We start from the raw sequence: 56266 nt of genomic DNA, 5'->3' as shown, positions 1-56266 counted from the left end.
TCTCGCGTCCCACCTCCTCCCGGGACGCAGAGAAGGACGGCGACTACTCCTCCCTCGGGTCGTCGTCCCTCAATCCCCGGATCTGCGAAGATCCGGATCCAGTTCGAAAGGCCCCTCCTCCTCCCTGGGCCGATCGTTCCGGCAGCGGCCTCCTCCTCCTCCCTGAGGTCGCTGCCACCCGAATAAAGGTGCAACAGGCACCAGACATGCGACGGGTCCCTCCTCCTCCCTGGACCCTGAGCTTCGGCGGTGGCCCCCTCCTCCTCCCTGGGGTCGCCGCCACAGAATACCGGTGCTACATGCATCAGATATGCGACGGGTCCCTCCTCCTCCCTGGACCCTGAGCTTCGGCAGCGGCCTCCTCCTCCTCCCTGAGGTCGCTGCCACAGAATACCGGTGCAACGCGCACCAGATATGCGACGGGTCCCTCCTCCTCCCTGGACCCTGAGCTTCGGCAGCGGCCCCCTCCTCCTCCCTGGGGTTGCTGCCATCGCGAAAGGCCCCTCCTCCTCCCTGGGCCGATCGTTAACGGCGGCAGTCCCCTCCTCCTCCCTGGGACTGCCGCCTTTCTTATTTCCGAAGCCTGAAATGAAAAAACGCGCCCGAAGGCGCGTTAAGCTGTTGATGATGCTGTTTGCGTTTCAGCCCGGCAGCACCCTGCCCCGCCGGTCATGGCGCAGCAGCGAATAAAGCACATGATTGCGCCAGCGGCCGCCGATCTGCAGATAGGCCTGGGCCACGCCCTCATATTTGAAGCCGCATTTCTCCAGCAAAGCCCGCGAGGGGGTGTTTTCCGGCAGACAGGCGGCCTCGATCCGGCTGAGATCAAGGCGCGTGAAGGCATGATGCGATAGCGCCTCAATGGCTTCGCGCATATAGCCGTGGCGGGTGAAGGGCTCTCCCATCCAATAGCCGATGGTGCCGGACTGCGCCGGGCCGCGGCGGATATAGTCGAGGGTAATCCCGCCCATCAGCATCTGATCTTCGCGCCGGATCACGAACAGCGGCAGGCCCGAGCCTTCGGCATCTGAGCGCAGGGCCCAGGACACCCGGTTGGAAAAGGACCGCCGGCTCAGGTGATCCTCGGCCCAGACCGGCTCCCAGGGGGCCAGAAACGCCTGCGAGGTCTGGCGCAGGTTGCTCCAGGCCATATGGTCAGCCTGCTGCGGCAGGCGCAGCGTCAGACGCGGGGTCTCAATGACGGTGCGTCTGCGCAGCTTCAGCATCAGTGGGCAAGCCTTTCGCGCAGCTCTTCCAGCGAGGGTGTCGCCTCGGCCTGGCCATAGACCGCCATGGCCATATTCCCGCGCGCGGCGAGATTTCCGGCATAGGTTTTCACCCGGTCCAGGGTCACAGCGTCAATCTCAGCCACCATTTCCCCCATCTGCGGCACTTTATCATAAAGTGCCAGCATCCGGGCCATATGCTGGGTCCGCGCCCAGGGACCTTCAAGCCCCATCAGCAAACCGGCACGGCGCTGTGCGCGAATCCGCGCGACCTCTGCTTCGCTCAGATCATCGGCCGAGCGTTTCAGCTCATCCATGGTATAGCGCGCCAGATCGCCCACCTGCTCGGCGCTGGTGCCCGCATAAACGGTGATCAGCCCGGTGTCCTCATGGGCCCCGGCCTGGGCATCGACCGTATAGCACATGCCATGTTCTTCGCGCAGTTTCTGGAAGAGACGCGAGGACATGCCGCCCCCCATGGCCCCGGCCCAGGTCTGCGCAACATGCAGATCTTTCGAGTGCCAGCTTTCCGCCTCAAAGGCGAAGGCCAGATGCACCTGCTCCAGATCCTCGATCTCACGCCGCTCGCCGCCGGCGAATTTCGCCCGCTCGAAGGGGCTGACGGGACGCGCTTCGAGGTGACCAAAGAGAGCTTTCGCCTGGGCCACGATGGCATCGTGATCCACCGCCCCCGCAGCCGAGAGAATCATCTGGCCGGGATGGTAATGCGCGCCCACGAATTTGCGCAGATCGGCAGCGTCAAAGGCGCCGACCCGCTCAGCAGTACCAAGGATCGAGCGGCCCAGCGGCTGCGTCGGGAAAGCCGTCTCCTGCAGCCACTCAAAGACCACATCATCGGGCGTATCGAGCATCTGCCCGATTTCCTGCAGGATCACACCGCGCTCAATCTCAATCTCGCGCTTCTCGAACGCGGGGTTGAGGGTGATATCGGCAATCACATCCAGCGCCAGCGGCACATCGGCCTTCAGCACCCGGGCGTAATAGGCCGTGCTCTCGTTTGAGGTATAGGCATTGAGATAGCCGCCAACATCCTCAATCTCTGAGGCAATCTGCAGCGCAGAACGGCGGGCGGTGCCTTTGAAGGCCATATGCTCAAGGAAGTGAGCGATGCCGTTCTGGTCCTCCGCCTCATGGCGGGCACCGACGTTTACCCAAAGCCCGATCGCCGCCGTTTCCAGCGACGACATGGCGTCCGTTGCAATGCGCAGCCCGTTGGGCAGCGTCTCAATGCGGATCATATGTTATGTCCAGTCGTTTCAAGCACCAGCGCCTCAAGCGCGGCAAGATCATTGGGAACCCGCGTGACGCGCTCGGGCCGCTCAAACAGGTCGGCCATGCGCGGGGGCAGAGCCGGGCGAATGCCCGAGGCCTTCTCCACCGCATCGGGGAATTTCGCCGGATGCGCGGTGGCGAGGGTCACCATCGGGTTTTCCCCAAGATGGGCTTCCGCCACCTGCACTGCAACTGCCCCATGCGGGCAAATCAGCTCTGCCGTGGTTTTCAGCGTGGCGCCGATTGTCGCAAGGGTCTCTTCCTCGGAGGCGCGCCCCGAAGCAAAGCCCGCGCGCAGCGCCTCAAGCGCGCCCTGGGGCACGGTGAATTTGCCGGTGGTCTTCAGATCATTCATCAGATCATTGACCGCCGTACCTTCGCGGTCCAGCACATCAAAAAGCAGCCGCTCAAAGTTCGACGAGACCTGAATGTCCATCGACGGGCTCATCGAGGGGGCAACCCCCCGGGTCTCATAGACGCCGGTTTCCAGGGTGCGGTGCAGGATGTCGTTCTGGTTGGTGGCGATCACCAGTTTCCCGATGCTCAGCCCCATAGAGCGCGCGATGTGCCCGGCATAGATATCCCCGAAGTTGCCGGTCGGCACGGTGAAATCAATGGTGCGATGCGGCGCGCCCAGCGACACGGCCGAGGAGAAGTAGTAAACCACCTGGGCCAGAACCCGCGCCCAGTTGATCGAGTTCACCCCCGCAAGGCCCACGGCATCGCGGAACTCAAAGTGGTTGAACATGTCCTTCAGGCGCGCCTGACAATCATCAAAATCGCCGTCCAGCGCGAGAGCATGGACGTTGGATTCCGAAGGCGTCGTCATCTGACGGCGCTGCACTTCAGACACCCGGCCATGCGGGAAGAGGATGAAAACATCGACGTTGGAAAGACCCCGGAAAGCCTCAATCGCGGCCGAGCCGGTATCGCCGGAGGTGGCGCCCACGATGGTGATGCGCTTGCCCGATTTCGCCAGCGCCGCCTGCATCATCTGACCGATGAGCTGCATGGCGAAGTCTTTGAAGGCCAGCGTGGGGCCGTGGAACAGCTCCAGCAGGAAATGATTGGGGCCAAGCTGTTTCAGCGGCGCGCGGGCCGCATGCTCAAAGCCCGCATAGGCAGCGGCGATCAGGCCCTTGAACTCTTCGTCGGTGAAGGTCTCACCGATAAAAGGGCGCATGACGCGGAAAGCGATCTCTTCGTACGACAGACCCGCCATGGCGGCGATCTCATCTTTCGAGAAGCTCGGCAGATGCTCGGGCACATAAAGCCCGCCATCCCGCGCAAGGCCGGTCATCATCGCGCCGCCAAAATCCAGAACCGGTGCGCTGCCGCGGGTTGAGATATACTGCATGGCCTTCTCCTCAGCTTCTGCGTTGCGAAATACGCCAGATCAGAAGCCCTGTCATCCCTGCCCAGACAGTCGCAAGCAGGAACCAGGTGACGGCATATTGCAGATGGTCATTCGGGATGCCGGAGGTATCAAGCGGCATCGCCTCAATCCCCGGTACAACGGTTTCGCGGGCGACCACAAAGGTCGCCTCGGTCTTCAATTCAACCGCCATGGCCGCCACGTCGCGGGCAAACCAGAGGTTCGCGGCCCGGTCCGGCGCGGGGGTATAGGCGTCCACCTCTGAAGGGCGGTGGAGGTTGGCGGCAAAGCTGTGCTGCCCGCTGATTTCCGGCAGTTTTGCCCCATCGCGGATGAAGCCCAGATCCGCCAGCACGCGGCGGCCATCGGTTTCCAGCACGGCGATGATGCGGTGGCCAGGACCGATCTGTTTGCGGCTGACCAGCACCCGCAGATAATCGCCGGTCAGCTGACCCGAGACGGCCACGGGCAGATAGATCTCGCCCTGGCCTTCCGGCGGCAGCGCCACGGGATCTGCGGCAATGCCCGCCTCAATCCCGGCCAGGATGTCGTTCTTCCAAAGCTGGCGCTGAACCTGCCAGGAGCCAAGCGCGATCAGGACCCCACAGCCCGCAAGCCCGAGGATGACGGGAAAGATCAGACGGCGCAGCATGCGAGCCTCCGCAAAAGTCAAACGCGGACCCGGTGGGGTCCGCGCACTATTGCCTTGGGCAGAAGGCGGGGGCAACCCCCGCCTCAGGGGATCAGCGACCCCAGACGTAGATCACGGCAAAGAGGAAGAGCCAGACCACATCGACGAAATGCCAGTACCAGGCAGCTGCCTCAAAACCCACGTGCTGTTTCGGGGTGAAATGCCCCTTCATCGCACGCACCATGCAGACGAACAGGAAGATCGTGCCGATGACGACGTGGAAGCCGTGGAAGCCGGTCGCCATGAAGAAGTTGGCGCCGTAGATATTACCGGCAAAGCCGAAAGCGGCGTGGCTGTATTCATAAACCTGAACGATGGTGAAGAACACGGCCAGAACGATCGCCAGCGCCAGGCCGTTGATCATGTCTTTGCGGTTGTTCTCATGCGCAATCGCATGGTGCGCCCAGGTGCAGGCCGCGCCCGAGCAGAGCAGGATCAGCGTGTTGATCAGCGGCAGATGCCAGGGATCAAAAAGCTCGATGCCAGCCGGCGGCCAGACGCCGTCGCGGATCGGGCTCATTGGTCCCATCGGGTAAAGCGCATGCTTAAAGAAGCTCCAGAACCATGCCACGAAGAACATGAGTTCCGAGATAATGAAGAGCAGCACGCCAAAGCGCAGGCCGATCTGCACCACCGGGGTGTGATCCCCGGTCTGTCCTTCATGAACCACATTGGCCCACCAGGCATAGAAGGTGTAAAGCACGCCGACGAAGCCGATGGCGAACATCCAGGGGGTCATCCCTTTCATCCACAGCACGGCGCCAAAGAGCATAATGAAGGTTGCCACGGCCCCGATGAACGGCAGGCTCGATGGCGGCAGAATATGGTAGTCGTGGTTCTTTGCGTGAGCCATTACGCTGTTCCCTCGTTTGCGTCAGTTGGCCACCGTTCCGGTAACAGGCGGCGCGAGCGCCGCCTGCTCCGCGGGCAGGTCTGTCGTGTGAAATGTATAAGAAAGAGTGAGCTCGCGCACGAATTTGGCTTCGCGATCGTTCACCAGTTCCGGGTCGATAAAGAAAGTCACCGGCATCTGCACGGTCTCACCGGGCTGCAGGGTCTGCTGGCTGAAGCAGAAGCAGTCGATCTTGGTAAAAAAGCTGCCGGCCGAGAACGGCGCGACGTTAAAACTTGCGGTCCCCGCGACGGGGCGGTCCGTGGGGTTATGCGCTTCATAAAACGCCAGACCGGTCTCCCCGATGCGGATCTCCATCTCGCGCTGCAGCGGACGGAATTTCCAGGGCATATCGCTGGCAACTCCGGCATCAAAACGGACCTTCATCACCCGGTCAAGCACCTGCGCCGGGGCGCTGCTGGCCTGGTTGGTGGTGCCGCCAAAGCCGGTCACCCGGCAGAACCAGTCGTAAAACGGCACCGCTGCAAAGGACAGCGACGCCATCAGCACCACCACACCGCCGAGTTGAAGCGCCGTTTTGCTGGTCGGGTTCATGGCTGGCTACCGCCGTGGCTCTGCTGCGAATAGGTTTCCTGCAACTCCCCCGTGGTCACCTTGACCACGGTCAGGCCAAAGACCAGCGCGACAAAGCCCGCCAGCACCAGGCCAAGGCCCATATTGCGGCTGAAGCGGCGTTTGTGCAGCTCATGCTCGGGCGTGAAAAAGACTTTACCGTTCATCATTACCATCCGCCGTATCCGGCAGCCTTGAGAGCCGCCTCGACCATAAAGGCCGTAAAGTGCAGGAAAAGATAGGCCAGCGAGAAGCGGAAGAACTTCCGCTCGGCGGCGTAGTTATCAGCCTGAGCCACCGTCTCATCCCGCTTCCGGATGCGGTAAGCGCCGATCAGGAAAAAGGCGTTCAGCACCAGCGCCACCGCCAGGGTCAGCGGACCACCGATCGAGGTGAAGGCCGCGCCGATCGCGATCGGGGCCAGCACCACGGTATAGCCCAGAATATTGTTGCGGGTGACTTTACGACCATGGGTCACGGTCAGCATCGGCACGCCGGCCTTCTCGTAATCCGAGTTCATAAACAGCGCGAGCGCCCAGAAATGCGGCGGCGTCCAGAAGAAGATGAGCATGAACATCATCACGCTCTCAATCGAAATGCCGCCCGTGGCGCAGGCCCAGCCGATCATCGGCGGAAAGGCCCCCGAAGCACCGCCGATGACGATATTCTGCGGCGTCGAGCGTTTCAGCCAGATCGTATAGACCACGGCATAAAAGAAGATGGTAAAGGCGAGGAAAGCCGCTGCGAACCAATTGGCCGCAAGCCCCAGCATCAGAACCGAGATGCCCGAAAGCGCCAGCCCAAGGCCCAGAGCCTCGCCCGGCTGCACCCGGCCCGAAGGCACCGGGCGCGAGGCGGTGCGCTTCATCACCCGGTCGATATCGGCGTCATACCACATATTCAGCGCGCCAGAGGCACCGCCGCCCAATGCGATAAACAAAATGGAGGTTGCCGCCACAAAGGGATGCACCGAAACCGGCGCCACCAGAAGGCCCACCATGGCGGTAAAAACCACCAAAGACATGACGCGCGGCTTCAACAGAGCGACGTAGTCACCAAAACCCGCCTCGTTGGGGGCGGCATGAGTAATTTCACTGGCGCGCAGGTCCGTCATTCTTCCGTCTCCCGTCGCGGGCCGCAATGCGCGCGGCCCGGACCTCAGTCAGATCTTACTCAGTTCGCGGCTGCGATGGTCTGAGCTTTGGTGAAATAGGCGAATTCGCCGGCTTTCGCGCGCTCGACCCAGGCGGCGTAGTCGGCCTCTGAGACGACTTTCACCGTGATGGGCATATAAGCATGGGCAATGCCGCAAAGTTCCGAGCACTGACCGAAGTAGATGCCTTCTTTCTCAGCATTGAACCACAGCTGCGCCAGGCGACCCGGAACGCCGTCCTGCTTCACACCGAAGGCCGGGATGGTCCAGGAGTGGATCACATCGGCAGCCGTCACATTCACAAGGATGGTTTTTCCAACCGGCACCACCATGGCGGTGTCCGTTGCCAGCAGGAAGTCTTCCTTGCTGTAGCCCGCATCGGCCAGCTGCTTCTCAACTTCCGCGTTCAGACGGTTGTCACCGCCGGTCGCCGGAGAGCCGATCATATAGCTGTCGAATTCGACTTCATGCTCGGGGTATTCATAGGTCCAGAACCACTGCTTGCCGGTCACCTTTACGGTGATATCGGCGGCAGGCATTTCCTGTTGCTTGAACAGAACCGGCAGCGAGAAGGCGCCGATGACGATCAGAATGACGATCGGCAGAACCGTCCATGCCACTTCGATCGGCGAGTTATGGGTGAAGGTCGCGGGCTTCGGGTTCGCACGGCGGTTGTAGCGCACGATGCTCCAGACCATCAGACCCGTCACAAAGATCGTGATCGCAGTGATGATATAAAGAATGAAGCCGTCCAGCCATTGCAGTTCGCGGGCCAGTTCGGTTGCGGCAGGCTGAAAACCAAGGGCCTTATCAACCGGACGACCGACCACTGGCAGGCTGTCCTGAGCCGAGGCGGCTTGTGCGGCGAGCACGGCCGCCACGGCGGTCAGGCTGGCCGGAAGAGTGGTTGCAAAACGCATGTTAAAATCCCGTACGTCCCGTCGTGGTGCGGCGAAAACTGCCGCTTAGCGCAGACCCTGCCACGTAAAAGGCAGAATCCCGTTGTTCCTGTCCCCGGGAGAAACCATATTGTCGCACCCGGGACAAGCGAAACCATCGTTGACAGTGGCAAAGCTTGCTCTCAGTCAGGACACGTGCAGACCAGCAGAAAGGTATCCCGATGGCTGAGGACCGCTTCCGTCCCTTTGAGACCCGCTTCGACGAGGCTGAGGCACTCGCCGTTCTGAGGGAGGCCCTGTCAGGGGCTGATGATGGCGAGATTTTCCTTGAACGCAAGCGTTCTGAGGCCCTGGTGCTCGATGACGGGCGCATCCGTCAGGCGAGTTATGATGCCTCAGAAGGCTTTGGACTTCGTGCCGTTCGCGGTGAAGTGGCGGGCTATGCCCATGCCACCGAGATCTCGATTTCCGCGCTGAAGCGCGCCGCAGAGACGGCGCGCCTTGCCGTGGGCGAAGGCGGCGGCACCCTCGCTGAGGCGCCTGCCAGGACCAACAGTCGCCTTTACACAGATGAAAATCCGCTGGCCGGGTCAGAGTTTGCGATTCGCGTCGAGACCCTGCGCGAGATCGACAGCTTCGCCCGTGACCTTGATCCGCGCGTCGTGCAGGTGACGGCCTCGATGGCCGCATCGCTGCAGGAAATTGAGATCCTGCGCCCTGAGGGGCTGCGCATCGGCGACATCCGCCCCATGGCGCGGCTGAACGTCTCGGTGATCCTTGAGGAGAACGGCCGCCGCGAGACCGGCTCGTCCGGCGGTGGCGGGCGCATCACACTGGAAGGGCTGATGCAGCGCGACCACTGGCAGGGCGTCGTGCGCGAGGCGATCCGCGTCGCGGGCGTGAACCTGGGCGCGGTGGCGGCTCCGGCGGGGCAGTTCGATGTGATGGTCGGCCCCGGCTGGCCGGGCGTTCTGCTGCATGAGGCCGTGGGCCACGGGCTTGAGGGCGATTTCAACCGCAAGGGCGTCTCGGCCTTCTCGGGCCGCATCGGCGAGCAGGTCGCCGCCCGCGGTGTCACTATCGTCGATGACGGCACCATCGCCGATCGCCGCGGCTCGATCAGCATCGACGATGAGGGCACGCCCTCAGCCCGCAACGTGCTGATCGAGGACGGTATTCTGGTCGGCTATATGCAGGACCGCCAGAACGCCCGCCTGATGGGCGTCGCCCCCACCGGCAATGGCCGCCGCGAGGGGTACGCCCATATCCCCATGCCGCGGATGACCAATACCTTTATGATCGACGGCAAAGACGACCCCAAAGCCATGCTGGCCGATCTGAAAGACGGCATCTATGCGGTGGGCTTTGGCGGCGGCCAGGTCGATATCACCAACGGCAAATTCGTCTTCAACTGCACCGAAGCTTACCGCGTCCGCAATGGCGTGGTCGGCGAGGCGCTGAAGGGGGCCACGCTGATCGGTGATGGTCCGACCGCCATGGGGCTGATCCGCGGCATCGGCAATGACTTCGCGCTGGATCCCGGCGTGGGCAACTGCGGCAAAGCGGGCCAGTGGGTGCCGGTCGGCGTGGGCCAGCCCTCGCTGCTGCTGGGCGGGCTGACCGTGGGCGGCTCTGCCGCCTGAAGGGTGCGCGAAAAAGAAAAACACGCATGAGGCGAAAATAATCGGTTTTCCCCCGGAAAATTTACCGGGGGTTAACCAATCGCCGCGCATTCTGGCTGTGCGGATGAGGCGAGGTTGCGATGGAACAGCGTTTGTTATCTTCCACCACACCCTTCACCCCACCCACCGCGGAAGACGACAGACTGTCGTGGCTCCGCCTCATTCGCTCCCCAAGGGTTGGTCCGGTGACCTTTCACCGGCTGCTCTCTGAGCACGGCTCTGCCGCCGCCGCCCTTGAGGCACTGCCCGGGATCGCTGCGGCTGCAGGGGCCTGTGACTATGCCCCCTGCCCGCCAAAACTCGCCGAAGACGAATTGCGCAAGGGTGCCCGCGCGGGTCTGCGCCTGCTGCGCCACGGCGAGGCGGATTACCCCGCCACGCTGAGCACGCTGAGTGATGCGCCGCCGGTCCTTTGGATCGCGGGCAGTCTTTTGCCACTGCGGGCCCCGGCCCTCGCCATCGTCGGCGCGCGCAACGCCTCCAGCGCGGGGCTGAGGCTGGCGCGCGAACTGGCGCAGGATCTTGCAAACGCGGGCTTTATGATCTGCTCGAGGCTGGCGCGCGGCATTGACCGCGCCGCCCATGAAGGGGCGGGTCCCAGCCGCACCATTGCGGTTCTGGCAGGCGGCGCGGACTGCCCCTGGCCGGAAGAAAACCTTGATATCGCCCGGCTGATCGCGCGCCATGGCACCCTGCTGAGTGAGCAGCCGCCCGGCATGAAGCCGATGACCCGGCATTTTCCGCTGCGCAACCGGCTGATCTCGGGGCTGAGCCGCGCGGTCATTGTCACCGAAGCCGCACAGCGCTCAGGCAGTCTGATCACGGCGCGCAATGCCCTCGATCAGGAGCGCGAGGTGCTGGTGGTGCCCGGACACCCGCTCGATCCGCGGGCCGAGGGCTGCAATATGCTGCTGCGCGACGGGGCCACGCTGATCCGCCATGCAGGCGATGTGCTGGAGGTGACGGGGCGGCCGCCGCCGCGCAACCCGCTGCCGCAAAGCGCCCGTCCATCGCCCGCAGGCGGCGGCGCGGCCATCGCCCGTGCAATGGCCGCAACGGCGCAGCGCAGACCCGGGCCTTCCCTGCGCGAACGGATCCTGACGCTGCTCTCTCCTGCTCCTGTCGCGGAGGATCAGCTGCTGCGCCAGCTTGGCATCCCCCCCGCCGAGCTGGCGCCCGCCCTCCTGCATCTGGAACTGGAAAACGCGGTCGAACGGCGCCCCGGCGGGTTGCTCTGCAGTGCTGCGACCACAGGAAGCACACGTCAGAGGTGAGGATCAGCCTTCCTTGACAAACCCGCCCGGCAGCCCCCATGTTGCTCCGCTGCCGCTGCTCTGGTGGCACCAAGGAAGGACCCTATGCCAGTCGTCGTCGTCGAGTCGCCCGCTAAAGCCAAGACTATCAACAAATATCTTGGCCCCGGTTATACCGTTCTGGCGTCCTACGGCCATGTTCGCGACCTTCCTCCCAAGGATGGCTCGGTTCTGCCGGATGACGATTTCTCAATGAAATGGGAAGTCGCGGCCGACAGCAAAAAGCACATCAAGGCGATTGCCGATGCGCTGAAGACCGATGATGAACTGATCCTCGCGACCGACCCTGACCGCGAAGGTGAGGCGATTTCCTGGCACCTTCAGCAGGCGCTGGCCTCTTCGATCAAAAAGGGCAAAAAGGTCAGCCGCGTGGCGTTTAACGCCATCACCAAGCCGGCGATTCTGGCGGCCATGGCCAAGCCGCGCGATGTCGATACCGCGCTGGTGGAGGCCTATCTCGCCCGCCGCGCGCTGGATTATCTGGTCGGCTTCAACCTGTCGCCGGTGCTCTGGCGCAAACTGCCGGGCGCGCGCTCGGCGGGCCGGGTGCAATCGGTCGTGCTGCGCCTGGTGGTTGAGCGCGAGATGGAGATTGAGGCCTTTAACCCGCGGGAATACTGGTCGGTCACCGCCACTCTGGTTACCCCGCGAGGTCAGCAGATTGAGGCGCGCCTGACGATTTTGGGCGGCAAAAAGCTCGATAAATTCGATCTTGCGACGGTGGCTTCAGCGGAACTCGCGGTCTCGGCCATCGATAAGCGCGACTTCAGCGTGAAATCGGTTGAGGCGAAGCCCGCGAGCCGCAACCCTTTCCCGCCCTTTATGACCTCGACCCTGCAGCAGGAAGCCAGCCGCAAATTCGGCATGGGCTCCAAGGCCACCATGGCCGCGGCGCAGCGTCTTTATGAGGCCGGTCACATCACCTATATGCGGACCGACGGCATCGATATGGCGCCAGAGGCGATCACCGCTGCCCGCGCCGCGATCAAAGATATTTACGGCGCGAATTACGTCCCCGACAGCCCGCGCGTCTATAAAAACAAGGCGAAAAACGCCCAGGAGGCGCATGAATGCATCCGCCCCACGGTGCTTGCCGCCACGCCTGAGCAGCTGAAAATCACCGATACCGATCAGCGCCGCCTTTACGATCTGATCTGGAAGCGCACCATCGCCTCGCAGATGGCCTCGGCACGGCTGGAGCGGACCACGGTCGATTTCGCCAGCGCCGACACCGAAGTTGAGCTGCGCGCCACCGGTCAGGTGGTGCAGTTTGACGGCTTTCTGCGCGTCTATGACGAAGGCCGCGACGACGACGACAGCGAAGACAGCGCCCGCCTGCCCCAGGTTATGAAGGGCGAAGCGGTCAGCCGCGCCAAAGACGCCCGCCGCCCGGACTATGTGAAGGGCGCCGAGTTCGGCACGCCCCCCGACCGCGCCACCAATATGGTGCTCGGTCAGGACGGCGCCTCGCTGGCGCTGCAGCACCACACCCAGCCGCCGCCGCGCTACACGGAAGCCACGCTGATCAAGCGGATGGAAGAACTCGGCATCGGGCGGCCCTCAACCTATACCTCGGTCGTCACCACGATCCAGGACCGCGAATATGTCACCAAGGACAAAAACCGCCTGATCCCCTCGGACAAGGGGCGGCTGGTCACGGCTTTCCTGACCAATTTCTTCCGCCGCTATGTGGAATATGATTTTACCGCGGATCTTGAGGCTGAACTTGATGACGTCTCGGCCGGGGATCGCGCCTGGAAGGATGTTCTGGCGCGCTTCTGGCGGGATTTCTCGGCCGCGATTGGCGAGACATCAGACCTGCGGATCAGTGAAGTGCTGGATAAGCTGGATGATTTCCTGTCGCCCCATCTCTATCCGCTGCGCGCGGATGGGTCAGACCCGCGCAGCTGCCCGACCTGCGGCGCTGGCCGTCTGCATCTGAAAACCGCGCGCTCGGGCGGGGCTTTCCTCGGCTGCGGCAATTATCCGGAATGCCGTTACACCCGCCCGATCTCGGTCTCGGCGGATGATCCGGCGGCGGCGCTTGATGGTAAGGTTCTGGGCACCGATGACTTCGGCGTCGAGGTGACGTTGCGCACCGGCCGCTTTGGCCCCTATGTGCAAAAGGGTGAGGCCACGGCAGAAGTGCCCAAGCCCCCGCGCGCCAGCCTGCCCAAAGGCTGGGCCGCCGATCAGCTGACCTATGAGCGGGCGCTGGAACTGCTGTCGCTGCCGCGCCAGATCGGTCCGCACCCCGAAGATGGCGAGATGATCGAATCCGCGCTTGGCCGTTTCGGGCCTTACGTGAAGCACGGCAAGGTTTACGCCAATCTGGCGGATGCCGAGGAAGTCTTCACAATTGGCATGAACCGCGCCGTCGAAGTGCTGGCCCAAAAGGCGGCCCGCGGTGCTGCGCGCGGCGTTGCGGCAGAGCCGCTCCGCTCGCTTGGCGAGCATCCGGACGGCGGTGAGATGCAGGTCATGCCCGGCCGTTACGGGCCCTATATCAAATGGGGCAAGGTCAACGCCACGCTGCCCAAAGAGACCACGCCCGAAGAGATCACCGCCGAGCAGGCGATTGAGCTGGTCAACGCCAAAGCGGTGAAAAAGCCCGCCCGGAAGACGGCCGCCAAACCAAAGGCCGAGGGCGCAAAGAAACCCGCCGCCAAAAAGGCCCCGGCGAAGAAAGCCGCCACGGCCAAACCGGCTGCGAAAAAGAAGGCCGCACCGAAAAAGGCGGCGGCGGATGACTCACTGACCGAGTGATTGCCGCAGCGCGGCGATTGACAGGTACCCCCGGGCGGGCCACAAATTCTCAACTGAGCTTGGGAGGCCCGTCCGAATGAATAAAACCTACCCTTCCGCAGCAGCGGCGCTGGATGGCGCGCTGTTTGACGGAATGACGATTGCGGCAGGGGGCTTTGGCCTCTGCGGCATTCCGGAGCTGCTGATTGCGGCGATCCGCGAGAATGGCGTCAAAAACCTCACCGTGGCCTCCAATAATGCCGGGACCGATGGCTTTGGTCTGGGGCAACTGTTGGAAAGCCGTCAGGTGAAGAAGATGATCGCCTCTTATGTGGGCGAGAATGCTGAGTTTATGCGGCAGTATCTCTCGGGCGAGCTGGAGCTGGAGTTTAACCCCCAGGGCACCCTGGCCGAGCGGATGCGCGCAGGCGGAGCCGGGATCCCCGGGTTCTACACCGCGACCGGCGTCGGCACCGTGATCGCTGAGGGCAAAGAGCACAAAGACTTCGACGGCCGCACCTATATCCTGGAGCGCGGCATGGTCACGGATCTGTCGATCGTGAAGGCCTGGAAGGCCGATACCTCGGGCAATCTGGTCTTCCGCAAGACGGCGCGGAACTTCAACGCCCCTGCCGCCACCTGCGGGAAGATCTGCATTGCCGAAGTCGAAGAGATCGTGCCCATGGGCTCGATTGATCCCGACCATATCCATGTGCCGGGCATCTATGTGCATCGTCTGATCACCGGCCAGCACGAAAAACGCATTGAGCAGCGGACTGTCCGCAAACGGGAGGCTGCATAATGCCCTGGGATCGCAACCAAATGGCGGCCCGCGCCGCGCAGGAACTTCAGGACGGCTGGTATGTGAACCTTGGGATCGGCATTCCGACGCTGGTCTCGAACTATATCCCCGAAGGCATGACGGTGACGCTGCAGTCGGAAAACGGCATGCTGGGCATGGGGCCTTTCCCCTTTGAGGGCGAGGAAGATCCTGACCTGATTAATGCAGGCAAACAGACCATCACCGAGCTGCCGCAGACGGCCTATTTCGACAGCGCCACCTCCTTTGCGATGATCCGCGGCGGCAAGATTGCCATGGCGATCCTTGGCGGGATGGAGGTCTCGGAGAGCGGGGATCTGGCGAACTGGATGGTGCCCGGCAAGCTCGTGAAGGGCATGGGCGGCGCGATGGATCTGGTCGCGGGCGTCGGCCGTGTGGTGGTGGTGATGGATCACACCTCAAAGACCGGCGAATCCAAGGTGTTGAAAGAATGCAGCCTGCCGCTGACCGGCAAGGGGGTGGTGAACCGCATCATCACCAACCTTGGCGTGTTTGACGTGGTCGAAGGTGGCCTCAGCATCGTCGAATGCGCCGAGGGCGTGACCGAGGCAGAGCTGCGCGCCGCCACGGAAGCCACAATCGTTAACTGAGATAAGTGCAGCGGCCCCTCAGGCCGCTGCCGCCTCGGCGCGGCGATACAGCAGCGCCATACCAATGCCGCGCGCGGCGTTCAGGATCAAAAGCGCCGCCCAAAGCCCATGGCTGCCAAACACCGGGACCAGCGCAAAAAGCGCCACCCCATAGATCGCCACCGCCGCCAGCATCACATTGCGCATCTCGCGCGTCAGCATCGCGCCGATGAAAATGCCGTCAAAAATATAGCTCGCCGCACTGACCAGCGGCAGCACGATCAGCCAGGGCAGCGCCAGACGCGCCACCTCCCGCACCTCGGGCGCGGTGGTCATCAGATCAATGAGCCAGGGCCCCGCGATCAGATAAAGCCCCCCGAGTGCGACGCCCCCCGCCAGCGCCCATTGTCCCGCGATCAGGCTGGCCCGACGCACATCGGCGCGCCGCTTCGCGCCCACCGCCTTCCCCACCAGGGCCTCTGCCGCGAAGGCAAATCCGTCCAGCGCATAGGCCGTCACTTCGAGAAACTGCAACAGCACCTGATTGGCGGCCAGGGTCACATCCCCCATCCCCGCGCCCAGAAAGAGAAACGTCGTAAAACTGCCCTGCAGGATCACCGAGCGGATCATGATATCGCGGTTCACCCGCAGCATCTGCCCCCAGGCCCCGCCGACAAAGATCTGCGCCCGCAAAGCCAGCGGCCGCAGCCCCGCCCGACAAAGCCAGAGCCCGAGCGCCAGCCCCGCGCCTTCGGCGATCAGCGTGGCAACCGCCACCCCCGGCACCCCAAGCCCAAGGCCCAGCACGAACCAGAAATCGAGCGCGATATTCACGCCGTTCATCACCAGCTGCAGCGCCAGAACCGCCTTTGTGCGCTCCAGCGCGATCAGCCAGCCGGTGATGGCGTAAAGCATGATGGTGGCGGGCGCACCCCAGATCCGGATGCCGAGATAGCTCTGCGCCAGCTCCGCCACTTCGGCGCTGGCAGGCGCGATGCGAAACGCCGCCTGTATCAGCGGATATTGCAGCGCGACCATCAATAGCCCGGCAAGGCCACCAACCAGCAGCCCGCGCAGCAAAATCGCGTCACGCTCGGCGCGGTCGCCCCGGCCTATGGCCTGCGCCGCAAGGCCCGAGGTCCCCATGCGCAAAAAGCCAAAGATCCAGTAAACCGAGGCCAGCACAACCGCCCCAAGGCCCACCGCCCCGATCGGCGCGGCCAGCCCCATCTGCCCCACAACAGCCGTATCCACCGCCCCCAGCAGAGGAACGGTGGCATTCGACAGCACGACGGGCAGCGCGATGCGCAGCACGCGCTTTTGGGAAATCTCGGTCATGCGAGGCTCATCGGAAGAGTGTCAGGGACGCTCCGGCATCAGGAAATGTCCGGTGGCCTGCGCCACGAGACGGCTGCGGTTGTCCTGCCAGGCCTCAACATGCACGCTGGCATAGCGCCGCCCCGAGCGGTTCACCCGCGCGCGGGCATAGGCATCGCGCGGCAGACCGGTGCGCAGATAATCCACGGTAAAATCTATGGTCTTCGGCAGTTTCGGCACATAGCCGGCATCGAGATCGGCGGGCAGAATGCGACCCTGCTCAACATCCTCCCAAAGGGTCTGCCAGCACAGCTCCAAAAGCGCGGTGCTCTCCAGAAACCCCGCCATCGCCCCGCCGTGCAAAGCAGGCAGCAGCGGATTGCCGATCAGCATATCCTGATAAGGCATGGTCGCGGTCAGCTCATCGCCGCGGCGGTCGAACTGAAAGCCCATGAAGCTGACGTAAGGAATCGCCCGGATCAGTGCTGACAGCGCGGCATCCCGGCGCAGTTTGATCACCTGGACGGGCTCGGGGCGCGGGCGCGTGGTCATTCTGCCATGCTCCGTTTAACGTGTTCATTGGTGAAAGCGCCGGTGGCCGTGGCCACGGGCTTGTCGGTGTTATCGTCGTAGGCGACCGCCCGCACAAAGGCGACGGTGCGGGTCATATTGTAGCAAAAAGCCTCGGCGCAGATGCGCTGGCCGGGCGTCGCCGCGCGCATATAATCAATCCTGAGATCCAGCGTGGCGGTGCCGCCGCCGCTGACCGGATGGGTGGTCACCGCCATGCCGCTTGCGGTATCGAGCAGCGCATAAACCGCCCCCCCATGCATCACACCCGTTGCCGGATCGCCGATCAGCGCCGGATTATAAGGCATTGAGATGCGCACCTTACCGTCGTGAATGCCGTCAAAGCGCATATCCAGCGCACGGGCATGCGGTAAAGCGTCGAGGAAGACTTGCGGCGTTAATTCTGCCATAACGGAACTCCGATCCAGAGCGGTCAGTTGATCCATCCCGCCTGCCCTGCGCAAGCCCCGATTGCAGCCCTGCGCCGATCGGACTAGGTTGCGCCCGCAGGAGGCCCCCTATGACTGACCCTCAACTCTCTTTCAAAGAGATGTGCGCCCGTTTCGACGTCACACCGCGAACCTTGCGCTATTACGAATATATTGAACTGCTCAACCCTCAGAAGGAGGGGCGCAGCCGCAGCTATGGCCCGCGTGAGGTCGCGCGGATGAAGCTGATCCTGCGCGGCCGTCACTTCGGCTTTTCGCTGGAAGAGATCCGCCAGTGGCTTGATCTTTATGGCACCGCAGGCACCGCCAGCCAGCTGCGCGCCTTTCTGGCCATGGCCGACCGGCAGACCGCGGCGCTGGAAGAGCAGATCACCGCGCTGCGGGCCTCGCTGCAGGATCTCGCGCAGCTGCGCGCTGAAACGCAGAGCAGACTGGATGAGCGGAGCGGGAAATAATCCCGCTGTGACAACCCGCCTGGGGCCGGGGTCTGGACCTTTCCCCGGGACGGGTGTTTGGTAACGCTCAGTGAGCGATGGAGACTCTAATGGCATTCGGCACCAATATCCGCACCTGGTTCAACGGCAGCTGGCACGAGGGCGACATTGCCGTCATGACCGCGGCAGATCACGGCATCTGGCAGGGCTCGAACGTCTTTGACGGCGCTCGGCTGTTCGACGGTATGACCCCCGACCTGGATCTGCACTGCGCGCGCGTGAACCGCTCGGCCGAAGCGCTGATGATCACGCCGACGATGGATCCGACCGAGATGGTCGCCATCATCCGCGAAGGGCTGAAGGCCTATGGCCCGGGCGCTGCGGTCTATGTGCGCCCGATGTACTGGGCGATCGACGGCTCAGAGCTGGGCGTGGCTCCGGCGGAAAATTCGACCGGCTTTGCGATCAGCCTCGAAGAAGTGGCGATGCCGGACTTCAACAAGCCGACCACGCTGACCACCACGAGCTTCCGCCGTCCGCTGCTGGAAAACTCGGTCTGCAACGCCAAGGCGGGCTGCCTTTATCCCAACAACGCCCGCATGCTGGTGGAGGCAAAGTCGAAAGGCTATGCCAATGCTCTCGTGACCGACATCATGGGCAATGTGGCCGAAACCGCCACCGCCAACGTCTTCATGGTGAAAGACGGCGAATACTACACCCCGATCGCCAATGGCACCTTCCTGTCGGGCATCACCCGCGCGCGCCATATCAAAAACCTGCGCGCTGCCGGCTACACCGTGCATGAGGCCGTGCTGAAATACGAAGATTTCCGCGCCGCAGATGAGGTGTTCCTCTCGGGCAACTTCGCCAAAGTGACCCCGGTGAAGGAATTTGACGGCACCCATTACGAGGCGCCGGGCAAATACACCACCATCGCCCGCGATCTCTACTGGGACTTCGCAAAAGCCGAAGCGGCAAAGGTATAAGGTGAAGGGCGGGGGTTTCTCCCGCCCTTTTCCATTCCGCCACGACAGCGCGTAAAGGGCATGTTCAAAGCCCGCCAAACGGCCCCGAGCCGTTTGCTTTCACACATCAATGTCAGGAGAAATCGCGCCTGAGCGCTGTAAGATCCTCTGGAGCGGGTAGCGGGAATCGAACCCGCCCCATCAGCTTGGAAGGCTGAGGCGCTACCACTACACCATACCCGCCCGGGGATCTGAAACTGCTGATAACACCCGAAAATCTGCCATGGCAAGCGGAAAGCGTCCCCACGTTGAAGAAAGACGCCGCCGCCGCGCAAAGCAACCTTCGGACGCAGGACAGAGTAGACAGCTGCGAAACCCTCAGACTAGGCTGAGGCAATTTTAAAGACCTGTGCCGCGCGCGGTGCAGCAGCGATTGGCACTGACATGCGGAATTTCCAAAGACCGGGCCGCTCGGCCGTTTATGCCACCAATGGGATCTGCGCCTCGTCGCATCCGCTGGCCTCTCTCACTGCGATCAATCTGCTGCAGGCCGGGGGCAGTGCCGCCGATGCCGCCATCGGTGCGGCTCTGGTTCTGGGGTTTTGCGAGCCGCAGATGACCGGGCTGGGCGGCGATGCCTTTGTGCTGATCAAACCCGCCGGGCGGGAGGAGGTTCTGGCCCTCAACGGCTCGGGCCGCGCGCCCGCCGCACTCGATGCCGAGGCACTGCGCGACGCCGGTCACAGCAGCATGCCGCTTTATGGCGCAGAGGCGGTGACCCTGCCCGGTGCCATTGCGGCCTTTTGCCGGTTGCACAGCGATCATGGCCGCCTGCCGCTTGAGCAGGTTCTCGCCCCGGCGATCGCGGCGGCTGAGAACGGCGTGCCGGTGGCCCCGCGCACCGCGCATGACTGGCAGGAGACCGAAAAGCTGAAGGGCGCGGCCCGACAGCACTTCCTGCCCTGGGGCCGCCCGCCCCGGGTCGGTGAGATTTTCCGCGCCCCCGGCCAGGCCGAGGTGCTGCGCCGCCTGGCCCGCGAAGGCGCAAAGGGCTTTTATGAGGGCGAGGTGGCCGAGGATATGCGCGCCAGCCTCCAGGCGCTCGGCGGCTGTCATAGCGCGGAAGACTTCGCCAGTGTGGAGGCCTTTTACGACACCCCCGTCTCGGCCCCCTATCAGGGGGCGGAGCTGATTGAGCATCCGCCGAACGGTCAGGGCGTGGTCGCCCTTTTGATGCTGAATATCCTCAGCCATTTCGATCTGGCTTCGATGGATCCCTTAGGCAGTCTGCGCACCCATCTTGAGGCAGAGGCCACGAAGCTTGCCTATGACGCGCGCAACCGCCTGATTGCCGATCCCGATCACACCACGCGGCTGGCGCATATGCTGGCCCCCGAAACAGCAGCAAAGCTGGCGGCGCTGATTGATCCCAAACGCGCCCTGCCCGCGGTCTCTGCGGCCACCGAGGCCATTCACAAAGACACCGTCTGCCTGTCGGTGACCGACCGCGACGGCATGGTGGTCTCGCTGATCTATTCGACCTTCCATGCTTTCGGGACCGGCCTTGCCTCGGATAAATTCGGCATCAGCTTTCAGAACCGCGGTGCGGGCTTTTCGCTGGAGCGCGGCCACCCCAATGAGGCAGCGGGCGGCAAGCGGCCGATGCATACCATCATCCCCGGCATGCTGGCTGAGAAAGGCCGCGTGGTCATGCCCTTTGGCGTCATGGGCGGGGCCTATCAGCCCGCAGGCCATGCGCGGCTGGTCTCAAACCTGCGCGACTATGGCATGGATCTGCAAAGCGCCATCGATGCGCCGCGCAGCTTCTGCGGGCCGTTCTCGGGCAGCGACAGCCTGCGGCTGGAGCAGGGCTATGATCCGAAGGTCGCCGCAGAACTCTCAGCTCTGGGCCATGAGGTGACCTGGAGCGATGAGCCCCTCGGCGGCGCTCAGGCGATTTTCTGTCACGACAGCGGTATCTTTGAAGGTGCCTCTGATCCGCGCAAGGATGGCTGCGCCCTCGGCTATTGACGCGCTTGCAAGACCCCGGGGAGGAGGAGCCCCAAAGACATGCAGATGCCCCTGCCCGACCCACAGATTCTGGCCCGGAGAGAGGAGATCCTGGCCGGACTGCGCGGTCTTCTGCCCGCCGATGGCGTGATCTCCGACCCGGTGGCGCTGCGCGCCTGGGAATGTGACGCGCTTTCCGCCTATCGCTGCCCGCCGCTTGCGGTGGTGCTGCCGCGCACGACAGAAGAGGTCTCTGCGGTGCTGCGCTATCTGCATGAGCTGCGGGTGCCGGTGGTGCCGCGCGGGGCCGGAACCTCGCTGGCCGGGGGCTCGATGCCGACGGCGGATGCGGTGATCCTCGGCGTTGCGCGGATGACCGCGGTGCTGGAGGTCAGCTACGACGACCGCTTCATCCGCGTGCAGACCGGGCGCACCAATCTTTCGGTCAGCGCGGCGGTTGGAGAGGATGGCTTTTTCTATGCCCCCGACCCTTCAAGCCAGCTTGCCTGCGCGATTGCGGGCAATATCGCGATGAATTCAGGCGGGGCGCATTGCCTGAAATATGGCGTGACGACCAATAATCTGCTGGGGGTGACCCTGGTTCTGATGGACGGCAGGGTCGTGACGCTGGGCGGGCCCTTTGCCGACAGCCCCGGCCTTGATCTTCTGGGCGTCATCTGCGGCTCAGAGGGGCAGCTTGGCGTGGTCACGGAAGCCACTTTGCGCATCCTGCCAAAGCCCGAGGGCGCGCGCCCGGTACTTCTGGCCTTCAACACCTCTGCCGAAGCGGGGGGCTGTGTTTCCGCCATCATCCGTGCGGGGATCATCCCCGTCGCCATTGAGTTCATGGATGCCCCCTGCATCCGCGCCTGCGAGGCCTTTGCCAAAGCGGGCTATCCCGATTGCGAGGCGCTTTTGATCATCGAAGTCGAGGGGGCGGAGACAGAGATGGCGGCGCAGCTGGCCCGCATCACCGCCATCGCCCGCGACTTCAACCCCGTTGAGATCCGCGAAGCCCGCTCAGAAGATGAGGCACGCCGCATCTGGCTGGGCCGCAAATCAGCCTTCGGGGCCATGGGGCAGATGGCCGATTACATGTGCCTCGACGGCACGATCCCGGTCACCGAGCTGCCCTTCGTGCTGCGGCGCATCGCAGAGCTGTCGGAAGGCTACGGGCTGAAGGTCGCCAATGTCTTTCACGCCGGGGACGGCAATATGCATCCTTTGATCCTTTATAACGCCAATGATCCCGAAGATCTGGCCCGCTGCGAGGCGCTTGGCGCCGATATCCTGCGGCTCTGCGTCGAAGTCGGCGGCTGTCTGACCGGAGAGCATGGCGTGGGGGTGGAAAAGCGCGATCTGATGGAGGTGCAGTTTGCCCCCGATGATCTGGAGGCGCAGATGCAGATCAAGGATGTCTTTGACCCCCATTGGCTTTTGAACCCGGCCAAGGTCTTTCCGCTGCGGGTCTCGCAGTCCCGGCGGGAGAAGCGCGCATGACCCCGCAGTCTGAGGCCGAGCTGGCCGATCTGATCGCCGCAGCCCGTGACCCTTTGAGCATTCGCGGCGGCGGCACCCGCGCGCTCATGCTGCCGCAGGGTCCGGCTTTAAGCACCAGGGGCCTGAGCGGCGTGACGCTTTATGAGCCGGGCGCGCTGACCCTGGTGGTCGCCGCAGGCACCCCGCTGCAGGAGGTCCGCGCCCTGCTGGCCGCTGAGCGCCAGCGCCTGCCCTTTGATCCGCCCGATCTGGCGGCGCTTTCGGGGCGCGGCGGTCTTAGTACCATCGGCGGCGTGGCCGCAAGCAATGCCTCCGGCCCGGCCCGGATCCAGGCCGGGGCCTGCCGGGACTGCCTGATCGGGCTGCGCTTTGTCGATGGCCGGGGCCGGGTGGTGAAGAACGGCGGGCGGGTGATGAAGAATGTCACCGGCTATGATCTGGTCAAGCTTCTCGCGGGCAGTGAGGGGCGGCTGGGTGTCCTCAGCGAGCTGTCCTTCCGCCTGCAGCCCCTGCCGCAGACCGAGGTGACCCTGACGCTGGAGGGCATCCCCGCCGCCGATCAGGCCGCTGTCATGGCGCGGGCGCTGAGTTCTCCCTGGGATGTCTCCGGGGCGGCCTCTGATCCTGCGGCAGGCCGGGTCTGGCTGCGCCTTGAGGGCTTTGAAGAGCAAACCCGCTACCGCAGCGCAAAGCTGCGCGCGCGTCTCGCCCCGGCAGAGATCACACTCACCGAAGGCGCCGCCTCTGCCGCGCTCTGGGCGGGGATCCGCGATCTGACGCCACTGGCAGGTGCAGAGGTGGTGATCCGCCATTCGGCGCGCCCCTCTCACATGCCCGGGCTTCTTCAGCTGATCGCCCGCACCGCCCCCGCGCAGGTCCTGAGCGATCTGGGCGGCGGCTGGCTCTCGATCGGCTGTAGCGCGGCAGAGGCTCCGGCGCTTCTCTGCGCCCTGCAGACCGAGGGGGCGAGAGCGGGCGGCCATGCGCGCCTGCTGAAGGCCCCGCCCGCAGTGGCCACCCGCCTGCCGGGTGCTCCGCCGACCGATCCGGTCGTCGCCCGTCTGAACGCCGCCATCGCGGCAGAATTTGACCCAAGGGGCCTTTTCGCCCCCGCCCGACTGAGCGCAGAGGCCTGACATGCAGACCCGTTTCACGCCCGAGCAACTCAGCAATCCCGGCCTCCGTGAGGCCGATAAACAGCTGCGCGCCTGCGTGCATTGTGGCTTTTGCACCGCCACCTGCCCGACCTATCAGCTGCTCGGAGATGAGGCCGACAGCCCGCGCGGGCGGATCTATCTGATCAAAGAAATGCTGGAGGAGGGCCGTCCGGCGGATGCAAAGACCGTGCAGCATATCGACCGCTGCCTGTCGTGCCTGTCGTGTCGCACGACCTGCCCCTCAGGCGTCAATTACATGCATCTGGTCGATCACGCCCGCGCCCATATTGAGCAGACCTGGAAGCGCCCGCTGACCGAGCGGCTGCTGCGCAGTGTCATCGCAAAGGTGCTGCCGCATCCGTTGCGCTTTCGCCTGGCGCTTGGCTTTGGTCGGCTGGCCAAACCCTTCCGGGGGCTGATCCCCGATCCGCGGCTGCGCGCCATGCTGAACATGGTGCCCGCCCGCCTGCCGCCGGTCTCGCGCAATGACGATCCGCAGAGCTTTCCCGCGCAGGGCCCGCAGAAGCTGCGTCTGGCGCTGCTGACGGGCTGTGCGCAGCGCGCGCTGAACACCGATATCAATGATGCCACCATTCGCCTCCTGACGCGGCTGGGGGCTGAGGTGGTGGTGGTCAAAGGCGCGGGCTGCTGCGGGGCGCTGACCCATCACATGGGCCGCGAGGCAGAGGCAAAGGCCAGCGCCGCCGCCCTGATCCGTGCCGTGATGACAGAGGTGCGGGGCGCGGGGCTTGATGGCCTTATCATCAATACCTCCGGCTGCGGCACCACGGTGAAGGACTACGGCCATCTCTTCCGCGACGATCCAACCCTCGCGGCAGAGGCCGCGACCATCGCCGCCCTCGCCGGGGATGTGACCGAATGGGTCCACCGCGCGGGTCTGCCAGAGGGGCTGACCGCGCCCGAGGCCCTGCGCATCGCCTATCACTCGGCCTGTTCGCTGCAGCACGGCCAGCAGATCCGCAGCCTGCCGAAAGAGCTTTTGCAGCAGGCGGGCTTCAGCGTCTCTGAGCCTGCGGACCCGCATCTCTGCTGCGGCTCGGCCGGGACCTACAACCTGCTGCAGCCCGAAATCTCTCTGAGGTTGCAGGCGGATAAGGTCGCAAAGCTGGAGGCGCGCAGCCCGGATGTGATTGCGGCGGGGAACCTCGGCTGTATGATGCAGATCGGGAACGCGAGCCGGGTTCCGGTGGTTCATACGGCAGAGCTTCTGGACTGGGCGACGGGCGGGCCAAAGCCGCCTGCCCTCTCAGAGCGGGAGTAAACCGGAACTGCCAGTCCGGCGCGAAGAAAGACGAATCACGTGCTGAAGCCTGCCGCCATTTTCATGGGCCTGCTCTGCGCCGCGACGGCCCCCGCCACGGCAGAGGGGCTGCGGCGGCTGGAGACCGGCACCGACAGCCGGGGCTGGGAGGCTGTGGGGCGGCTCGATCTCGGCGGCACCGGCTTTTGCACGGCGGCCCTCATCGCCCCCGATCTGATCCTCACCGCAGCCCATTGCCTGCGCGAGCGCGAGGGCGGCGCTCTGGTCCCCATCGACCGGATGGAGTTCCGGGCGGGCTGGCGCAATGGTCGCGCCGCCGCTTACCGCCACATCCGCCGCGCCGCAGCCCATCCCGACTATCTCTGGTCGCCGGAGGAAGACGCGTCCCGCGTGCGCTATGACATTGCGCTGCTGGAGCTGGATCAACCGATCCGGCTGCCCTCGCTGAAGCCCTATGAGACCGGACAGACCCCCGAGCGCGGCGCCGAGGTGGGCGTGGTCTCCTATGCCCGCGACCGCTCAGAGGCGGCGTCTTTGCAGGACTTCTGTCATGTCCTCAGCCGACAGTCCGGCATGCTGGTGATGTCCTGCGACGTCGATTTCGGCTCCTCCGGGGCGCCGGTCTTTACGCTGCGCCCCGACGGAGTGGCAGAGATCGTCTCGGTGGTGGCCGCAAAGGCCGAGATGGGCGGGCAGAAGGTGGCGCTTGGCAGCGATCTGGACGGCGTGATCCCGGTGCTGAAATCCGCGCTCAGCGACGCGGAATTTCACCGCCGCCCCACCGGCGGACTGCCACAGATGACGGATGAGCCCAAAGCCTCCACGGGGGCGAAGTTTCTGCGCCCCTGACCGCGCCCGACATCTGGGAGCCGCTGCGGCGGTAAAACCAGCCGGGAACGTGAGCAGGGGGGCGAGGCAGTGGCAATCCAAATGATGAGAGGCGGTGCGTCATTCGCATCCCAGGACTGGCGCATTCCGCATCACCCCAAAGCTGAGCTGCTGTTCCGGCCAAGGGTCAGGGCAGGAACTCTGAGCCCACCTCTGGCCTGCCGTGTCCCGAGCCAGGGCCCCGGTCTGATGCAGGCGTCACCCGGACTGCTCTGCCCCCTAAAGTGCTGCGCGGGGGCGGCGGCTGACGGTCAGATCGGTGATCGCAATCCGCTCATCTGCAACCGGGTTAAAGATCAGGTCGATCCAGGCCGCCTCGACCCGCTTTTCGTTCAGGCCGACGTAGAACATGTCGAACTCTGCGACCCGCGCTACGCCGGCGGGGGCCGTGACTTCGCGGGTGATCTGCTCGGTATTGGGTCCGTGGCGGATATTCAGCCGGGCATAGGCGCGCAGCCCCTCGCTGCCGCTGAGCGAGGTGTCGAGACGGATCAGATGGCGCGCGCGCAGCCCCTGCACCGCTTCTGCGGGCAGATCAAAGACCAGCGAAAGAAAACTGCCGCTGAAACCCGAGAGCGCCAGATCAAACCCCCCGGCGCGGGCGACAGGCAGGGTCACCTCTCCCGCGCGGCCATCGTGGAAAAGCTTCACCTTGGGGAGAACCACACTGCCGCTGGCGGGTGCCAGACTGCCGCCTGCGCCACGGGTGCGCAGATCCGCGGTCCATGCCCATTCAAGCCCCGGCACGCCCTGAAGCGCTGGCGGCGTCCCCTCCGGTAAATTGCGTGGCGTTTCCTCGTCTGGCGTGGTGCGTCCGCTCAGCCGGTTGAAGATCGTCTGCAGCCGGGCTGCCATAAGAAATTACCTGCTCTCGTCATTCCGCTGCCCAGTCTGGCAGTCGGACCTTAATATTTTGCCCCTGAAAGCCGCAGCCGGACGGGCCGCTGCACCTTCAGCCGGAGGTCGCGGGTAACGCTGAGCCTGCCTGCACGGTTGCAACAAAGTCCCGCAGCAGCCGAAGCCCGTCACTGTCACTCAGCGGAGACTGCGGCAGAGCCAGCACCGAAAGGCTGAGCATCCGCCCCCCCGCGGGCACCACAGCCCGCCAGTAGTCGGGCTGAACGATTCCCCAGGCAAACTGCCCGCGGTCCGTCAGACGCATATAAACCACGTCACCTTCGGCAAAAATATGGCGAACCTGAATATTTTGCGCCGCGCCCGAACGGCTGAGCGCCGCAAGGCCCTGGTCTGTGGCGGCAAAGGCCTGCATGGCGGGCAAAAGCCGCCCCGGCTCTGCCACCATCGGGCGCGCGCCGACCGCCGCCGTCATCACCGCCTCATGGGCCGCGCGCTCCGCGAAGAGCCCCGCCCCCAGGCCCCGGCAGGGCGAAAGCACCACCAGCGCCGCAGCGCCAGCGTCATCGCGGCTCGACTCGCGGTCGATGCAATATCCCCGCGGCCCCGAAACGATCAGCTGCCCGCCCGCCACCGCCATTTTTGACGGCGGCGGGCCGGAGAAGCGTGACTGCTTCTCCGGCCCGGGCGCGGATGTCATCTGACAGCCGGAAAGCGCGAGGGCGAGGGCTGTCCCCGCCGCCGCGCGACTGACCTTACTGGTCCATATAGACATGGGTTTCCGCTTTGGCACCCGGATGGGTGACGGCGCCGTAACGGGCCGAACCCACGAGTTTGGCGTATTTCCAAAGCGCGCCCGAGTTGTAATCGGTCGTCTTCGGACCGGCCCATTCGGCTTTGCGCTTTGCCAGCTCTTCCTCGGTCAGATCGACCGAGATTTCACCGGTGACGGCGTTCAGGGTGATCATATCGCCGTTTTTCAGCAGCGCGATCGGGCCGCCATGGGCGGCCTCGGGGCCGACGTGGCCCACGCAGAAACCACGGGTTGCGCCCGAGAAACGGCCATCCGTGATCAGTGCCACTTTCTTACCCATGCCCTGACCCGAGAGCGCCGCCGTGGTCGACAGCATCTCGCGCATGCCCGGGCCACCTGCGGGGCCTTCGTTGCGGATGACGATCACATCGCCTTCTTTGTAGCCGCGCTTCTGAACCGCCTCAAAGGCCTCTTCTTCGCATTCAAAGACATTGGCCGGGCCGGTGAAGACCTGCTCTTCTTCCGACATGCCCGCGACTTTCACGATCGCCCCATCGGGAGCGAGGTTGCCGCGCAGACCGACAACGCCCCCGGTTTTCGAGATCGGCGCGTCGATGAAGTGGATGACCTTGCCATCGGGCTCATGGGTGATGCGGCCAAGCGCTTCGCCCAGTTCTTCGCCCGAAGCGGTGAGGCAGTCGAGATGCAGCAGACCCGCGCGGGCCAGCTCTTTCATCACCACCGGCACGCCACCGGCCTCAAAGAGGTCCTTGGCCACGTAATCGCCGCCCGGACGCAGGTTCACGAAATAGGGCGTGTCGCGGAAGATGTCGCAGACGTCAAAGAGGTCGAAATCGATGCCCGCTTCATGGGCAATCGCCGGCAGGTGCAGACCGCCATTGGTCGAGCCGCCGGTGCAGGCCACCACGCGGGCGGCGTTTTCCAGCGCCTTGCGGGTCACCACGTCACGGGCGCGGATGTTCTTCTCGATGAGCTTCATCACGGCCTGGCCGGAGAAATCACCATATTGGTCGCGGCTCTCATAGGGGGCCGGTGCGCCCGAAGAGTTCAGCAGCGCAAGGCCGATGGCCTCCGAGACGCAGGCCATGGTATTGGCGGTATATTGACCACCGCAGGCCCCGGCCGAGGGGCAGGCCACGCGCTCAAGGATCTGCAGTTCGGCATCCGACATGGTGCCGGCGGCATGTTTGCCCACGGCCTCGAACACGTCCTGCACAACAACGTCTTTGCCGTTCAGTTTGCCCGGCAGGATCGAGCCGCCATAGACGAAAACCGAAGGCACGTTCAGACGCACCATGGCCATCATCATGCCCGGCAGCGATTTATCACAGCCCGCCAGACCCACCAGGGCGTCATAGCAGTGACCGCGCATGGTCAGCTCAACGGTATCGGTGATCGCATCGCGCGAGGCCAGCGACGAGCGCATGCCCTCATGGCCCATGGCAATGCCGTCGGTCACGGTGATGGTGGTGAATTCGCGCGGCGTGCCGCCGCCCTTTTTCACACCCATTTTCACCGACTGCGCCTGACGGTTCAGCGCGATATTGCAGGGAGCCGCTTCGTTCCAGCAGGTCGCCACACCAACCCAGGGCTGGTGAATTTCTTCTTCAGAGATGCCCATCGCGTAGAAATAGCTGCGGTGCGGCGCGCGGGCCGGACCTTCAGTGACGTGGCGGCTCGGAAGTTTCGATTTGTCGAAACGCTGGTTGGTGCTCATGGGGTTATCCTTCGCAACTGGCTCGGCATGGGATAAGCCCGCAAAGAGCGCGGGGCAAGAGCAATGCTGTCGCCCCGACCGATCTTTATGATGCGATTATTGCGTCAATGGCCCGCGCAAGCTTCAAATCTTTCGCGGTAAGCCCACCATCCGAATGCGTGGTCAGCCGAAAGCTGCAGTATCCCCACCCAAGCGTAACGTCCGGATGATGGTTCTGCGCCTCAGCGGCCGCCCCCACCTGCGTCACCAGCGCCAGCGCCGAGGCGAAGTCGCGCCGGGTGACGCGCAGAAACAAAGCCGCGCCATCGCTGCGCCAGTCTGCCGTCAACTCCGCCAGCGCGGTCTCAATTTCCGGGTCGGTCAGTCGCATATCGGCTCTCCTCCCTGATGTGTGTCTCCTGCCCGGACCAACCCTGTCGGGGACGTCCGGCTCCCTCTTGCCAAATCAAGGCCAGGCGCGCCACTCTGCGCCACAGCCTGCCCGAGGAGATGAGAATGACCGAAGTCCTGCCCGATGTCGCCGATCTTTATACCGCGCTTTTGCAGTCCGGCGTCGCGCCGGAAAAGCTTGAGGCGCTGATCGGGGCGTCTTCTGCTGCGGTGCAGGCCCGTCTTGCGCAGGTCGATCAGGGCGTTCTGCGCGCAATTTTGCGCAAAGCTGCGGGCGGTGAGGCGGTGCCCGGCGTCACGAAGCTGAAGGCCTGGCTCAGCACCGCCGAGGTGCAGCCCGTGGTGCGCCCGCTGCCCGATCACAGCAATGCGCGGCTGTTGCGCGCCGATGGCAGTGATCCGTCGATGCCGGAATATTCCGACCGCGCTTTTGATGCCTGGTTTGAGGCGCTGCAGCTGCCCTATGGCACCGGCCCGCGCGGCGAAAAGCGCAGCTGTTATGCCTCGGATCAATTCGCCGATGCCGCCAGCCCTGAGCGGCGGCAGGTGCATCTGGGCATCGATATTTTCGCCCCCGCCCTGACCCCGGTCTATGCGCCGCTGCCGGGCGTGGTGCGCTCGGTCAGCTATAACGCCGATCCGCTGGATTATGGCCATACGCTGATCCTTGAGCATGACGGCGGCGGTCTGCCCTTCTTCACGCTTTACGGCCATCTCGCCGACACACTGCCAAGCCTGGTGCAACCGGGGGACAGCATCGAGGCCGGGCAGCCGATCGCGCATTTCGGCGACTGGCATGAGAACGGCGGCTGGTCGCCGCATCTGCATTTCCAGATCATGTCCGATCTGCTGGAGCAGTCGGGCAATTTCTTCGGCGTCGGCCATGAGAGCCTGATGGCGGTCTGGGATGACATCTGCCCCGACCCCGGCCTTCTGCTGCGCCTGCCCGAGGGGCTTCGGCGGGCTTAACGCCCCTGCGCACGCGGACTGTTGGCGGTGAGAGACGCAGCCGCCAACAGATCGGTTAAGGGATCAGGCCCTCACCCATCCGACAGCACCGCACTGGCGGCGATGCCGGGCAGGCCTCAGCGCCTGCGGCCCATGCGGCCCTCCCGCAGCCAGGCGGTCAGGATCAGGGCGGCGATCAGCAAAGCCCAGGCGAAGGGCGGCAGCGCAGGGCGGATGCGCAGATCCTGGGTGGCAAAGGCCTCGCGGTAGGGCACGCCCAGCCAGCCGCGGCCAAAGGCGGCGCGGCCCTCGCTGACGCGGCGGATGTCGGGCAGCCCCTCGCTCAGCCGCTGCACCCCGCCGCCGGAGGCTTTCAGCACGTCGTGCAAAGGCGCCTCAGAGGCGATGGTGCCGACGAACTCCCGCGGGGCGGCATGGCCCAGCGCAAAGACCCCGCGGTGATCCCCCTCCCGCATCTGATAAAGCCCGATTTCCGGGGCCTGCCAGGTGCCGCGCCAAAGCCCCGGAGAGACCTCCGAGAGCGTCAGATCCATGCGGCTGCCCCCCGGCGATGTGATCTCAACCGCGCCCGGAGCCGCGCCAAGGGTGTGGCGCTCAATCGTGACCGACAGCCCGCGCGAACTGGCGGTCAGGGTCTCTTCTTCCAGCTCAGGCTCTTTCATCGTCCAATGCGCAAGACGGCGCAGCAGCTCCAGCTGCGGGCCGCCGCCCTCATAGCCCCGGCCCCAGAGCCAGATCTGATCGGAAGCCAGCATCCCCACCCGGCCCTCGCCCACCCGGTCCAGCACCAGAAGCGGGCGGTCTCCCTGGCCCTCCATCACCACCTGCCCGCCGGTGGCGCGCAGATCAATCTGGCGGAACCAGCGGCCCCAGCCGTCGGGCTGATAGGCCGCATCCAGCCCCATGGTCACCGGGTGACGGCGGCCGAGATCGGTCAGCACCGGGCGGAAACCTTCTTCCAGCACGCGGCTTGTGGGCTCGACCGGCAGGATCTCGGCGAGAGGCGAGCGCCAGAGGCTGTCGGCGGTGCCGAACTCCGGTCCTGCCGAGATCAGCACCGCGCCGCCCTCGCGCACATAGTCGCGGACATTTTCCATATAGGCCATGGGCATGATGCCCCGGCGGCGGTAGCGGTCAAAGATGATCAGATCAAATTCGCGGATCTTATCGACGAAGAGTTCGCGCACCGGAAAAGCGATCAGCGACAACTCCGAGACCGGCACACCATCCTGCTTTTCCGGCGGGCGCAGAATGGTGAAATGCACCAGATCCACCGAGGCATCGGATTTCAGCAGGTTGCGCCAGACCCGCTCTCCGGCATGGGGCTCGCCCGAGACCAGCAGCACCCGCAGCCGGTCGCGCACGCCATTGATGCGCAGCACGGCGGCATTGTTGCGGTCGGTCAACTCCCCCGGGGCCATCTCCAGCGCGAGCTGCACCACATTCATCCCCGCATGAGGCAGCGTCAGCGGCAGTTCGACATCCCGGCCCACCGGCACGCGCAGCGCCAGGGGCGGCTCTGCGCCCAGGCGCAGGGTCAGCACGGCCTCTCCCGAGAGGTCCGCCGGCACGCGGCCCTGATCCTCAATGCGCAAAACGATCTGCACCGGCTCGCCCATAACCGCAAAGGGTGGCGCGGTTTTGATCACCAGACGGCGGTCCCAGTCCTGCGGCTCTCCGGTCAGAAGAAGATGCAAAGGCGCGGGCAGATCCGGCGCGCGGGAGGCATCATGGACCTGACCGTCCGAGATCAGAAAGACCGCGGCCAGCCGCTCCCGCGGGATCCCGGCCATGGCCTCGGCGAGATGCGCCATGGCGAAGGTGCCCCCTTCGGCGGCATCCGCCGTCTCGGGCTGATCGGGGATGCGGCGGACCTCCACCTCCAGACCGGATTGCGCGGCCAGACGGCTCTGCAGTGCCGCAAGCGCGGCGGCGGTCTGATCGGGGCGTCCCGCGATCTGCTGGCTGGCGCTGTCATCCACCAGGATCAGCGCGATGTCAGAGAGCGCCAGCCGGTCCTCTTCGCGCAGCGACGGATTGGCCAGCGCCGCAAGCAGCGCCGCAAAGGCCAAAGCCCGCCAGATCCCGCCCGCCATCCGCTTCCACAGCGCCAGGGCTGTCAGCAGAAGGGCCAGCCCGCCCAGGGCAGCCAGCAGCCAGAGCGGCAGAAGCGGATCCCAGATCAGCGCAAAGATCACTGTCCCAGCCTTTCCAGAAGTGCAGGCACATGGACCTGATCGGATTTATAATTCCCGGTCAGCACATGCATGATGAGGTTGACGCCAAAGCGCCAGGCCATCTCGCGCTGGCGCTCTCCGGCAAAGCCGCGCCCGACCGGATAAAGCGGCACGCCCCGCGCATCCGTCGCCCAGGCCGAGGCCCAGTCATTGCCGCCGATCACCACCGGGGTCACCCCGTCATTGAGGTTGCGAAAGGGCATGCCCTCCGCCCGTTCGGCATCGGGGGGCGCGGCTTCGGCCCAGACGCTGCGCCCGGCGTGGCGGCCCGGGAAATCCTGCAGCAGATAAAAAGTCCGCGTCAGCACGTGATCCCCGGCAATCGGCTCCAAAGGCGGGATCTGCAGCGGGCGCGCGATCATCTGCAGCGCCCGCCCCTCCGGGGTGGCGCCGCCGAAATCGGCCACATCGCCATCGCGGGTGTCAAAAAGGATCATGCCCCCGGTTTGCAGATATTGGTTCAGCCGCCGGTAAGCCGCGGGTGAGGGCATCGCCGCATCCGCCGTGATCGGCCAGTAGAGAAAAGGAAAGAAGGCCAGCTCATCGCTCTCGGGATCAACGGCCACCGGCGCGCCCGGCTCAATGGTGGTGCGATTGGTGAGGATCAGGCTAAGGCCCCGCAGGCCCGCCTCAGAGCGGGCATCGAGGTCGGTATTGCCGGTGCGGATATAGCCCAGAACCACCTCAGAGGTAGCGGCCACGGCGCGGCGGTCATCGGCCATGGCCGGATCCGGAGAGAGCCCGGGCAGCGCAAGCGCCAGCAGCGCAGCCCCCGCCAGGTGCCGCAGCCGACCCGCAAGCGCAAGACTGGCCGGAATATCCAGCATCAGCGCAATCAGCGCGGCCAGCAGCAGCCAGCCCTTCAGGGCCTGCGGCGGAGCCGCCGTCGCCTCGCCTTCAATGACCTGCCCTGCGGGCCAGCGGGCCGTTGCGAACTGCCGCTCCGGACCGGTGATATTCAGCGCCAGCTGGCTGCCGGGCGCGGCATAGATCCCCGGGGGGAGCCCCTCGCGTGCGGCCCCGGCGGGGCGCGCAGCGGCCAGATCGGCACCCTGGACGGCGGGAAACGCCTCTCCGCCGCTCAGCCGCCCGAAGCCGTCCATGGCGCGGCGCACCTCAAAGGCGCGGCCCCCGGCTTCGGCGGTCTCCGCCCCGGGGGCGGCAGAGAGAATGGTCAGCCGCTCGAGCATCTGCACGAAGAGGCCCGAGAGCGGCAGGCCCGACCAGTCGGAATTGGCGGTCACATGAAACAGCACCACCTGCCCCGCGCCGCGCGTGGCCCGCGTCACCAGCGGCGTGCCGTCGGCCAGCATGGCAATGGCCGCCCGCGCCAGATCGGGGTCGGGCTGCGCCAGAACCTGGGCGCGCACCGTGACCTCATCGGGGATGCTGAGGCCATAAAACGGACTGTCCTCCGGGAAGGCGGCCAGCGCGCGCGGCGCACCCCAGCTCATGGCGCCGCCCACCGTGCGCCCCCCCGCGCGCAGACGCACCGGCATCAGGGGGTCCTCCCCCTCGGGCAGGGCTGCGGCGGCGAGTTTCGGCCCGGCAAAACGCAGCAGAAGGCCGCCTTTTTCGACAAAAGCGATCAGGCCCGCCTCTTCATCGGGGGTCAGCACCGCCACATCGGCCAGCACCACCACATCGGGGCCTGCGCGCAGAAGATCGCTCAGATCCCCCTCGCTCAGATCGGCAGCCGGGGCCAGGGCTTCCCGCAGATAGTGCAGGTTCGAGAGAAGCTGCAGCCCCTCGCGGTCCTCACGCTCAGCGACCAGCGCCACCTTGCGCCGCCGCAGGCTGTCATCGGCCAGCGCGACAGAGGCCGCCCCCCGCCCCCCCTCAATCTCAAAGCGGGTGATGCGGTTGCGCAGCTCGGCCGGCAGCGTGAAACTGACCGGGGTCACCAGCCCCTCTCCAAGGGTCACTCCGGCCCGCGCCAGCTCGCGCACCGCGCCTGACGGGTCGGGACCAATGGCCAGAACGGTCACCCCGCGGCCAGGATCGGGCGCAGAGAGCCGCAGATCCAGCCGGACCCGGCCTTCTTCGATGACCGGCGCAGAAAGCCCCGTCAGCGGGCGCGGGCTTTGCCAGACCCTCAGATCAGCGCGCCCCCCCAGCGCCGCCGCCAGATCTGAGCGGCCCGGACGGTCCAGCCCGTCTGAAAGCCACAAAACCGAAGCGCCTTCGGGAATTTTCGCGGCCAGGTCCACCACCTCCGGCCCCCACTCCCAGGGAGCGGGGGTCAGGCCTGCCAGCCGCGCGGACTGCGCCTCTGCGGGCTGAAAGATCAGATCGCCCGGCGGCAGATCGGTCAGCTGCACCAGCGCCGCCGTGCGGCCCTGACGACCCGCCGCGGCCAGCGCCGTCTCTGCCCGGGCAAGGCGCTGCGGCCAGTCCCGGGCATCGGCAAAGGTGCCGTCGATCAGCACGACCAGAGGGCCCTCAGCCTCCTCCTGGGGTTCGGGGTTCAGGATGGGTCCCGCCAGCCCGATGATCAGCGCCGCCAGCGCCAGCATCCGCAGCAGCATCAGTGGCCAGGGGGTGCGCTCTGCCTCAGGTCGGCGGTCGCGCAGACCGTCCAGCAGCACGATCCCCGGGAAACGGCGGCGCTGCGGCGCGGGCGGCAGGGCGCGCAGAAACCACCACAGCACCGGCAGCAGCAGCAGCCCCCAGAGCAGCAAAGGCGCGCTGAACGCCAGATTGAGCGGCATCCACATCCCTCAGCCCGCCCTTTGCTCAAGCGCGCGGTAAAGCCACAGCAGCACCGAGGCCGCAGGGGCCCCCGTCGAATGGCTGTGAAACTGCCAGCCCGCCGCCGCCGCCATCCCGCTGAGCAGGGCCTGACGCTCTTCGAGCCGCGCAAGATAGGCCCCGCGCAGATCACCCGCCTGCAAAGTGTCGTGCCGCAAAGCACCCGACATCGATTCGAACCGCGTGCGGCCCGCAAAGGGAAAGCCATGCTCCGCCGGATCGAGCAGCTGCACCAGGGCGCCACGCACCCCCTGATCCGCTGCCCGCGCCAGAAACGCCTGCAAAGGCGCGGGATCGGCGAAGAAATCAGAGATCAGCACCGCCCGCCCCCGCGCAGGCAGCGGCCCCGCCGGAGGGCTGCCGTAATCGGCCTCGCTGCTCAGGCCCTCAAGCGCCTGAAAAAGCCGCTCGCGCTGCACCAGACCGGCCCCGGCCGGCAAAGCCGGATCGAGAAGCCCGACCCGCTCGCCTCCGCGCAGCAGAAGGATCGCCAAAGCCAGCGCCAGCACCCGCGCGACATGGGATTTCGGCGGATGCGCCCCCGCGCCCGCAAAGCTCATCGCCTGCGAGGGATCGACCCAAAGCAGCACCGACTGCGCCGACTGCCATTCGGTCTCACGCACAAAGCTTTGGTCTGACCGCGCCGAGCGGCGCCAGTCGATCTGGCGCATGGCATCCCCGGCGGTGGCGGCGCGAAACTGCCAGAACTCTTCGCCGCGCCCCGCCCGCGCCCGGCCATGCCCCCCCGTCAGCACCGAGGCCGCCAGCCGCTCAGCCGCCGCCATCAGGGGCGGCAGGGCGGCAGCAAAGCCTTCGGCCTGCGGGCGCAGCGCCATGCGCTCGGTCATGCGGCAGCGGCCTCAGGCAGCAGCCGCGCCACGGCGCGGTCAATCAGCGCGCCTGCATCTTCCCCGCGCTGACGGGCCGCAAAATTCAGCGCCACCCGGTGGATCAGCGCAGGCCGCGCCATGGCGGCCACATCTTCGACCGAGGGCGCAAAGCGGCCCTGCATCAGCGCCCGCGCCCGCACCAGCAGCATCAGCGCCTGAGCCGCCCGCGGCCCCGGCCCCCAGGCAAGCGAGGCGCTGACCTCCGGCAAAGCATCTGCCTCGCCGGGACGACAGCCGCGCACCAGCGAGAGGATCTGATCGACCACCGCCTCTCCGACCGGCATCCGGCGCAGCAGCCTCTGGGCCGCCAGAAGATCCGCGTCTTCAAAGACCTGCGACAGCGGCGCTTCCTCCAGACCCGTGGTGGCCAGCAGCACCGCCCGCTCGGTGGCGCGGTCCGGATAGGGCACATCGATCTGCACAAGGAAGCGGTCAAGCTGCGCCTCGGGCAGCGGATAGGTGCCCTCCTGCTCCAGCGGGTTCTGGGTGGCCAGCACATGGAAGGGGCTGCCGAGCGCGTGATGCACGCCCGCCACCGTCACCTCATGCTCCTGCATGGCCTGCAAAAGCGCGGATTGCGTGCGGGGGCTGGCGCGGTTGATCTCATCGGCCAGCAGCAGCTGGCAAAAGACCGGACCGGGAATAAAGCGAAAGCTGCGCCGCCCCTCAGGATCGGCCTCCAGCACTTCTGAGCCAAGGATATCCGCGGGCATCAGATCGGGGGTGAACTGCACCCGGCTGCCCTGCAGCCCCATGACCGTCGAAAGGCTGTCGACCAGCCGCGTTTTGCCCAGGCCCGGCAGACCCACCAGCAGCGCATGCCCCCCTGAGAGAAGCGCCGCAAAGACCAGATCGACCACCAGGTCCTGCCCCAAAAAACGCGTCGCCACCGCCGCGCGCGCCTGAGCCAGCTTCTGACCAAGCACTTCAATCTGTTCCGAAAGCTCTGCCGACATGACATTCTCCGCAAGGGTCCCTATATGTCAGTCAATCAAACTTGGCGCCCCGTTACAAATGGCAAACTGGTGATGACTGAGAAACCGCAGACCCCGAATGCTGACAGCCTGATGCAGGCCGCAGGCGACAGCGCCCGCAAAGGGCCGCCGCCGGTCCATCTGTGGAACCCCGATTTCTGCGGCGATCTCGATATGGAGATCAGACGCGACGGCACCTGGTTTTACCTCGGCACGCCCATTGGCCGCCCGGCGATGGTGAAGCTCTTTTCTTCCATCCTGAAGCTGGAGGACGGGAAATATTTCCTGGTCACCCCGGTTGAGAAGGTCGGCATCCGGGTCGAAGACGCCCCCTTCATGGCGGTGGATTTCCGCCTTCAGAACCCCGGCCCCGATCAAAGCCTGACCTTCACGACCCATGTCGATGACGAAGTGACCGCCGGGCCGGAGCATCCGATCCGCGTCACCCGCGACACCGACAGCGGTGAGCCGGCACCCTATGTCATGATCCGCCGCGGCCTTGAGGCACGGATCGACCGCAAAAGCTTTTACCGCCTCGTGGATCTGGGCGAACATGCCGGGCACGCGGGTCAAAGCTGGTTTGGCATCCGCTCGGGCGGTCAGTTTTTCCCGATCATCCCCTCCTCCGAGCTTGAGAGCTGAGGACTGACGCTAGGTTCCCCCGTGACAGAAACCGCCCCCTCGCGCAACCTGCGCGCCGGAGGACCAGCCATGACCAGCCATTACCCCCTGCTCTCGCAGCCGATCACCCTCAGCGGCGTGCCTTTGCGCAACCGCGTGCTGATGGGATCCATGCACACCGGGCTTGAAGAAACCGGCGACTGGAACCGCGTGGCGGAGTTCTATGCCACCCGCGCGCGCGGTGGCGTGGGTCTGATGGTCACGGGCGGTATGGCCCCGAACCGCGAAGGCGGGGTCTTTCCCGGCGCGGCGGGACTTTTTACCGGGGACGACATCGCCAACCACCGCATCGTCACCGACCGCGTCCATGCCGCAGGCGGCCGCATCGCCATGCAGATCCTGCATGCGGGCCGCTATGCCTATGGCAAGGGCTGCGTTTCGGCCTCAGCGGTGAAATCCCCGATCTCGCCCTTCACCCCGGTTGAGCTTGATGCCGAGGGGATTGAAAAGCAGATCGCTGACATCGTCACCGCCGCCACCCGCGCCCAGGAAGCAGGTTATGACGGCGTTGAGGTCATGGGATCCGAGGGCTATTTCCTCAATCAGTTCATCGTGCAGCACACCAACCGCAGAACCGACGACTGGGGCGGTGCCTATGAAAACCGCATCCGCCTGCCGGTCGAGGTGGTGCGCCGCGTGCGCGAAGCGGTGGGCCCGGACTTCATCGTCATCTACCGGATCTCGCTGATCGATCTGGTGCCCAATGGCTCCACCTGGCCTGAGGTGGTGCAGCTTGCCAAGGCCATCGAGGCGGCGGGGGCCTCGGTGCTGAACACCGGCATCGGCTGGCATGAGGCGCGGGTGCCGACCATCGCCACCTCGGTGCCGCGCCGCGCCTTCGCCTGGCTGACCGCGCGGCTGCGGCCCGAGGTTTCAATCCCGGTCATCGCCTCCAACCGCATCAATACCCCCGATGTGGCCGAAACCATCCTCGCAGAGGGTGAGGCCGATATGATCTCCATGGCGCGCCCCTTCCTCGCAGACCCCGATTTCGTCGCCAAAGCCCAAAGCGGACGGGCTGCGGAAATTGCCCCCTGCATCGGCTGCAATCAGGCCTGCCTTGATCACACCTTCTCCGGGCGGCTCACCTCCTGCCTCGTGAACCCCCGCGCCTGCCATGAAACCGAACTGAGCTATCCCCCCGCCCCCACGCCCAAACGCATCGCCGTGGTGGGCGCAGGCCCCGCAGGGCTGACCGCCGCCATCACCGCCGCCGGGCGCGGCCACCAGGTGACCCTCTTTGAGCGCGGCGCATATATCGGCGGACAGCTGAACCTCGCCCGGAAAATCCCCGGCAAAGAAGAGTTCAGCGGCCTTGTCGACTGGTTCGCCACCATGCTCACCGCCTCCGGTGTCGATCTGCAGCTCAATACCGAAGCCCGCCCCGATCTGCTGGCGGATTTCGAGGAGATCCTCATCGCCACCGGCATCACCCCGCGCGATCCCGGCATCCCGACAGAGGCCGGTGCCACTGTCCTTGGCTACGCAGAGCTGCTGAACGGCGCCCCGGCAGGCGGGCGGGTGGTCATCGCAGGCGCCGGCGGCATCGGCTTTGATGTGGCGGAATATCTCACCCATCAGGGCGAAAGCCCCAGCCTCAATATTAACCTCTGGAATGAGGAATGGGGCGTCGGCGATCCCGCTCTGACCGCGGGCGGCCTTGCACCCGAAGGCCCGCAGCCGCAGCCCCCCGCCCGTCAGGTCACGCTGGTGCAGCGCAAGGCCGAGAAACCCGGCCGCCACCTTGGCAAAACCACCGGCTGGATCCACCGCGCAACCCTCGCCATGAAGGGCGTCACCATGCGCGGCGGCATGAGCTACAGCCGCATCACGCCGGAAGGTCTGGAAGTGATCACCCGCGACGGCCCGGAACTGCTGCCCGCCGATACGGTGGTGCTCTGCACCGGCCAGGAGCCGCTGCGCCGGCTTGCCGATCAGCTGATCGCCGAAGGCCGCAGCCCCCATATCATCGGCGGCGCCGATGTGGCGGGGGAACTCGACGCCAAACGCGCCATCGACCAGGCCGCCCGCCTCGCCGCAACCCTCTGAGGGGGCAGACAGGAGATCGGGGTGGGATCGGGAGGGGCGCTGCCCCTCCCGACGGGGTGCGGGGCAGCGCCCCGCCGGCCCCGCCCGGCTTTATTGCAGCTGAGCCAGCATGCGCCCCAGCACCCGGCCGCCCGCGATATGCACATGCAGATGCGGCACCTCCTGCACCCCGGCCTCACCGCCGTTCGACAGCATCCGGTAGCCCAGGCCCCCCTGATCGGGGCAAAGGCCCAGCTCTTCGCAGACCCGGCCGATCGCGCGGGTGTAATCCACAATCTCCGCATCCGAGGCCGCCCGCGCGAAGTGATCCGCGTTCACATAAGCCCCCTTCGGGATCACCAGAACATGCACCGGCGCCTGGGGCGCGATGTCATGAAACGCCAGGCTGTGCGCGGTCTCCAGCACCTTATTGCAGGGGATTTCACCGCGCAGAATGCGGGCAAAAATATTCGTAGTGTCATAGGCATAAGACGTCATCTGATCCTCCGCGATCAGTCTTTAAAAAGCGAGCCATCGCCGAGGATCTCCCGGGCCTGAGCCTCAGAGATGCCAAGGAAACGCGCAAGCGGCAAGAGGTTGGCCTCAGGCCCGGCGGATTGAGAGACCCGCTCATAGCCCGGAAGTCCGGCATCGCGCAGCCGGTCGGCCTCGAAGATCATATCGTGGCGCAGGGTGGGCAAAAGCCCCGCCAGCACCTCCGGCGGCGTATGCGCCCCCGCCAGCCCCACCCGCCGGGCGTGGCCACGCAGATACTCGTCGGAAAAATCGCAAAGGATATCGAGCAGCCGGATCTGGCTGCGGTCGGCATAAAAATCCCGCACCAGATCAAAACTCTCAGGGTCCAGACAGATCATCATCCGGTCCGAGGAAAAGCTTTCCGACAAAAGCTTCACCAGCGCGCGGCGGTGCCGCATCCGCTTGTCCGGCGTCGATTGAATCCCCCCCAGATCCGGCAATGAGCAGCCGTCTTCGTTAAAGAGATATTCGACCCCGTCGATCCCGGCCATGGACCGCGCCCGCGCGACCAGCCGCTTGGCGATATGCCATTTCTTGCACACAACGATCAAAAGCACCCGGTCCCGCCCGAGACTGGTGCCCGCCTCCCAGGCGCGGGGGGCATAGCGCCGCCCCAGCCGTCCGCGTCCGGCCTGGAAGAGATAGAGCCTGCGCCCCTCTCCCGAGACCGGAAACTCCATCCCGGTCGCCGTATAAAGACTGCCCAGCTGCGCCTTCAGCCGGTCCGCATCGGGTGAGAGCTTGCGGGCAAAAAGATAATCCTGCGCCAGCAGCAGATCATAGTGATCATCATAAAAGGTCACCGGCATGCCGTAATCGGTGAACATCAAAAAGGTCAGCGTGCGCGAGCGAATCTCTGACCCCGGCACCAGATGGCGCACAAGGGTTTGAAAAAACGTCTCATCCGGGATCCAGGTTGTGCGGAAAAACCGCGTCACATCCGGGCGGGCAGAGACAAACTTCAGAAGTTTCTCCACCGTCAGACGGCGCAGACACCACCACTGGCTGCCAATCATAATCTGCAGATCTTCCGGAATCTTCCGCGCCAGCCCCAGTTTCTTTTGCCACTCCAGCCAGCGGTAAAACCAGGTCTTGCGACCGCGTTCATTGAACCAGTGCCGATAGATCAGCCGCTCTTCGCGAATGCCGGTCTTGATCCAGTCTGAGGCGAAAAAGTCAAAGCTTTCAATGTAATCGGCGTCTTCACGGTCCAACAGATCATGGGCATATTCCGCCGATTTGATCGACATGCAGTCGCCCGAGAGCATGTAGAAATGCGTGGCCCGCGGAAAAGCGGGGACGGCGGCGTAAAGCGCCTCCAGCGTGGCCTCAACCAGGCTCCACTCACCCCAGCCGCATTTCACCCGACGGCGCGCAAAGACCACCGAAGGGTTACCCGCCAGCGCGCTGCGGATCGCCTCAAAATCCGCCTTTGACGCGCGCGCATCAAAGTGGATCGCCATAAAGTCCCCCGCCGCCGTCAGCCGTCGTGCCTGATCGATCACGCCCTCGGGGTCTTTGTGGCATAACAAAATATAAGCGATTTTAGCCATCTGCGGTTCTGATTGCCTTGTCCCTGCCACCTTCCTATCTAATGATGTGGCCTTAAGATTGAAAAGACTTTGTCAGCCTGCCGCACCGCTTCGGACTGGCACTGAGGCTTTGGGGCGGCACTGAGATTGAGGGCGATTGCATGGGGTTTCCGGGAACCTGGATGACGGAAAGCGGCAGCGTGATGTACCGCGTGGTGCCGAAATGCGCCTGCTCGACCATCGGGCAGATCATGTATTATTCCGATCATGGCCGCTTCTTTGACGGCGATATCCACGACAGCACCACGGGGCTGCATAAATGGGCCCAGGAGGGCAGCCAGCAGGCGATCACCGCCGCTGTGCAGGGCCATACCGCCCCCACTTTTACCTGTGTGCGCAACCCCTATGCGCGGATCCTGTCGAGCTTTTTCGACAAGATCTGCGGCATCCAGCGCAACGGGCGGCGGTACCGCGGCAATCTGGTGCCGCTGCTGATCCAGAAATACGGCATCGAGGTGGGCGGCGAGGACGGCAAACAGGAGTTTGACCAGATCGCCAGTTTCCGCCGTTTTCTGCTGTTTGCGCGCGACACCATTCGCTTTCGCAAACCCATGGAGCCGGATATTCACTGGTCCGCGATGTCCGGCCATATCTCGACTTTCATCGTGAATGGCGGCCGCTACGACCACATCTTCCCGACCGAGAGCTTCAATGAGGGCATGCAAAAGGTCCTCGACCGGATCGATTCTGCCCATGCCGTCGATCTCGCCACCATCCCGAAGTTCAACGAATCAGAGGGTCATGGGCCGAAACGCGCCCATCCGGTCAGCGCCTATTTCGATGATCTCTCGCGCCATCTGATGTGGGAAATCTACCGCAAGGATTTCCAGCTCTTCCGCTATGACTTTGACAACCCTGACAATAAATTCCCCAAAGGCCCGGTCGATCTGGATGAGGTTCACACACGCCTTGGCCCCCGCGCCGGTAAAGGCTGAGTTTCAAAGCCCCTTCCCCTTGCCAGACCGCCGCGCTAAGCCCTGCCCATGAGCACTCTGTCCGAGATTTACGCGGCCCGCGCCGCCGAAGGCACCCTGCGTCCTGACCCGGCGCAAAAGGCCGTTCTGCCTGCCCTTGAAGCCCTGCGCCGCTGGCTCGAAGAGAACCAGCCAAAGCCAAAGGGCCTGCTGGGCGGGCTCTTTCGCAAAGCCCCGCCGAGGCCCCCGAAGGGGCTTTACGTCTGGGGCGGCGTCGGGCGCGGGAAGTCCATGCTGATGGATCTCTTTGTCGAGAATACCGCCATCACCGCCAAGCGGCGCATCCATTTCCATGCGTTTATGCAGGAAATCCATCATGCCATGCATGAGGTGCGCAAAACCGGCGTCGAAGATGCGCTGTCGCCGGTCGCGGCCAAAGTCGCCGCCGATCTGCGGCTGCTGGCCTTTGATGAGATGCAGATCACCGATATCACCGATGCGATGATCGTGGGCCGGCTTTTCAAGCTGCTGACGGAAGCGGGGGTGGTCATTGTCACCACCTCAAACCGCATTCCGGAAGATCTGTATAAAAACGGGCTGAACCGGGCGCTTTTTGTGCCCTTCATCGCCTGGATCAACCAGAATTTTGACGTTCATCATCTGGAAAGCCCGAACGACTATCGTCAGCATCGTCTGGCGGGGGCGCAGGTCTATTTCTCGCCCGATGACGCCGCGGCACGCGGCGCTTTGCAAAGCTATTGGGATGATCTGACCGGCGGTGCGGCGGGTGAGCCCATGGTGCTGCAGGTCAATGGACGTGAGCTGACGCTCGACCGTGTGGCCAGCGGCGTGGCGTTTTCCTCTTTTGAGGCGCTGTGCAGACAGCCGCTTGGTCCGGGCGATTATCTCACCATTGCCGAAGCCGTGCGCGTGCTGATCCTGACCGGCATCCCGCGCCTTTCGCCCGCCAATAACAATGAGGCAAAGCGTTTCGTCACCCTGGTCGATGCGCTTTATGAGGCGAAGGTGCGCCTGATCGCATCTGCCGCCGAGATCCCGGAAAAGCTTTACGAAGAAGGCACCGGCGCTTTTGAGTTTGAGCGCACCGCCTCGCGCCTGCGCGAGATGCAGGATGCCGCCTGGGGTGCCGGGACGGAATAAAAGAAGCCGGGCTCTGCGCCCGGCTTTTTCTTATAGCCCGATCCAGGCCTGAACCTTTTCGCGGTCCCGCTCGATCTCTGCGCCAGAGCCGGTCCAGACCGTGCGGCCCTTTTCGATGATATGGTGCCGGTCGCCCAGCCGCTTGAGAACGCTGAGGTTTTTGTCGATCAAAAGGATCGACTGCCCCTCGGCTTTCAGCCGCCCGATCACGCCCCAGATCTCGGCGCGGATCACCGGGGCCAGACCCTCGGTCGCCTCATCGAGGATCAGAAGCTTCGGGTTGGTCATCAGCGCGCGGCCCACGGCCAGCATCTGCTGCTCACCGCCCGAAAGCGTGCCTGCCATCTGCCCCGCCCGCTCACCGAGCCGCGGAAAGAGGTCGCAGACCTTCTCAAAGGTCCAGGGCGCAGTGCGCTTCAGCCGGTTGGCGGCGGTGGCAATCAGGTTCTCGCGCACGGTCAGGGTCGGGAAAATCTGTCGCCCCTCGGGCACCAGACCCGCGCCCAGACGCGCGACCTTTTCCGGGGCCAGACCGCGGATGTTGTGGCCGCCAAATTCCAGCTGCCCGCCCTGGGGTTTCAACAGCCCCATGATGGCGCGGACCGTGGTGGTCTTGCCCATGCCGTTGCGGCCCAGAAGCGTCACCACCTCGCCCTCACGGATGGAAAGCGAGACATCATAAAGCACCTGGCTTGCGCCATAGGCGGCAGCGAGCGCGTCAACTTTCAGCACAGCTCATCCTCCTGGCCGAGATAGGCCTCGCGCACCTCCGGGTGGTTGCGGATCTCCTCAACACTGCCGGTGGCGATGATGCGCCCGTAAACCAGCACCGAAATGCGGCTGGCCAGGGCAAAGACCGCCTCCATATCATGCTCAACCAGCAGCATCGGCACCTCCTGCGCGATGCGTTTGAGAACCTGCACCATCTCCTGGCTTTCGCTGTGGCCAAGGCCCGCCATCGGCTCATCGAGCAGCAAAAACGCAGGCTTTCCGGCCAGCGCCACCAGCAGTTCAAGCTGCTTTTTCTCACCATGGCTGAGACCCGAAACCCGGATCCCGGCGCGGGTCGCAAGCCCGCTGCCCTGCAACAGGCTCCCGACCTCGGCCCAGACCTCTTTGCGCCCGCGCAGCCGGTCAAAGAGGCGGAAATTGCCGCCGCGCCGCGCCTGAACGGCAAGGGCGATATTCTCGGCCACGGTCATCTCCGTCAGCAGCGAGGTGATCTGAAAGGTCCGCCCAAGGCCGAGGCCCACCCGCTCGGGCACGCCCAGCCCTGTCACATCGCGGCCCATGATCCGCACCTCGCCCTCATCGGGGGCAAGCTCGCCGCACAGCTGGTTGATCAGCGTGGACTTGCCCGCGCCATTGGGGCCGATCAGCGCGTGGATCTCCCCGCGCTGCAGATCAAGGGTGACGTGATCGGTGGCCGTCAGACCGCCAAAGCGCTTCACCAGCCCCCGGACATCCAGAACTCTGTCGCTCATGGCCGTGCCCCTCCCGTCAGTCGTGCCCAAAGGCCCGCGACCAGCGCCACAAGGCCACCCTTCGTGCCAAGCACCACCGCCAGCAGAATAAGCCCCAGCCAGAACTGCCAGTATTCGGTCAGACCGCCGAGCCAGGTTTCAAGGATCAGATAGGCCGCCGCGCCAAGAAGTGGCCCGAAAAAGGTCCCCACCCCGCCCAGGATCACCATGGTCATCAGCGTGGCCGATTTGGTCCAATGCAGCATATCGGGGCTGGTAAAGCGCATCAGATTTGCCATCAGCGCCCCCGCAAGCCCCGCCCCCATGCCCGACAGGATAAAGGCGTAAAGCTTGTAGCGATACGGCGCGAGCCCCATGGCCGCCATCCGCCGCTCATTTTGCTTCATGCCCTTCAGCACCGCCCCGAAGGACGAGCCGATCACCCGCCAGAGCACCAGCATAAAGGCCAGCCAGAAGCCTAAGACCACATACCAGACCGTGGTGCGGTCCCGCAGGTTCAGCCCGAAAAACTCATTGGGGCGGCGGATGATGATGCCATCCTCGCCGCCATAAGCCTTCAGCGAGACGAAGAAGAAAAACAGCATCTGCGCAAAGGCCAGCGTAATCATGATGAACTGCACCCCCGAGGTGCGCAGCGACAAAGCCCCGATCAGCGCCGCCACCGCGCCGCCCAGCAGCATGGCCGCAGGCAGCGTCACCAGCAGGTGGTTTGAGCCCGGGATCAGCCCCAGAAAGGGATCACCGCCGTTATGGGCGTAAAGGATCCCCACCGCATAGCCGCCCATCCCGAAGAAGGCCGCATGGCCAAGGCTGATCATTCCGCCATAGCCCAGCACCAGGTTCAGCGAGGCCGCCGCGATCGAATAGACCAGAATGCGCGAGGCCAGCGACAGCGCCGAAGACGATCCGAAGGTCTCCATCAGCCAGGGCATGGCCAGCAGAACCGCCAGCCCCAGGGCCAGCCCGAGTGTTTTTCGTTTCTCCACGCTTACCGCCCCGCCACAAAGAGGCCTTTGGGGCGGATCAGCAGAACCAGCGCCATCAGCAGATAAATTCCCATCGAGGCAATGCCGATGCCCAAAGCATCCGCCTCAGAGGCGGGCATCACCTGGCGCAGCAGCCCCGGCAGAAAGGCCCTGAGCATGGTATCCACCACACCCAGCAGGATCCCCGCCCAGAAGGCCCCGCGGATCGAGCCGACACCGCCCACCACCACAACCACAAAGGTCGCCAGCAGCACCTGCTCTCCCATGCCGACCTGCACCGCAGAAATCGGCCCCGAGAGATAGCCCGCCAGCCCCGCCAGCAGCGCGCCCAGACCAAAGACCACCGTATAAAGAAGCCGGATATCCACGCCGAGCGCGCGAACCATCTCGCGATTGGTGGCCCCCGCGCGCACCAGCATCCCGATGCGGGTGCGGTTGATCAGCCAGTAAAGCCCAAGCGCCACCAGCAGTCCCGCCGCGATAATCACCAGCCGATAGGGCGGGTAGATCAGCCCGGGCAGCAGCTCAATCGGGCTCGCGAGCGCTGCGGGGATATTGGCCGGCACCGGCTGGCGGCCGATGAAATACGTGACACCCTGATTGGCAATCAGCAAAAGTGCAAAGGTGGCCAGAACCTGATCGAGGTGATCGCGGGCGTAAAGTCTGCGGATAACCACCGCCTCGACCACCAGACCGGCCACACCGGCCGCGACAATGGCCACCGGAATGCCAATCCAGAAGTTTCCCGCCTGAGCCGCCGCCAGAGTGCCGGCATAGGCCCCGACCATGAACAGCGAGCCATGGGCGAGGTTAATCACCCCCATAATGCCGAAAATCAGCGTAAGGCCCGCTGCCATTAAAAACAGCATCACGCCATATTGCAGCCCGTTCAAAAGCTGCTCAAGGATCAGGATCATCAAAACCGCCGTTCAGCTTCGGGGTCAGCCGCAGGGCCGCGACAGAAGGGGCGGGGCCAGGAAGGCCCCGCCGCAAAGACTTACATCTTGCAGTCAGCGGCGTGGACGTCGCCCACCATCTCGCGGATCATGCCCTGGCTTTTGCCGACCGGCTTGCCGTCTGCGCCCATGACCACTTCGGTCAGATACCAGTTCTGCACCGGATGCTGGTTGGCCCCGAATTTGAACGCACCCCGGGTAGAGGCGAAATCCGCCGCGCGCAGCGCTTCGCGGAACTCATCCGCCTTCTCCGGGCTGCCGGCTTTGGCCAGACCCGAGCCGATCAGCAGTGCCGAATCATAGGCTTCCTGCGCGTAATAGGTGATCGGACGATCCGGATATTTCGCTTTCCAGGACGAGACGAATTCTTTCGAAGCCTCGTTGTCGAAATCGATTTCCCAATGGGTCGAGCCTTTGATGCCGACCGCGCCCTCACCCACAGCCTGCAGGATCACGCCATCAATCGAAGGCTCCGAGACCACCATCGGCACCTGGCCCAGCAGACCCGACTGCTGATACTGTTTCAGGAAGGTCAGACCCAGACCACCGGGATGGAACTGAAACACCACTTCCGGATTGGCGGCGCGGATGCGGGCCATCTCAGAGGCGAAATCGGTCTGATCGAGCTGGGTATAGATCTCTTCGACCTCGCCGCCGAACATGCGGCTGAAGCCTGCGATGGCGTCTTTACCGGCCTGATAGTTCGGCGCCAGCGCCACGGCCTTTTTATAGCCCAGCGATTTCGCGGCCACGCCGGTCGCTTCATGCAGGCTGTCGTTCTGCCAGGAGACCACGAAATAATTCTCGTGGCACTCTTTGCCGGCAAGGTTCGACGGGGCGGCATTCGAGGAAATATAGAAGGCGCCATTGTCGACAACATCGGGCACCACAGCGCCGGAGACATTGGAGAAGATGATGCCAGTCAGGACTTTGATGCCCTCATCCGAGACCATCTTTTCAGCGATCTGACGCCCGGTGCCGGGGTTCAGCGCGTCATCTTCAACGACCAGCTGCACCTCAACACCGCCGAGCTTGCCACCCTCACGGTCGACGGCCAGCTGCATCGCATCGCGCACCTGCTCGCCAATATAGCCCGCGGGCCCCGAAAGCGTGGTGATCACACCGATCTTCACCGGCTCCGCCATCGCCGGGAGCGTCGTCAAAGCCAGCATGCTGGCAGCGCAAAGCAGTTTTCTCATCAGCCTCTCCCTGTTTCTGTTCCCGCGGGTGTCTCACCCGGGCGCGCCGGTTTTCCGGTCAGGAAAACTTTAGCGAGCGTCTTAATCATTTCAACCTTAAAATAAATTAAAGCGACCTGGGGGATGCAGGAAAGCCCGCGACCTCCCGGTGCGGGCTTTTCCAATTTTGGCGGGGGATTGCTGCAAGGTCAATGCCCTGCCCAAATCTACCCATATTTCTCAGATGGTTAACCTGCCTCGGGCCGCATGTCATAGGTCACCCAAGGGGTGGCCGTGGCCAGGCTGTCATAAAGGCGGCGCGCGGTGACATTCTCTGCCGCCGTGATCCAGCGGATCACCGACCAGCCCTCTGCGGCCGCAATCTGCGCCAGTTCCAGCAGCAACGCCCGACCAACACCGCCGCCCCGCAGCTCAGGATCGACAAACAGATCGTCGAGATAGCCCCCCGTGCTGGCCGCCAGAGGCCGCAGGAAGGGGCGGAAATGCGCAAAGCCCACCAGCTGCCCGTCCAGGTCCGCCACCCGCGCCTGCTGCCCTGCCCGCCCCTCAGCGATCCAGGACCAGACACGGTCGCGCATCTCTTCTGTCTGATTTACCTGATAAAAATCGGCATAGCCCTGATAGAGCCGCCCCCAGGCCTGCCGGTCACCCTCCCCCGGAGGGCGAATCACCAATGCCATGCCTCAGGACCCCCGATAGGTCGAATAGGCATAGGGCGAGAGCAGCAGCGGCACATGGTAATGCGCCTGCGGATCTGCCATGCCAAAACGAATCGGCACCTCATCGACGAACAGCGGAGCTTCAGCCGCCTGTCCGGTGGCGCGCAGATAATCGCCCGCCCGGAACAAAAGCTCATATTGCCCGGTGCGGAAGGCCTCTGCGGGCAGAATGTGGCTGTCGGTGCGCCCGTCCGAATTGGTCACCAGCGTCACCAGCTCTTCGCGCCCCCCGCCCTCCAGGCGATAAAGCGTGATGCTCAATCCCTCCGCCGGGCAGCCCCGCGCGGTATCAAGCACATGGGTGGTCAGCCATCCCGCCATCAGACATCCTTTCACAACTGCCCGGTTCCACAGCACTCTGCCGGAAGTCCGGGCAAAGCGCGATTCGCTCGTCACCATAAGTCTTTTCGGAATTTCTTGAAAACATCTCCCGGGTTTTCAGGGTAAATTCGCCTTCGCAGATGGCAAGGAGAGCGAGATGCAGCGTTACCCCCGTGACTTCACCGGCTATGGCCCCACCCCCCCGGCAGCAGACTGGCCGGGCGGCGCCCGCGTCGCCATCAGCCTGGTGCTGAACTACGAAGAGGGTGGCGAGAACAACATCCTGCATGGCGACGGCCAGTCCGAGGCCTTCCTCTCCGATATCGCAGGCGCCGCGCAATGGCCGGGCCAGCGCCACTGGAATATGGAATCGATCTATGACTATGGCGCCCGTGCGGGCTTCTGGCGTCTGCACCGCCTGTTCACCGCCCGCAATCTTCCGGTGACGATCTATGGCGTGGCCACCGCTCTGGCCCGCGCCCCCGAACAGCTTGCCGCCATGCAAAGCGCAGGCTGGGATATCGCCAGCCACGGCCTCAAATGGGTCGAGCATAAAGACATGCCCGAGGAGGAAGAGCGCCGCCAGATCCGCGAAGCCGTGCGCCTGCACACCGAGGTCACCGGCGCGCGCCCGCGCGGCTGGTATACCGGCCGCTGCTCGATGAACACCGTGCGCCTGACCGCCGAAGAGGGTTTCGACTGGATCTCCGACACCTATGACGACGATCTGCCCTATTGGATCGAAGCCGGAGCCCGCGACCAGCTGGTCATCCCCTATACCCTCGAAGCCAATGACATGCGCTTTGCGACCGCACCCGGCTATATTGAGGGCGAGCAGTTCTTCCAATACCTCAAGGACAGCTTCGACGTGCTCCACGCCGAAGGCGGCCGGATGTTCTCCATCGGGCTGCACTGCCGCCTGATCGGCCGCCCCGGCAAAATCGCGGGCCTCATCCGCTTCCTCGATTATGCCGAAGCCAAAGGCGGCGCCTGGTTCGCCACCCGCACGCAGATCGCCGAACACTGGGCCGCCAAACACCCGGCCCGGCGCCGCGAGCGCCCCTCACAGATGCCGCGCGAGGCTTTTGTGGCCAAATTCGGCGGCATCTTTGAGCACAGCCCCTGGATCGCCGAACGCGCCTTTGAAATGGAGATGGGCCCGGCGCATGACAGCGCCACGGGCGTCCATTCCCTCCTCGCCCGCGCCTTCCGCTCGGCCTCGCCGGAAGAGCGCCTCGGCGTGCTGCGCGCCCATCCCGATCTCGCCGGAAAACTCGCCCTGGCCAAACGCCTCACGGCCGAATCCACCGCCGAACAGGCCAGCGCCGCCCTCGACGCCCTCACCGACGACGAGCGCGCCACCTTTGAGCAGCTGAACGCGGCCTATGTCGCCCGCCATGGCTTTCCCTTCATCCTCGCCGTGCGCGATCACTCCAAAACCTCGATCCTCGGCGCCTTCCGCGCCCGGACCGCCAATGACAGCACCACGGAATTCGCCGAGGCCTGCAAACAGGTCGAACGCATCGCCGAACTGCGCCTGAAGGATCTGTTGAAATGAGCGGCTATTTCTTTCCCACCGGGGGCCTTCCCCCGCAGACCGCGCTGATGACCCAGCGCGCCGTCTTCACCGAAGCCTATGCCTTCATCCCGAAGGGCTGCTTTTCAGACATCGTCACCAGCTACCTCCCCGGCTGGACCGCCACCCGGCTCTGGATGATCGCCCGACCGATGTCCGGCTTTGCCGAAACCTTCTCGCAATATGTCATGGAGGTCAGCCCCGGCGGCGGCTCCGACACCCCCGACAATGACCCCGGCGCTCAATCCTGGCTCTTCGTCACGGCGGGTGCGGCCACCCTCACCCTCAACGGCCAGACCCACAGCCTCACCGCAGGCTCCTACGCCTATCTCGCCCCAGGTGCCCCCTGGTCGCTGAAAGCCACCGGCGAGACCCCGGCCCGCTTCCACTGGCTGCGCAAAATCTGGGAACCCGCCGCCGGCATCAGCACACCCGAAAGCTTCGTCACCCGCGAGCAGGACGTCGCCGTCCGCTGGATGCCCGACACCCAGGAGCGCTGGGGCACCACCCGCTTCGTCGAGCCGGACGACCTGCGCCACGACGCCCATGTCAATCTCGTCACCTTCCGGCCCGGCGGCCTCATCCCCTTTGAAGAAACCCACGTCATGGAGCACGGCCTTTACGTGCTCGAAGGCAAGGCCGTCTACAAACTCAACAAGGACTGGATCGAGGTAGAGGCCGGCGACTTCATGTGGCTGCGCGCCTATTGCCCCCAGGCCTGCTACGCCGCAGGGCCCGAACCCTTCCGCTACCTCCTCTACAAAGACGTCAACCGCCACGCCAAACTGCGCGGCCCCGGCGCCTTCGGCCCCGCGCGCTGAGCGCTTTGGCTTTTTAAAAATACTCCCGGGGGTCCGGGGGCAGGCAGCCCCCGGCCTCACCACCCAGAACAAAGGCCGCCCATGACAGACCGCCGGATCACCCCTGAGCCCCTGACCGCCGAAGCCTTCGCCCCCTGGGGCGAGCTGCTGGAGGCCACGGGCGAGTTCCGCCTCATCAATGAGGGCTGGTGCCAGCGCCACAATGACCGCGCCAAACTCGACTTCGGCCCCGAGGGCCGCGCCGGCATCTCGGTCTTCAGCGCCCGCCCGCGCAGCCTGCCCTATGAGTTCCGCCTCATCGAGCGCCACCCCGAGGGCAGTCAGGCCTTCATCCCGATGAGCGAACACGGCTTTCTCATCATCGTCTCCGACGGGCCTGAGGCAAAGCCGCGCGCGTTCCTCTCTGCCCCCGGTCAGGCGATCAATTTTCACCGCGGCACCTGGCATGGCGTGCTGACCCCGCTGCAGGCCCCCGGCCTCTTCGCCGTGGTCGACCGCATCGGGCCGACGCCGAACCTTGAAGAATTCACCTATGACCAGCCCTTCACGGTGATCGCCCCCGAGAGCTGACCCTGACTGCCCCCGGAGCTGTGGCCGGGCGCGGTCACGGGCTCCGGCCGATAAAAAACCGCGCCCGAGGGAGAGAGACCGATGACCCGCAGCATCCACCCGGTGGACGAAATTCTGCCGCCCCCAAGACTATTCGCGCTCGGCTTTCAGCATGTTCTGGTGATGTATGCAGGCGCGGTGGCCGTGCCGCTGATCGTCGGCCGCGCGCTGCAGCTTTCGCCCGAAGATGTGGCCTTTCTGATCTCCGCCGATCTCTTCGTCTGCGGCATCGCCACGCTGATCCAGGCGCTTGGCGCGGGCCCCTGGTTTGGCATCAAACTCCCGGTGATGATGGGCGTCACTTTTGCCGCCGTGGGCCCCATGGTCGCCATCGCCCAGACCAGCCCCGGACATGAGGGGGCGCGGGCGATCTTCGGCGCCATCATCGGCGCAGGCATCATCGGCATCTTCATCGCGCCGCTGATCTCGCGGCTGCTGCGCTTTTTCCCGCCCGTGGTCACCGGCACCATCATCCTCGTCATCGGCGTCAGCCTGATGCGGGTCGGCATCAACTGGATCTTCGGCACCCCCGTCGGCCCCACCGCACCGCAGATCGTCGACCCGGCCCATGCCGACTGGCTGAAATCCGCCACCGAGGCCGCCGCCGCCGCGGGCCTTCCCGCCCCGCCTGCGGGCGTGCGCCTGGCGCCGAGCCTCGACAACCCGGCCTATGCCACCCCGGGGGCCATGATGGTCTCTGCCGTGGTGCTGGTCTCGATCCTTCTGATCGCCAAATTCGGCCGGGGCTTTATCGCCAATATCTCGGTGCTCCTTGGCATCCTGATCGGCATCGCCGTGGCTGTGGCCAGCGGGCAGATGGGCTTTGACAAAGTCGCCCATGCCGATTGGGTCGGGATCGTGCTGCCCTTCCACTTCGGCATCCCCACCTTCGATCCGATCCTGATCCTGACCATGACCCTGGTGATGATCGTGGTGATGATCGAATCGACCGGCATGTTCCTCGCGCTCAGCGATATGACCGAGCGCCCGCTCAACCGCGCGAGCCTGTCGGCCGGGCTGCGCACCGACGGGCTGGGCACGCTGATCGGCGGGATCTTCAACACCTTCCCCTATACCTCCTTCAGCCAGAACGTCGGCCTTGTGGGCGTAACCGGGATCCGGTCCCGCTGGGTCTGTGTGGCGGGCGGCGTCATTCTGATCGTGCTCGGCCTTTTGCCGAAAGTGGCGGCCCTCGTCGAATCCATCCCGACCATGGTGCTGGGCGGTGCGGGCATTGTGATGTTCGGCATGGTGGCCGCGACCGGGGTGCGCATTCTGGCGGGGGTGAATTTCGCCACCAACCGCGCGAACCTCTTTATCATCGCGGTCTCGCTCGGGATGGGGATGATCCCGCTGATCGCGCCGAAATATCTGATCTGGCTGCCCCATGATCTGCACCCGCTGATCGAGAGCGGCATTCTGCTGGCCTCCATCTCGGCGGTGGGTCTGAACGCCTTCTTCAACGGTGCCAAAGGCTCGGAAGAAGAGGCCCGCGCGGCGGCCATGCAGGCCGACCACTGAGGCAAGGTCCCCCCGGACACTGAGACTGACACTGACCGCAGAAAGGCCCCGGCAAACGCCGGGGCCTTTTTTGAACCGGGCGCAGGCCAGAGGTCTGATCCGCCCGCCGCTGCACTGCGATTTATGCGTATCCTTGCGGACAGGGCCCTGATTTTGCAAATAGGCTTAAGGCATTGCCTTATGTCATCTTCTACACATTCTCCCTCAATCGAGATTTTCACGGCCGATGAAGTGGCCGGCGTCGTCATTGGAGCGATGAGGACAAGCTGCGGATTGTCGAAGAGAGTTATCGGGGCGTGCGGCAAGGGTCGGCCACGGCACGTCGTTACGGTATTTCACGCTCTCTTTTGTCGATCTGGCGGCGGGAACTGCGACAGGGTTCTGACAGCGCAGTAAGCGACAGGCCAACTTTTACGCCACTGATGCTGGAGGCCGGTGTTGCGGCATCCGGCATAGGGTCGGCTGAGAGATCAGCAGCGGATCGGATCGACCTCTTTCTGAGCAACGGACGGCGGATCAGCTTCTCGGCCGGGTTGGCGCCGGAGGTTCTGACTGTCCTTCTTTGCGTGGCAGATCCGCTATGATTGCCTTGCCTGCGGGGGGCAAAGTCTGGATCGCGGGCGGTGTCACCGATATGCGCTGCGGTATGAACACTCTGGCGCTCAAGGTGCAGCAGGGTTTGGGTCGTGATCCGCATGGTGGCGAGATCTTCTGCTTCCGCGGCCGCAAAGGCGATCTGATCAAGATCCTCTGGCATGACGGCGTTGGCATGTCGCTTTATCTGAAGCGGCTGGAGGCGGGCAAGTTCATCTGGCCCGTCAGTCAGAGCGGAGCCGCCGTGCCTGTCTCAAGTGCACAGCCCGGCTATCTTCCGGAAGGGATCGACTGGCGCAATCCGCGGTGGACACAGCGGCCGGCATCGGCAGGATAATTGCTCTATTATCCTTGTTTTGTTGGATTTTATGGCTCTGATGGGGTAGCTTTCTTCCCTGCCTGAGACCGCGCCCGATATCGCTTCCCTCATCGCCGCCCTTAGCGCGGCCGAGGCGCGCGCCTCCGGGCCGGAGGCTGACCTGCAAGCCACGTGTGCGGCTTTGAGCCAGGCCCAGGCGGTCGCCTCTGCCGCCGATGAGATGATCAAACACCTGCGCCTGCAGATCGCCAAATTGCGCCGCGAGCAATATGGCCACAGCGCCGAGCGCCATGCCCGCCTGATTGAGCCGCTTGAACTGCAGCCTGAAGATCGGGAAGCCGGTCAGGGCGCAGGCCGTTCCCGGTCCATCTGCCGCGCGAGCGCGTGCTGGTCGAGGCGCCGACCTCCTGCATCTGCTGCGGCTCGGGGCGCATCGTGAAGATGGGCGAAGACATCACCGAGACGCTGGAAGTCGTCCCGCGCCAGTGGAGGGTCATCCAGACGGTGCGCGAGAAATTCACCCGGCCCGTGACTGCGAGCGGATCAGCCAGCCGCCCGCCCCTTTCCACCCGACACCACGGGGCTGGGCAGGGCCGAATTTCCTGGCGATGGTGTTGTTTGAGATCGAGCCATGGGAACGCCACTGGTCCGAGAGACCATGGCGAGGGGCCGGCACCAGCCGCTCCACAGGCAGGCGGAGCGTTATGCAAAGGAAGGTGTCGGGGTCAGCCTCCCGACATTGGCCGATCAGGTTGGCACCTGTGCGGTGGCATTGCAGCCCCTCCCCGACCTGATCCGTGCCCATGTGCTGGCGGCCGGGAGATTGCATGGAGACGATACAAGCGTGCCGCTGATGGCCAAAGGTG

At 64.7% G+C, this 56266-nt stretch carries 54 protein-coding genes and 1 tRNA gene; 25 read left to right on the top strand and 30 right to left on the bottom strand.

The genetic code is table 11. From position 1 onward, the window contains the following. Positions 1-641: 641 nt before the first annotated feature. The 9 genes from EG244_RS04470 to coxB all read right to left on the bottom strand — a co-directional run bounded on the left by EG244_RS04470 (position 642) and on the right by coxB (position 8123). Positions 642-1226: a GNAT family N-acetyltransferase gene (locus EG244_RS04470; RefSeq protein WP_124963812.1), complete on the bottom strand. Its 585-nt coding sequence runs from the start codon at positions 1224-1226 to the stop codon at positions 642-644. After that, positions 1226-2485, bottom strand: a complete 1260-nt coding sequence (locus tag EG244_RS04465; protein WP_124963811.1) for a M16 family metallopeptidase — start codon at positions 2483-2485, stop codon at positions 1226-1228. Before EG244_RS04465 ends, EG244_RS04470 begins: the two co-directional genes overlap by 1 nt. Then, the gene (gene thrC, locus EG244_RS04460; protein WP_124963810.1) at positions 2482-3876 is read right to left on the bottom strand and encodes a threonine synthase; all 1395 of its coding nucleotides are present in this window, start codon (positions 3874-3876) and stop codon (positions 2482-2484) included. The genes EG244_RS04465 and thrC overlap by 4 nt, the downstream gene beginning before the upstream one ends. Positions 3877-3886: 10 nt before the next feature. Continuing rightward, positions 3887-4546 (bottom strand): SURF1 family protein, encoded by a 660-nt coding sequence (locus EG244_RS04455; RefSeq protein ID WP_124963809.1) that lies wholly within the window; start codon positions 4544-4546, stop codon positions 3887-3889. Between the two features lie 91 nt (positions 4547-4637). Then, positions 4638-5438, bottom strand: coding sequence for a cytochrome c oxidase subunit 3 (locus EG244_RS04450; RefSeq protein ID WP_124963808.1), 801 nt, complete (start codon positions 5436-5438; stop codon positions 4638-4640). A 21-nt stretch (positions 5439-5459) separates the two neighbouring features. Continuing rightward, positions 5460-6032 carry a cytochrome c oxidase assembly protein gene (locus tag EG244_RS04445; protein ID WP_124963807.1) on the bottom strand — a complete coding sequence of 191 codons (573 nt, stop codon included), beginning with the start codon at positions 6030-6032 and terminating at the stop codon, positions 5460-5462. Continuing rightward, on the bottom strand, positions 6029-6226 hold the full coding sequence (locus EG244_RS04440; protein WP_407644029.1) for a hypothetical protein: 198 nt from the start codon (positions 6224-6226) through the stop codon (positions 6029-6031). Before EG244_RS04440 ends, EG244_RS04445 begins: the two co-directional genes overlap by 4 nt. Further along, positions 6220-7164 (bottom strand): heme o synthase, encoded by a 945-nt coding sequence (gene cyoE / locus EG244_RS04435; protein WP_124963806.1) that lies wholly within the window; start codon positions 7162-7164, stop codon positions 6220-6222. The genes EG244_RS04440 and cyoE overlap by 7 nt, the downstream gene beginning before the upstream one ends. Positions 7165-7223: 59 nt before the next feature. Next, complete coding sequence (gene coxB / locus EG244_RS04430; protein ID WP_124963805.1) at positions 7224-8123, bottom strand: cytochrome c oxidase subunit II; 900 nt, start codon at positions 8121-8123, stop codon at positions 7224-7226. A 200-nt stretch (positions 8124-8323) separates the two neighbouring features. On the opposite strand from coxB, the gene tldD reads away from it, so the two are divergent. From tldD to EG244_RS04405, 5 genes are all read left to right on the top strand, one after another. Next, complete coding sequence (gene tldD, locus EG244_RS04425) at positions 8324-9745, top strand: metalloprotease TldD (RefSeq protein ID WP_124963804.1); 1422 nt, start codon at positions 8324-8326, stop codon at positions 9743-9745. A 119-nt stretch (positions 9746-9864) separates the two neighbouring features. Continuing rightward, positions 9865-11058: a DNA-processing protein DprA gene (gene dprA, locus EG244_RS04420; RefSeq protein WP_124963803.1), complete on the top strand. Its 1194-nt coding sequence runs from the start codon at positions 9865-9867 to the stop codon at positions 11056-11058. 84 nt (positions 11059-11142) lie between these two features. Continuing rightward, complete coding sequence (gene topA / locus EG244_RS04415; RefSeq protein ID WP_124963802.1) at positions 11143-13863, top strand: type I DNA topoisomerase; 2721 nt, start codon at positions 11143-11145, stop codon at positions 13861-13863. Positions 13864-13939: 76 nt separating this feature from the next. Further along, on the top strand, positions 13940-14644 hold the full coding sequence (locus EG244_RS04410; RefSeq protein WP_124963801.1) for a CoA transferase subunit A: 705 nt from the start codon (positions 13940-13942) through the stop codon (positions 14642-14644). After that, a complete protein-coding gene (locus EG244_RS04405; protein WP_124963800.1) occupies positions 14644-15273 on the top strand; it encodes a CoA transferase subunit B in 630 nt (209 codons plus the stop codon). Before EG244_RS04410 ends, EG244_RS04405 begins: the two co-directional genes overlap by 1 nt. An 18-nt stretch (positions 15274-15291) precedes the next feature. Here the strand turns inward: EG244_RS04405 and EG244_RS04400 are convergent, their stop codons facing one another. The 3 genes from EG244_RS04400 to EG244_RS04390 are packed head-to-tail and all read right to left on the bottom strand — an operon-like array spanning position 15292 to position 17549. Next, positions 15292-16590, bottom strand: coding sequence for an MATE family efflux transporter (locus tag EG244_RS04400; protein ID WP_124963799.1), 1299 nt, complete (start codon positions 16588-16590; stop codon positions 15292-15294). Between the two features lie 21 nt (positions 16591-16611). Then, positions 16612-17121 carry a PaaI family thioesterase gene (locus EG244_RS04395; protein ID WP_124963798.1) on the bottom strand — a complete coding sequence of 170 codons (510 nt, stop codon included), beginning with the start codon at positions 17119-17121 and terminating at the stop codon, positions 16612-16614. Then, complete coding sequence (locus tag EG244_RS04390; RefSeq protein ID WP_124963797.1) at positions 17118-17549, bottom strand: PaaI family thioesterase; 432 nt, start codon at positions 17547-17549, stop codon at positions 17118-17120. The genes EG244_RS04395 and EG244_RS04390 overlap by 4 nt, the downstream gene beginning before the upstream one ends. 110 nt (positions 17550-17659) lie before the next feature. On the opposite strand from EG244_RS04390, the gene EG244_RS04385 reads away from it, so the two are divergent. Further along, positions 17660-18043, top strand: coding sequence for a MerR family transcriptional regulator (locus EG244_RS04385; protein ID WP_124963796.1), 384 nt, complete (start codon positions 17660-17662; stop codon positions 18041-18043). Positions 18044-18132: 89 nt separating this feature from the next. After that, positions 18133-19008 carry a branched-chain amino acid aminotransferase gene (locus tag EG244_RS04380; RefSeq protein ID WP_124963795.1) on the top strand — a complete coding sequence of 292 codons (876 nt, stop codon included), beginning with the start codon at positions 18133-18135 and terminating at the stop codon, positions 19006-19008. A gap of 148 nt (positions 19009-19156) precedes the next feature. Here EG244_RS04380 and EG244_RS04375 read toward each other — a convergent pair. Further along, positions 19157-19230 (bottom strand) — tRNA-Gly (locus EG244_RS04375). A gap of 201 nt (positions 19231-19431) precedes the next feature. On the opposite strand from EG244_RS04375, the gene EG244_RS04370 reads away from it, so the two are divergent. The 5 genes from EG244_RS04370 to EG244_RS04350 are packed head-to-tail and all read left to right on the top strand — an operon-like array spanning position 19432 to position 25785. Next, positions 19432-21018 carry a gamma-glutamyltransferase family protein gene (locus EG244_RS04370; protein WP_124963794.1) on the top strand — a complete coding sequence of 529 codons (1587 nt, stop codon included), beginning with the start codon at positions 19432-19434 and terminating at the stop codon, positions 21016-21018. 39 nt (positions 21019-21057) lie between these two features. Further along, positions 21058-22497 (top strand): FAD-linked oxidase C-terminal domain-containing protein, encoded by a 1440-nt coding sequence (locus tag EG244_RS04365; protein ID WP_124963793.1) that lies wholly within the window; start codon positions 21058-21060, stop codon positions 22495-22497. Further along, complete coding sequence (locus EG244_RS04360) at positions 22494-23633, top strand: FAD-binding protein (RefSeq protein WP_124963792.1); 1140 nt, start codon at positions 22494-22496, stop codon at positions 23631-23633. The genes EG244_RS04365 and EG244_RS04360 overlap by 4 nt, the downstream gene beginning before the upstream one ends. Before the next feature lies 1 nt (position 23634). Next, positions 23635-24936, top strand: coding sequence for a glycolate oxidase subunit GlcF (gene glcF, locus EG244_RS04355; protein WP_124963791.1), 1302 nt, complete (start codon positions 23635-23637; stop codon positions 24934-24936). A gap of 42 nt (positions 24937-24978) precedes the next feature. Next, positions 24979-25785: a trypsin-like serine peptidase gene (locus tag EG244_RS04350; RefSeq protein ID WP_407644031.1), complete on the top strand. Its 807-nt coding sequence runs from the start codon at positions 24979-24981 to the stop codon at positions 25783-25785. Between the two features lie 258 nt (positions 25786-26043). Here EG244_RS04350 and EG244_RS04345 read toward each other — a convergent pair whose 3' ends face one another. The 4 genes from EG244_RS04345 to EG244_RS04330 form a co-directional block, all read right to left on the bottom strand. Next, positions 26044-26679 (bottom strand): DUF6478 family protein, encoded by a 636-nt coding sequence (locus tag EG244_RS04345; protein ID WP_124963790.1) that lies wholly within the window; start codon positions 26677-26679, stop codon positions 26044-26046. A 97-nt stretch (positions 26680-26776) separates the two neighbouring features. Further along, positions 26777-27454, bottom strand: coding sequence for a hypothetical protein (locus EG244_RS04340; protein ID WP_124963789.1), 678 nt, complete (start codon positions 27452-27454; stop codon positions 26777-26779). Further along, complete coding sequence (gene ilvD / locus EG244_RS04335) at positions 27435-29171, bottom strand: dihydroxy-acid dehydratase (RefSeq protein WP_124963788.1); 1737 nt, start codon at positions 29169-29171, stop codon at positions 27435-27437. The genes EG244_RS04340 and ilvD overlap by 20 nt, the downstream gene beginning before the upstream one ends. 85 nt (positions 29172-29256) lie before the next feature. Further along, the gene (locus EG244_RS04330) at positions 29257-29541 is read right to left on the bottom strand and encodes a 4a-hydroxytetrahydrobiopterin dehydratase (RefSeq protein WP_124963787.1); all 285 of its coding nucleotides are present in this window, start codon (positions 29539-29541) and stop codon (positions 29257-29259) included. Between the two features lie 125 nt (positions 29542-29666). On the opposite strand from EG244_RS04330, the gene EG244_RS04325 reads away from it, so the two are divergent. After that, positions 29667-30530, top strand: coding sequence for a peptidoglycan DD-metalloendopeptidase family protein (locus tag EG244_RS04325; protein ID WP_158617233.1), 864 nt, complete (start codon positions 29667-29669; stop codon positions 30528-30530). A 116-nt stretch (positions 30531-30646) separates the two neighbouring features. Here the strand turns inward: EG244_RS04325 and EG244_RS04320 are convergent, their stop codons facing one another. From EG244_RS04320 to EG244_RS04305, 4 genes are read right to left on the bottom strand one after another with little or no spacing between them, the layout of a single operon-like run. Next, positions 30647-32725, bottom strand: coding sequence for a hypothetical protein (locus EG244_RS04320; RefSeq protein WP_124963928.1), 2079 nt, complete (start codon positions 32723-32725; stop codon positions 30647-30649). Next, positions 32725-35484, bottom strand: coding sequence for a DUF4159 domain-containing protein (locus EG244_RS04315; RefSeq protein WP_124963785.1), 2760 nt, complete (start codon positions 35482-35484; stop codon positions 32725-32727). Before EG244_RS04315 ends, EG244_RS04320 begins: the two co-directional genes overlap by 1 nt. Before the next feature lie 3 nt (positions 35485-35487). Next, positions 35488-36366 (bottom strand): DUF58 domain-containing protein, encoded by an 879-nt coding sequence (locus tag EG244_RS04310; RefSeq protein WP_124963784.1) that lies wholly within the window; start codon positions 36364-36366, stop codon positions 35488-35490. Further along, a complete protein-coding gene (locus EG244_RS04305; RefSeq protein ID WP_124963783.1) occupies positions 36363-37364 on the bottom strand; it encodes an AAA family ATPase in 1002 nt (333 codons plus the stop codon). The genes EG244_RS04310 and EG244_RS04305 overlap by 4 nt, the downstream gene beginning before the upstream one ends. A gap of 72 nt (positions 37365-37436) precedes the next feature. Between EG244_RS04305 and EG244_RS04300 the strand changes: the two genes are divergently transcribed. Together EG244_RS04300 and EG244_RS04295 are read left to right on the top strand one after the other, a co-directional pair. Next, positions 37437-38024, top strand: coding sequence for a DUF1285 domain-containing protein (locus EG244_RS04300; RefSeq protein WP_124963782.1), 588 nt, complete (start codon positions 37437-37439; stop codon positions 38022-38024). Positions 38025-38093: 69 nt separating this feature from the next. Then, positions 38094-40112 (top strand): oxidoreductase, encoded by a 2019-nt coding sequence (locus EG244_RS04295; protein ID WP_124963781.1) that lies wholly within the window; start codon positions 38094-38096, stop codon positions 40110-40112. A gap of 90 nt (positions 40113-40202) precedes the next feature. Here the strand turns inward: EG244_RS04295 and EG244_RS04290 are convergent, their stop codons facing one another. Together EG244_RS04290 and EG244_RS04285 are read right to left on the bottom strand one after the other, a co-directional pair. Next, complete coding sequence (locus EG244_RS04290) at positions 40203-40589, bottom strand: HIT domain-containing protein (RefSeq protein WP_124963780.1); 387 nt, start codon at positions 40587-40589, stop codon at positions 40203-40205. A 14-nt stretch (positions 40590-40603) separates the two neighbouring features. Further along, the gene (locus EG244_RS04285; protein WP_124963779.1) at positions 40604-42181 is read right to left on the bottom strand and encodes a DUF5928 domain-containing protein; all 1578 of its coding nucleotides are present in this window, start codon (positions 42179-42181) and stop codon (positions 40604-40606) included. Between the two features lie 140 nt (positions 42182-42321). Between EG244_RS04285 and EG244_RS04280 the strand changes: the two genes are divergently transcribed. Then, the gene (locus EG244_RS04280) at positions 42322-43155 is read left to right on the top strand and encodes a sulfotransferase family protein (protein ID WP_124963778.1); all 834 of its coding nucleotides are present in this window, start codon (positions 42322-42324) and stop codon (positions 43153-43155) included. Positions 43156-43203: 48 nt separating this feature from the next. Further along, on the top strand, positions 43204-44295 hold the full coding sequence (gene zapE / locus EG244_RS04275; RefSeq protein ID WP_124963777.1) for a cell division protein ZapE: 1092 nt from the start codon (positions 43204-43206) through the stop codon (positions 44293-44295). A gap of 30 nt (positions 44296-44325) precedes the next feature. Here zapE and EG244_RS04270 read toward each other — a convergent pair whose 3' ends face one another. The 7 genes from EG244_RS04270 to uraH all read right to left on the bottom strand — a co-directional run bounded on the left by EG244_RS04270 (position 44326) and on the right by uraH (position 49960). After that, the gene (locus EG244_RS04270; RefSeq protein WP_124963776.1) at positions 44326-45027 is read right to left on the bottom strand and encodes an ABC transporter ATP-binding protein; all 702 of its coding nucleotides are present in this window, start codon (positions 45025-45027) and stop codon (positions 44326-44328) included. Further along, positions 45021-45779: an ABC transporter ATP-binding protein gene (locus tag EG244_RS04265; protein WP_124963775.1), complete on the bottom strand. Its 759-nt coding sequence runs from the start codon at positions 45777-45779 to the stop codon at positions 45021-45023. The genes EG244_RS04270 and EG244_RS04265 overlap by 7 nt, the downstream gene beginning before the upstream one ends. After that, the gene (locus EG244_RS04260) at positions 45776-46765 is read right to left on the bottom strand and encodes a branched-chain amino acid ABC transporter permease (protein ID WP_233588911.1); all 990 of its coding nucleotides are present in this window, start codon (positions 46763-46765) and stop codon (positions 45776-45778) included. The genes EG244_RS04265 and EG244_RS04260 overlap by 4 nt, the downstream gene beginning before the upstream one ends. A 2-nt stretch (positions 46766-46767) precedes the next feature. Then, the gene (locus tag EG244_RS04255; protein ID WP_124963774.1) at positions 46768-47682 is read right to left on the bottom strand and encodes a branched-chain amino acid ABC transporter permease; all 915 of its coding nucleotides are present in this window, start codon (positions 47680-47682) and stop codon (positions 46768-46770) included. Positions 47683-47762: 80 nt separating this feature from the next. After that, the gene (locus EG244_RS04250) at positions 47763-48920 is read right to left on the bottom strand and encodes an ABC transporter substrate-binding protein (protein WP_124963773.1); all 1158 of its coding nucleotides are present in this window, start codon (positions 48918-48920) and stop codon (positions 47763-47765) included. Positions 48921-49147: 227 nt separating this feature from the next. Further along, entirely contained in the window at positions 49148-49600 is a 453-nt protein-coding gene (locus EG244_RS04245; protein WP_124963772.1) for a GNAT family N-acetyltransferase, read from the bottom strand. A gap of 3 nt (positions 49601-49603) precedes the next feature. Further along, the gene (uraH, locus tag EG244_RS04240) at positions 49604-49960 is read right to left on the bottom strand and encodes a hydroxyisourate hydrolase (protein ID WP_124963771.1); all 357 of its coding nucleotides are present in this window, start codon (positions 49958-49960) and stop codon (positions 49604-49606) included. 157 nt (positions 49961-50117) lie between these two features. Here uraH and puuE point away from each other — a divergent pair, with 157 nt between their 5' ends. The 8 genes from puuE to EG244_RS21415 form a co-directional block, all read left to right on the top strand. After that, positions 50118-51518, top strand: coding sequence for an allantoinase PuuE (gene puuE, locus EG244_RS04235; protein ID WP_124963770.1), 1401 nt, complete (start codon positions 50118-50120; stop codon positions 51516-51518). Continuing rightward, positions 51515-52357, top strand: coding sequence for a bifunctional allantoicase/(S)-ureidoglycine aminohydrolase (locus EG244_RS04230; protein WP_124963769.1), 843 nt, complete (start codon positions 51515-51517; stop codon positions 52355-52357). Before puuE ends, EG244_RS04230 begins: the two co-directional genes overlap by 4 nt. A gap of 81 nt (positions 52358-52438) precedes the next feature. Further along, on the top strand, positions 52439-52927 hold the full coding sequence (locus tag EG244_RS04225) for an ureidoglycolate lyase (protein ID WP_124963768.1): 489 nt from the start codon (positions 52439-52441) through the stop codon (positions 52925-52927). Positions 52928-53008: 81 nt separating this feature from the next. Next, positions 53009-54487 (top strand): nucleobase:cation symporter-2 family protein, encoded by a 1479-nt coding sequence (locus EG244_RS04220; RefSeq protein WP_124963767.1) that lies wholly within the window; start codon positions 53009-53011, stop codon positions 54485-54487. Positions 54488-54783: 296 nt separating this feature from the next. Next, a complete protein-coding gene (locus EG244_RS21425) occupies positions 54784-55071 on the top strand; it encodes a hypothetical protein (protein ID WP_407644028.1) in 288 nt (95 codons plus the stop codon). Next, complete coding sequence (gene tnpB, locus EG244_RS04210; RefSeq protein ID WP_124963766.1) at positions 55068-55418, top strand: IS66 family insertion sequence element accessory protein TnpB; 351 nt, start codon at positions 55068-55070, stop codon at positions 55416-55418. The genes EG244_RS21425 and tnpB overlap by 4 nt, the downstream gene beginning before the upstream one ends. Positions 55419-55620: 202 nt before the next feature. Then, positions 55621-55839 carry an IS66 family transposase gene (locus EG244_RS21420; RefSeq protein ID WP_407644030.1) on the top strand — a complete coding sequence of 73 codons (219 nt, stop codon included), beginning with the start codon at positions 55621-55623 and terminating at the stop codon, positions 55837-55839. Between the two features lie 192 nt (positions 55840-56031). Next, on the top strand, positions 56032-56266 hold a 235-nt coding region (locus EG244_RS21415), incomplete at its 3' end, for an IS66 family transposase (protein WP_407644027.1).

The sequence above is a fragment of the Falsigemmobacter faecalis genome (genome assembly GCF_003863335.1).
GTDB classification, from domain to species: domain Bacteria; phylum Pseudomonadota; class Alphaproteobacteria; order Rhodobacterales; family Rhodobacteraceae; genus Wagnerdoeblera; species Wagnerdoeblera faecalis.
This window is presented reverse-complemented; position numbering and strand designations above follow the sequence as displayed.

Excerpts from the sequence above, each read along its gene's own strand:
- EG244_RS04470 (WP_124963812.1), bottom strand. The coding sequence starts at position 1,226 with ATGCTGAAGCTGCGCAGACGCACCGTCATTGAGACCCCGCGTCTGACG.
- EG244_RS04465 (WP_124963811.1), bottom strand. The coding sequence starts at position 2,485 with ATGATCCGCATTGAGACGCTGCCCAACGGGCTGCGCATTGCAACGGAC.
- thrC (WP_124963810.1), bottom strand. The coding sequence starts at position 3,876 with ATGCAGTATATCTCAACCCGCGGCAGCGCACCGGTTCTGGATTTTGGC.
- EG244_RS04455 (WP_124963809.1), bottom strand. The coding sequence starts at position 4,546 with ATGCTGCGCCGTCTGATCTTTCCCGTCATCCTCGGGCTTGCGGGCTGT.
- EG244_RS04450 (WP_124963808.1), bottom strand. The coding sequence starts at position 5,438 with ATGGCTCACGCAAAGAACCACGACTACCATATTCTGCCGCCATCGAGC.
- EG244_RS04445 (WP_124963807.1), bottom strand. The coding sequence starts at position 6,032 with ATGAACCCGACCAGCAAAACGGCGCTTCAACTCGGCGGTGTGGTGGTG.
- EG244_RS04440 (WP_407644029.1), bottom strand. The coding sequence starts at position 6,226 with ATGGTAATGATGAACGGTAAAGTCTTTTTCACGCCCGAGCATGAGCTG.
- cyoE (WP_124963806.1), bottom strand. The coding sequence starts at position 7,164 with ATGACGGACCTGCGCGCCAGTGAAATTACTCATGCCGCCCCCAACGAG.
- coxB (WP_124963805.1), bottom strand. The coding sequence starts at position 8,123 with ATGCGTTTTGCAACCACTCTTCCGGCCAGCCTGACCGCCGTGGCGGCC.
- tldD (WP_124963804.1), top strand. The coding sequence starts at position 8,324 with ATGGCTGAGGACCGCTTCCGTCCCTTTGAGACCCGCTTCGACGAGGCT.
- dprA (WP_124963803.1), top strand. The coding sequence starts at position 9,865 with ATGGAACAGCGTTTGTTATCTTCCACCACACCCTTCACCCCACCCACC.
- topA (WP_124963802.1), top strand. The coding sequence starts at position 11,143 with ATGCCAGTCGTCGTCGTCGAGTCGCCCGCTAAAGCCAAGACTATCAAC.
- EG244_RS04410 (WP_124963801.1), top strand. The coding sequence starts at position 13,940 with ATGAATAAAACCTACCCTTCCGCAGCAGCGGCGCTGGATGGCGCGCTG.
- EG244_RS04405 (WP_124963800.1), top strand. The coding sequence starts at position 14,644 with ATGCCCTGGGATCGCAACCAAATGGCGGCCCGCGCCGCGCAGGAACTT.
- EG244_RS04400 (WP_124963799.1), bottom strand. The coding sequence starts at position 16,590 with ATGACCGAGATTTCCCAAAAGCGCGTGCTGCGCATCGCGCTGCCCGTC.
- EG244_RS04395 (WP_124963798.1), bottom strand. The coding sequence starts at position 17,121 with ATGACCACGCGCCCGCGCCCCGAGCCCGTCCAGGTGATCAAACTGCGC.
- EG244_RS04390 (WP_124963797.1), bottom strand. The coding sequence starts at position 17,549 with ATGGCAGAATTAACGCCGCAAGTCTTCCTCGACGCTTTACCGCATGCC.
- EG244_RS04385 (WP_124963796.1), top strand. The coding sequence starts at position 17,660 with ATGACTGACCCTCAACTCTCTTTCAAAGAGATGTGCGCCCGTTTCGAC.
- EG244_RS04380 (WP_124963795.1), top strand. The coding sequence starts at position 18,133 with ATGGCATTCGGCACCAATATCCGCACCTGGTTCAACGGCAGCTGGCAC.
- EG244_RS04370 (WP_124963794.1), top strand. The coding sequence starts at position 19,432 with ATGCGGAATTTCCAAAGACCGGGCCGCTCGGCCGTTTATGCCACCAAT.
- EG244_RS04365 (WP_124963793.1), top strand. The coding sequence starts at position 21,058 with ATGCAGATGCCCCTGCCCGACCCACAGATTCTGGCCCGGAGAGAGGAG.
- EG244_RS04360 (WP_124963792.1), top strand. The coding sequence starts at position 22,494 with ATGACCCCGCAGTCTGAGGCCGAGCTGGCCGATCTGATCGCCGCAGCC.
- glcF (WP_124963791.1), top strand. The coding sequence starts at position 23,635 with ATGCAGACCCGTTTCACGCCCGAGCAACTCAGCAATCCCGGCCTCCGT.
- EG244_RS04345 (WP_124963790.1), bottom strand. The coding sequence starts at position 26,679 with ATGGCAGCCCGGCTGCAGACGATCTTCAACCGGCTGAGCGGACGCACC.
- EG244_RS04340 (WP_124963789.1), bottom strand. The coding sequence starts at position 27,454 with ATGTCTATATGGACCAGTAAGGTCAGTCGCGCGGCGGCGGGGACAGCC.
- ilvD (WP_124963788.1), bottom strand. The coding sequence starts at position 29,171 with ATGAGCACCAACCAGCGTTTCGACAAATCGAAACTTCCGAGCCGCCAC.
- EG244_RS04330 (WP_124963787.1), bottom strand. The coding sequence starts at position 29,541 with ATGCGACTGACCGACCCGGAAATTGAGACCGCGCTGGCGGAGTTGACG.
- EG244_RS04325 (WP_158617233.1), top strand. The coding sequence starts at position 29,667 with ATGACCGAAGTCCTGCCCGATGTCGCCGATCTTTATACCGCGCTTTTG.
- EG244_RS04315 (WP_124963785.1), bottom strand. The coding sequence starts at position 35,484 with ATGTGGATGCCGCTCAATCTGGCGTTCAGCGCGCCTTTGCTGCTCTGG.
- EG244_RS04310 (WP_124963784.1), bottom strand. The coding sequence starts at position 36,366 with ATGACCGAGCGCATGGCGCTGCGCCCGCAGGCCGAAGGCTTTGCTGCC.
- EG244_RS04305 (WP_124963783.1), bottom strand. The coding sequence starts at position 37,364 with ATGTCGGCAGAGCTTTCGGAACAGATTGAAGTGCTTGGTCAGAAGCTG.
- EG244_RS04300 (WP_124963782.1), top strand. The coding sequence starts at position 37,437 with ATGACTGAGAAACCGCAGACCCCGAATGCTGACAGCCTGATGCAGGCC.
- EG244_RS04295 (WP_124963781.1), top strand. The coding sequence starts at position 38,094 with ATGACCAGCCATTACCCCCTGCTCTCGCAGCCGATCACCCTCAGCGGC.
- EG244_RS04290 (WP_124963780.1), bottom strand. The coding sequence starts at position 40,589 with ATGACGTCTTATGCCTATGACACTACGAATATTTTTGCCCGCATTCTG.
- EG244_RS04285 (WP_124963779.1), bottom strand. The coding sequence starts at position 42,181 with ATGGCTAAAATCGCTTATATTTTGTTATGCCACAAAGACCCCGAGGGC.
- EG244_RS04280 (WP_124963778.1), top strand. The coding sequence starts at position 42,322 with ATGGGGTTTCCGGGAACCTGGATGACGGAAAGCGGCAGCGTGATGTAC.
- zapE (WP_124963777.1), top strand. The coding sequence starts at position 43,204 with ATGAGCACTCTGTCCGAGATTTACGCGGCCCGCGCCGCCGAAGGCACC.
- EG244_RS04265 (WP_124963775.1), bottom strand. The coding sequence starts at position 45,779 with ATGAGCGACAGAGTTCTGGATGTCCGGGGGCTGGTGAAGCGCTTTGGC.
- EG244_RS04255 (WP_124963774.1), bottom strand. The coding sequence starts at position 47,682 with ATGATCCTGATCCTTGAGCAGCTTTTGAACGGGCTGCAATATGGCGTG.
- EG244_RS04250 (WP_124963773.1), bottom strand. The coding sequence starts at position 48,920 with ATGAGAAAACTGCTTTGCGCTGCCAGCATGCTGGCTTTGACGACGCTC.
- EG244_RS04245 (WP_124963772.1), bottom strand. The coding sequence starts at position 49,600 with ATGGCATTGGTGATTCGCCCTCCGGGGGAGGGTGACCGGCAGGCCTGG.
- uraH (WP_124963771.1), bottom strand. The coding sequence starts at position 49,960 with ATGGCGGGATGGCTGACCACCCATGTGCTTGATACCGCGCGGGGCTGC.
- puuE (WP_124963770.1), top strand. The coding sequence starts at position 50,118 with ATGCAGCGTTACCCCCGTGACTTCACCGGCTATGGCCCCACCCCCCCG.
- EG244_RS04230 (WP_124963769.1), top strand. The coding sequence starts at position 51,515 with ATGAGCGGCTATTTCTTTCCCACCGGGGGCCTTCCCCCGCAGACCGCG.
- EG244_RS04225 (WP_124963768.1), top strand. The coding sequence starts at position 52,439 with ATGACAGACCGCCGGATCACCCCTGAGCCCCTGACCGCCGAAGCCTTC.
- EG244_RS04220 (WP_124963767.1), top strand. The coding sequence starts at position 53,009 with ATGACCCGCAGCATCCACCCGGTGGACGAAATTCTGCCGCCCCCAAGA.
- tnpB (WP_124963766.1), top strand. The coding sequence starts at position 55,068 with ATGATTGCCTTGCCTGCGGGGGGCAAAGTCTGGATCGCGGGCGGTGTC.
- EG244_RS21420 (WP_407644030.1), top strand. The coding sequence starts at position 55,621 with ATGATCAAACACCTGCGCCTGCAGATCGCCAAATTGCGCCGCGAGCAA.